Source organism: Escherichia sp. E2661 (assembly GCF_004745185.1).
In the GTDB taxonomy this organism is placed as follows: domain Bacteria; phylum Pseudomonadota; class Gammaproteobacteria; order Enterobacterales; family Enterobacteriaceae; genus Escherichia.
The window spans coordinates 1-57671 of the sequence record NZ_PDIG01000005.1 but is presented as its reverse complement, the minus strand read 5'-3'; the positions used below and the strand labels follow the sequence as shown (position 1 = coordinate 57671).

General features: G+C 50.3%; 45 protein-coding genes, 6 tRNA genes, 9 pseudogenes and 1 riboswitch (1 of these 61 running past the window's edge). Of the genes and pseudogenes, 16 read left to right on the top strand and 44 right to left on the bottom strand.

Annotated features, from left to right (window positions below; genetic code table 11):
• From mrdA to leuS, 8 genes are all read right to left on the bottom strand, one after another.
• Window positions 1-966: the 5' portion of a peptidoglycan DD-transpeptidase MrdA gene (mrdA, locus tag CRI63_RS03425; RefSeq protein ID WP_130219433.1), read on the bottom strand. Its footprint begins 936 nt before the window's first position; only the first 966 of its 1902 coding nucleotides appear in the window; the start codon lies at window positions 964-966; its stop codon lies beyond the left edge, outside the window.
• A 30-nt stretch (window positions 967-996) separates the two neighbouring features.
• Window positions 997-1464 (bottom strand): 23S rRNA (pseudouridine(1915)-N(3))-methyltransferase RlmH, encoded by a 468-nt coding sequence (gene rlmH / locus CRI63_RS03420; protein WP_000776104.1) that lies wholly within the window; start codon window positions 1462-1464, stop codon window positions 997-999.
• 3 nt (window positions 1465-1467) lie between these two features.
• A complete protein-coding gene (gene rsfS / locus CRI63_RS03415; RefSeq protein ID WP_001161662.1) occupies window positions 1468-1785 on the bottom strand; it encodes a ribosome silencing factor in 318 nt (105 codons plus the stop codon).
• Between the two features lie 259 nt (window positions 1786-2044).
• On the bottom strand, window positions 2045-2656 hold the full coding sequence (locus CRI63_RS03410; protein ID WP_135518659.1) for an adenosylcobalamin/alpha-ribazole phosphatase: 612 nt from the start codon (window positions 2654-2656) through the stop codon (window positions 2045-2047).
• Window positions 2657-2679: 23 nt separating this feature from the next.
• Window positions 2680-3321: a nicotinate-nucleotide adenylyltransferase gene (nadD, locus tag CRI63_RS03405; RefSeq protein ID WP_064528967.1), complete on the bottom strand. Its 642-nt coding sequence runs from the start codon at window positions 3319-3321 to the stop codon at window positions 2680-2682.
• A gap of 1 nt (window position 3322) precedes the next feature.
• Window positions 3323-4354 carry a DNA polymerase III subunit delta gene (holA, locus tag CRI63_RS03400; protein ID WP_130222596.1) on the bottom strand — a complete coding sequence of 344 codons (1032 nt, stop codon included), beginning with the start codon at window positions 4352-4354 and terminating at the stop codon, window positions 3323-3325.
• Complete coding sequence (gene lptE, locus CRI63_RS03395) at window positions 4354-4932, bottom strand: LPS assembly lipoprotein LptE (RefSeq protein ID WP_135518493.1); 579 nt, start codon at window positions 4930-4932, stop codon at window positions 4354-4356. The genes holA and lptE overlap by 1 nt, the downstream gene beginning before the upstream one ends.
• Window positions 4933-4946: 14 nt before the next feature.
• Window positions 4947-7529, bottom strand: a complete 2583-nt coding sequence (leuS, locus tag CRI63_RS03390; RefSeq protein WP_135518491.1) for a leucine--tRNA ligase — start codon at window positions 7527-7529, stop codon at window positions 4947-4949.
• Between the two features lie 235 nt (window positions 7530-7764).
• On the opposite strand from leuS, the gene CRI63_RS03385 reads away from it, so the two are divergent.
• Window positions 7765-8247, top strand: coding sequence for a zinc ribbon-containing protein (locus tag CRI63_RS03385; RefSeq protein ID WP_001044880.1), 483 nt, complete (start codon window positions 7765-7767; stop codon window positions 8245-8247).
• Window positions 8248-8317: 70 nt separating this feature from the next.
• On the opposite strand, the gene ybeQ is transcribed toward CRI63_RS03385, so the two are convergent.
• Window positions 8318-9295: a Sel1 family TPR-like repeat protein YbeQ gene (gene ybeQ / locus CRI63_RS03380; protein ID WP_130258610.1), complete on the bottom strand. Its 978-nt coding sequence runs from the start codon at window positions 9293-9295 to the stop codon at window positions 8318-8320.
• Between the two features lie 163 nt (window positions 9296-9458).
• On the opposite strand from ybeQ, the gene CRI63_RS03375 reads away from it, so the two are divergent.
• Both CRI63_RS03375 and CRI63_RS03370 read left to right on the top strand, forming a co-directional pair.
• The gene (locus CRI63_RS03375; protein ID WP_130258611.1) at window positions 9459-10166 is read left to right on the top strand and encodes a DUF1266 domain-containing protein; all 708 of its coding nucleotides are present in this window, start codon (window positions 9459-9461) and stop codon (window positions 10164-10166) included.
• The gene (locus tag CRI63_RS03370) at window positions 10163-11590 is read left to right on the top strand and encodes a J domain-containing protein (protein WP_135518489.1); all 1428 of its coding nucleotides are present in this window, start codon (window positions 10163-10165) and stop codon (window positions 11588-11590) included. Before CRI63_RS03375 ends, CRI63_RS03370 begins: the two co-directional genes overlap by 4 nt.
• 9 nt (window positions 11591-11599) lie before the next feature.
• Here the strand turns inward: CRI63_RS03370 and CRI63_RS03365 are convergent, their stop codons facing one another.
• The gene (locus CRI63_RS03365; protein ID WP_130219445.1) at window positions 11600-12154 is read right to left on the bottom strand and encodes a tetratricopeptide repeat protein; all 555 of its coding nucleotides are present in this window, start codon (window positions 12152-12154) and stop codon (window positions 11600-11602) included.
• 101 nt (window positions 12155-12255) lie between these two features.
• On the opposite strand from CRI63_RS03365, the gene CRI63_RS03360 reads away from it, so the two are divergent.
• Complete coding sequence (locus tag CRI63_RS03360) at window positions 12256-12963, top strand: DUF1266 domain-containing protein (protein ID WP_130222606.1); 708 nt, start codon at window positions 12256-12258, stop codon at window positions 12961-12963.
• Window positions 12960-14411 (top strand): co-chaperone DjlC, encoded by a 1452-nt coding sequence (djlC, locus tag CRI63_RS03355; protein WP_135518487.1) that lies wholly within the window; start codon window positions 12960-12962, stop codon window positions 14409-14411. Before CRI63_RS03360 ends, djlC begins: the two co-directional genes overlap by 4 nt.
• A 110-nt stretch (window positions 14412-14521) precedes the next feature.
• On the opposite strand, the gene hscC is transcribed toward djlC, so the two are convergent.
• The 10 genes from hscC to CRI63_RS03305 form a co-directional block, all read right to left on the bottom strand.
• Window positions 14522-16192: a molecular chaperone HscC gene (gene hscC, locus CRI63_RS03350; RefSeq protein ID WP_130222610.1), complete on the bottom strand. Its 1671-nt coding sequence runs from the start codon at window positions 16190-16192 to the stop codon at window positions 14522-14524.
• Window positions 16193-16275: 83 nt separating this feature from the next.
• Window positions 16276-17211: a pyrimidine-specific ribonucleoside hydrolase RihA gene (rihA, locus tag CRI63_RS03345; RefSeq protein ID WP_135518485.1), complete on the bottom strand. Its 936-nt coding sequence runs from the start codon at window positions 17209-17211 to the stop codon at window positions 16276-16278.
• A 117-nt stretch (window positions 17212-17328) separates the two neighbouring features.
• A complete protein-coding gene (gltL, locus tag CRI63_RS03340) occupies window positions 17329-18054 on the bottom strand; it encodes a glutamate/aspartate ABC transporter ATP-binding protein GltL (RefSeq protein WP_038355673.1) in 726 nt (241 codons plus the stop codon).
• Window positions 18054-18728, bottom strand: a complete 675-nt coding sequence (gene gltK, locus CRI63_RS03335; protein WP_000272824.1) for a glutamate/aspartate ABC transporter permease GltK — start codon at window positions 18726-18728, stop codon at window positions 18054-18056. The genes gltL and gltK overlap by 1 nt, the downstream gene beginning before the upstream one ends.
• Window positions 18728-19468 carry a glutamate/aspartate ABC transporter permease GltJ gene (gene gltJ, locus CRI63_RS03330; RefSeq protein WP_000020944.1) on the bottom strand — a complete coding sequence of 247 codons (741 nt, stop codon included), beginning with the start codon at window positions 19466-19468 and terminating at the stop codon, window positions 18728-18730. The genes gltK and gltJ overlap by 1 nt, the downstream gene beginning before the upstream one ends.
• 169 nt (window positions 19469-19637) lie before the next feature.
• Window positions 19638-20546, bottom strand: a complete 909-nt coding sequence (gene gltI, locus CRI63_RS03325; protein ID WP_130258616.1) for a glutamate/aspartate ABC transporter substrate-binding protein GltI — start codon at window positions 20544-20546, stop codon at window positions 19638-19640.
• A gap of 396 nt (window positions 20547-20942) precedes the next feature.
• Complete coding sequence (lnt, locus tag CRI63_RS03320) at window positions 20943-22481, bottom strand: apolipoprotein N-acyltransferase (protein ID WP_089574998.1); 1539 nt, start codon at window positions 22479-22481, stop codon at window positions 20943-20945.
• A gap of 24 nt (window positions 22482-22505) precedes the next feature.
• On the bottom strand, window positions 22506-23384 hold the full coding sequence (corC, locus tag CRI63_RS03315; RefSeq protein ID WP_001278605.1) for a CNNM family magnesium/cobalt transport protein CorC: 879 nt from the start codon (window positions 23382-23384) through the stop codon (window positions 22506-22508).
• Between the two features lie 89 nt (window positions 23385-23473).
• A complete protein-coding gene (ybeY, locus tag CRI63_RS03310; protein WP_130206518.1) occupies window positions 23474-23941 on the bottom strand; it encodes an rRNA maturation RNase YbeY in 468 nt (155 codons plus the stop codon).
• Window positions 23938-24978, bottom strand: coding sequence for a PhoH family protein (locus tag CRI63_RS03305; RefSeq protein ID WP_001018040.1), 1041 nt, complete (start codon window positions 24976-24978; stop codon window positions 23938-23940). The genes ybeY and CRI63_RS03305 overlap by 4 nt, the downstream gene beginning before the upstream one ends.
• Window positions 24979-25156: 178 nt before the next feature.
• Here CRI63_RS03305 and CRI63_RS24640 point away from each other — a divergent pair.
• Window positions 25157-25255: pseudogene (locus tag CRI63_RS24640) on the top strand (hypothetical protein); the annotation flags it as partial.
• 51 nt (window positions 25256-25306) lie between these two features.
• Here the strand turns inward: CRI63_RS24640 and miaB are convergent.
• Entirely contained in the window at window positions 25307-26731 is a 1425-nt protein-coding gene (miaB, locus tag CRI63_RS03300) for a tRNA (N6-isopentenyl adenosine(37)-C2)-methylthiotransferase MiaB (RefSeq protein WP_000162748.1), read from the bottom strand.
• A 145-nt stretch (window positions 26732-26876) separates the two neighbouring features.
• Here miaB and ubiF point away from each other — a divergent pair.
• Window positions 26877-28053, top strand: a pseudogene (ubiF, locus tag CRI63_RS03295) (3-demethoxyubiquinol 3-hydroxylase).
• Window positions 28054-28206: 153 nt separating this feature from the next.
• Here the strand turns inward: ubiF and CRI63_RS03290 are convergent.
• The 6 genes from CRI63_RS03290 to CRI63_RS03265 all read right to left on the bottom strand — a co-directional run bounded on the left by CRI63_RS03290 (window position 28207) and on the right by CRI63_RS03265 (window position 28800).
• Window positions 28207-28281: transfer RNA gene (locus CRI63_RS03290), tRNA-Gln, on the bottom strand.
• 48 nt (window positions 28282-28329) lie between these two features.
• A tRNA-Met gene (locus tag CRI63_RS03285) sits at window positions 28330-28406 on the bottom strand.
• Between the two features lie 15 nt (window positions 28407-28421).
• Window positions 28422-28496 (bottom strand) — tRNA-Gln (locus tag CRI63_RS03280).
• Between the two features lie 34 nt (window positions 28497-28530).
• Window positions 28531-28605: transfer RNA gene (locus CRI63_RS03275), tRNA-Gln, on the bottom strand.
• 23 nt (window positions 28606-28628) lie between these two features.
• Window positions 28629-28713, bottom strand: a tRNA-Leu gene (locus tag CRI63_RS03270).
• A 10-nt stretch (window positions 28714-28723) separates the two neighbouring features.
• Window positions 28724-28800, bottom strand: a tRNA-Met gene (locus CRI63_RS03265).
• A 331-nt stretch (window positions 28801-29131) separates the two neighbouring features.
• On the opposite strand from CRI63_RS03265, the gene CRI63_RS03255 reads away from it, so the two are divergent.
• On the top strand, window positions 29132-29569 hold the full coding sequence (locus CRI63_RS03255; protein WP_135518484.1) for a hypothetical protein: 438 nt from the start codon (window positions 29132-29134) through the stop codon (window positions 29567-29569).
• A 41-nt stretch (window positions 29570-29610) separates the two neighbouring features.
• Here CRI63_RS03255 and asnB read toward each other — a convergent pair.
• The 5 genes and pseudogenes from asnB to nagB form a co-directional block, all read right to left on the bottom strand.
• Window positions 29611-31274, bottom strand: a pseudogene (gene asnB, locus CRI63_RS03250) (asparagine synthase B).
• A 398-nt stretch (window positions 31275-31672) separates the two neighbouring features.
• Window positions 31673-32425: a ribonucleotide monophosphatase NagD gene (gene nagD / locus CRI63_RS03245; protein WP_000153129.1), complete on the bottom strand. Its 753-nt coding sequence runs from the start codon at window positions 32423-32425 to the stop codon at window positions 31673-31675.
• Window positions 32426-32472: 47 nt separating this feature from the next.
• Window positions 32473-33694: pseudogene (nagC, locus tag CRI63_RS03240) on the bottom strand (DNA-binding transcriptional regulator NagC).
• 8 nt (window positions 33695-33702) lie between these two features.
• Window positions 33703-34851: an N-acetylglucosamine-6-phosphate deacetylase gene (gene nagA / locus CRI63_RS03235; RefSeq protein WP_135489580.1), complete on the bottom strand. Its 1149-nt coding sequence runs from the start codon at window positions 34849-34851 to the stop codon at window positions 33703-33705.
• Window positions 34852-34912: 61 nt separating this feature from the next.
• The gene (nagB, locus tag CRI63_RS03230) at window positions 34913-35713 is read right to left on the bottom strand and encodes a glucosamine-6-phosphate deaminase (protein ID WP_001237072.1); all 801 of its coding nucleotides are present in this window, start codon (window positions 35711-35713) and stop codon (window positions 34913-34915) included.
• A 333-nt stretch (window positions 35714-36046) separates the two neighbouring features.
• On the opposite strand from nagB, the gene nagE reads away from it, so the two are divergent.
• The 4 genes and pseudogenes from nagE (at window position 36047) to chiQ (ending at window position 42158) form a co-directional block, all read left to right on the top strand.
• A complete protein-coding gene (nagE, locus tag CRI63_RS03225) occupies window positions 36047-37993 on the top strand; it encodes a PTS N-acetyl glucosamine transporter subunit IIABC (RefSeq protein ID WP_130259011.1) in 1947 nt (648 codons plus the stop codon).
• A 268-nt stretch (window positions 37994-38261) separates the two neighbouring features.
• A pseudogene (gene glnS, locus CRI63_RS03220) lies at window positions 38262-39927 on the top strand (glutamine--tRNA ligase).
• Window positions 39928-40376: 449 nt separating this feature from the next.
• A pseudogene (gene chiP, locus CRI63_RS03210) lies at window positions 40377-41782 on the top strand (chitoporin).
• Between the two features lie 49 nt (window positions 41783-41831).
• The gene (chiQ, locus tag CRI63_RS03205) at window positions 41832-42158 is read left to right on the top strand and encodes a ChiQ/YbfN family lipoprotein (protein ID WP_130215034.1); all 327 of its coding nucleotides are present in this window, start codon (window positions 41832-41834) and stop codon (window positions 42156-42158) included.
• A gap of 69 nt (window positions 42159-42227) precedes the next feature.
• Here chiQ and CRI63_RS03200 read toward each other — a convergent pair whose 3' ends face one another.
• The 4 genes from CRI63_RS03200 to CRI63_RS03185 all read right to left on the bottom strand — a co-directional run bounded on the left by CRI63_RS03200 (window position 42228) and on the right by CRI63_RS03185 (window position 46558).
• Window positions 42228-43565 (bottom strand): IS4 family transposase, encoded by a 1338-nt coding sequence (locus CRI63_RS03200; protein WP_135518480.1) that lies wholly within the window; start codon window positions 43563-43565, stop codon window positions 42228-42230.
• A gap of 377 nt (window positions 43566-43942) precedes the next feature.
• The gene (locus CRI63_RS03195) at window positions 43943-44002 is read right to left on the bottom strand and encodes a type I toxin-antitoxin system Ibs family toxin (RefSeq protein ID WP_001387081.1); all 60 of its coding nucleotides are present in this window, start codon (window positions 44000-44002) and stop codon (window positions 43943-43945) included.
• Window positions 44003-44240: 238 nt separating this feature from the next.
• On the bottom strand, window positions 44241-45902 hold the full coding sequence (locus tag CRI63_RS03190) for a flotillin family protein (RefSeq protein WP_135518478.1): 1662 nt from the start codon (window positions 45900-45902) through the stop codon (window positions 44241-44243).
• Window positions 45903-45928: 26 nt separating this feature from the next.
• Window positions 45929-46558, bottom strand: a complete 630-nt coding sequence (locus tag CRI63_RS03185; RefSeq protein WP_130210458.1) for an OB-fold-containig protein — start codon at window positions 46556-46558, stop codon at window positions 45929-45931.
• A gap of 266 nt (window positions 46559-46824) precedes the next feature.
• On the opposite strand from CRI63_RS03185, the gene glgS reads away from it, so the two are divergent.
• The gene (glgS, locus tag CRI63_RS03180; protein WP_130210460.1) at window positions 46825-47025 is read left to right on the top strand and encodes a cell surface composition regulator GlgS; all 201 of its coding nucleotides are present in this window, start codon (window positions 46825-46827) and stop codon (window positions 47023-47025) included.
• A gap of 34 nt (window positions 47026-47059) precedes the next feature.
• Here the strand turns inward: glgS and ubiK are convergent, their stop codons facing one another.
• Window positions 47060-47359 carry a ubiquinone biosynthesis accessory factor UbiK gene (gene ubiK / locus CRI63_RS03175; RefSeq protein ID WP_064529620.1) on the bottom strand — a complete coding sequence of 100 codons (300 nt, stop codon included), beginning with the start codon at window positions 47357-47359 and terminating at the stop codon, window positions 47060-47062.
• A gap of 121 nt (window positions 47360-47480) precedes the next feature.
• A riboswitch (FMN riboswitch) is annotated at window positions 47481-47629 on the top strand.
• Between the two features lie 103 nt (window positions 47630-47732).
• Here ubiK and ribB point away from each other — a divergent pair.
• Entirely contained in the window at window positions 47733-48386 is a 654-nt protein-coding gene (gene ribB / locus CRI63_RS03170) for a 3,4-dihydroxy-2-butanone-4-phosphate synthase (RefSeq protein ID WP_113305203.1), read from the top strand.
• Between the two features lie 263 nt (window positions 48387-48649).
• Complete coding sequence (gene yqiD, locus CRI63_RS23880) at window positions 48650-48820, top strand: protein YqiD (RefSeq protein ID WP_165382779.1); 171 nt, start codon at window positions 48650-48652, stop codon at window positions 48818-48820.
• 55 nt (window positions 48821-48875) lie between these two features.
• Here the strand turns inward: yqiD and zupT are convergent, their stop codons facing one another.
• Entirely contained in the window at window positions 48876-49649 is a 774-nt protein-coding gene (gene zupT, locus CRI63_RS03165; protein ID WP_014639308.1) for a zinc transporter ZupT, read from the bottom strand.
• A 142-nt stretch (window positions 49650-49791) separates the two neighbouring features.
• Between zupT and ygiD the strand changes: the two genes are divergently transcribed.
• Window positions 49792-50580: a 4,5-DOPA dioxygenase extradiol gene (ygiD, locus tag CRI63_RS03160; RefSeq protein WP_167851595.1), complete on the top strand. Its 789-nt coding sequence runs from the start codon at window positions 49792-49794 to the stop codon at window positions 50578-50580.
• 47 nt (window positions 50581-50627) lie between these two features.
• Here the strand turns inward: ygiD and dsbI are convergent, their stop codons facing one another.
• The 6 genes and pseudogenes from dsbI to tolC all read right to left on the bottom strand — a co-directional run.
• Window positions 50628-51299, bottom strand: coding sequence for a protein-disulfide oxidoreductase DsbI (dsbI, locus tag CRI63_RS03155; protein WP_130218214.1), 672 nt, complete (start codon window positions 51297-51299; stop codon window positions 50628-50630).
• A gap of 14 nt (window positions 51300-51313) precedes the next feature.
• Window positions 51314-51982 carry a thiol:disulfide interchange protein DsbA/DsbL gene (locus tag CRI63_RS03150; RefSeq protein WP_000040018.1) on the bottom strand — a complete coding sequence of 223 codons (669 nt, stop codon included), beginning with the start codon at window positions 51980-51982 and terminating at the stop codon, window positions 51314-51316.
• Between the two features lie 17 nt (window positions 51983-51999).
• Window positions 52000-53797 (bottom strand): annotated as a pseudogene (locus CRI63_RS03145) (aryl-sulfate sulfotransferase).
• 482 nt (window positions 53798-54279) lie between these two features.
• A complete protein-coding gene (locus CRI63_RS03140; protein WP_130218210.1) occupies window positions 54280-55440 on the bottom strand; it encodes a glutathionylspermidine synthase family protein in 1161 nt (386 codons plus the stop codon).
• A gap of 5 nt (window positions 55441-55445) precedes the next feature.
• Window positions 55446-56116: pseudogene (locus CRI63_RS03135) on the bottom strand (DUF1190 family protein).
• A gap of 147 nt (window positions 56117-56263) precedes the next feature.
• A pseudogene (tolC, locus tag CRI63_RS03130) lies at window positions 56264-57514 on the bottom strand (outer membrane channel protein TolC); the annotation flags it as partial.
• Window positions 57515-57671 lie beyond the last annotated feature (157 nt).

Below are 57671 nucleotides of genomic sequence, written 5' to 3'. Positions count from 1 at the left end.
CGTGGCACGGTTCACCAGTGGTGTGTTCGGGTCGTTCAGCAACGCGGAATAATCTTTGCTGGAGATACCGTCAACAAACAGGTTAGGGTCGTAACTTGGCGTGGAAACCAGCGCCAGCACGCCACCTGTACGCGGATCGGTGACTACAACAGCGGCACGACTGCCCGCCAGCAGTGTTTCAATATACTGCTGGAGCTTGAGATCAATTGTCAGGTATATATCATGCCCGGCCTGCGGCGATACTTCTTTTAACTGGCGGATGACGCGACCGCGGTTGTTAACTTCAACTTCTTCATAACCCGTCTGGCCGTGCAGAACATCTTCGTAGTAACGTTCAATCCCCAGCTTACCGATATCATGTGTTGCGGCATAGTTGGCCAGTTTGCCGTCATTATTTAGTCGCTCGACGTCTTTATCGTTAATTTTCGAGACATAACCGATAACGTGGGTCAGAGCTGAACCATAGGGATAGTAACGACGTTTATAGCCTTTAACTTCCACACCTGGAAAACGGTACTGGTTAACGGCGAAACGCGCCACCTGAACTTCAGTCAGGTTGGTTTTCACCGGAATAGAGGTAAAACGGTGCGAACGTGCACGCTCCTTTCGAAACGCGGCGATATCGTCATCGGTCAGGTCAACCACGCTGCGCAGGGCGTCCAGAGTCTGCTGCACGTTATCGACTTTCTCCGGCATCATCTCTATCTGATAGATAGTTCGGTTGAGCGCCAGAGGGATACCGTTACGGTCGTAGATAATGCCGCGGCTGGGGGCGATAGGCACCAGCTTAATGCGGTTTTCATTAGAACGGGTCTGGTAATCGGTAAAGCGAACAATTTGTAGGTTATACAAGTTGGCGATGAGCACGCCGGTTAGCAGCAAAATCCCCAAAAAGGCGACCAGCGCCCGGCGCACAAACAGCGCGGACTCTGCCGAATAGTCGCGAAAAGAGTTCTGTAATTTCATCCGCTGCGTTTTCTACTTAAGGCTACCATATCACTCACGGTGATAAGGATGGTTGGTGGTAATGCTCCACGCCCGGTACAGACTCTCTGCGACCAGTACGCGAACCAGCGGATGGGGGAGGGTAAGCGCCGAAAGTGACCAGCTTTGTTCTGCCGCCGCTTTACAGGCAGGCGATAACCCTTCCGGCCCGCCAATCAGCAAGCTGACATCGCGGCCATCCAGCTTCCAGCGTTCCAGTTCAGCGGCTAACTGCGGCGTGTCCCAGGGCTTGCCTGGGATATCGAGGGTGACAATGCGGTTTTTACCGGCAGCCGCCAGCATTTGCTCACCCTCTTTGTCGAGTATGCGCTTGATATCCGCGTTCTTGCCGCGTTTTCCCGCCGGAATTTCAATCAGTTCAAAAGGCATATCTTTCGGAAAACGACGCAGGTACTCGGTAAAACCGGTTTGTACCCAGTCCGGCATTTTCGTTCCCACGGCGACAAGTTGCAGCTTCACGCATTAACTCCAGAGTTTTTCCAGCTCATACAGGCGACGGCTCTCTTCCTGCATAACATGGACAATCACATCACCCAGATCGACCACAATCCAGTCGGCGCCGTTTTCACCTTCAACGCCGAGGGGCAATAAACCCGCCGCGCGAGATTCCTGAACCACGTGGTCGGCAATGGACATAACATGACGGCTGGATGTTCCCGTACAGATGATCATACAGTCGGTGATACTGGATTTGCCCTGAACGTCTAAGGCGATGATGTCCTGACCTTTGAGGTCATCAATTTTGTCGATAACAAAATCCTGGAGTGCTTTACCCTGCAAGTTTTCCCCCTGGGTGAAATAAAAAAGATAAAAATGGTCTGTCAGTATACCTGAAGCAGAGGCGATTTCGGGACAAATGTCAGCAAATCGGCTCTTGAAAGTGGGCTATCATCCCACCCCGCGTCACAGATTGCATCGCCATTTTTGTAAAACAATTTCTACAAAGTCGTGTATGGCGGAAAAGTCAGGTTGCGGAGAATATCAGCCTGCCCGGGCCTGTCAATGTCCGTTGCGGCTTACCTGTAAAAAAACAGAAAAGTCATGCATCTTCGCACCAGATGGCGCGGCTATTGAGGACACGTAGAGTTGCGAACTCGCCATTGATATCAATGGCGCTCCAGCAGCCCTGGTCTACACGAAAATGCCACATTGCCTCGGGAGGCATGCCGATTAAGCGGGCAATCAACAGGCTCAACACACCCTGGTGGCTAACGATCAATATGTTTTTGTGCTGCTGATACTCACCAAGTCCGGCAATAAACCTTTCTATCCGCTGTGAAAATGCCTGAAAGCCTTCACCGCGAGTAGGGACGGTATGCTGCCAGTCATTGCACCAGGCACTATAGTTTTCGGCATCTTCTTGCATCAGTTCGCGATGATGCCGCATTTCCCAGTCACCAAAAAACATTTCGTTGAGTTCAGGGATGATTTGCACGGGGAATTGACGGTCGTCAAGAACCAGGCGCGCGGTGTGCTGCGCCCGTTCCAGTTCACTGCATAAAACCCTATCGAAGGGAACATCACGTAGCAGGGTATGTAAGCTTTGCGCCTGCGCGATACCGCGCTCCGTAAGTGGTGTAGGCGCATGACCGCTGTATAACCCGTCGACATTCGCTTGCGTTTCACCGTGACGAATTAACCACAGTCGCATCATTCCCTCCGTGACGGCAGATATCAGCGATACAAGCCTTGTTGGTTAATGTAAGTCAGTACCGATTCTGGTAACAATTCCTCACAAGATTCGCCGTTTTGCAAACGTTCGCGGATGATTGTCGCCGAGATGTTGAACCACGGCGTTTCGGCGAGATAAATTTTACCAGCAGGCTGAAGATGCAGATCTTCCGGATTATGCGTCAAATGATCTTCCAGCCACTGCTGGTACTGCGGTTGTGCCATTTCCAGCGGATAACCTGGACGTCGACAGACTATCAAATGTGCATTGTCGAGAATCGTTTCGTATTCATACCAGGTCGGAAAGTTCAGCAGCGAGTCCTGACCGATAATAAACGCCAGCGGCACATCTGGGCCTTGCTCCTGTCGCCACTCTTTTAACGTCTGCGACGTGTAAGAGGGGGCATTACGCTTTAACTCGCGTTCGTCAAGGGTAAACAGCGACTTGTCGGCAATCGCCAGTTCAAGCATGTGTTTTCGCTGCACGCTGTTCGCTTCAGGCTGGGGGCGATGCGGAGGAACGTTGTTAGGAATAATCGTTACTCGCGTCAGACCAATCAGATTCGCCAGCGTTTCCACGGGTTTTAGATGGCCATAATGCACCGGGTCGAAGGTGCCGCCAAACAGAGCTTGTAAAGATTTCATATCAACCGTCGATAAATACGTCTGCCAGTGGTTTATGACACAAAAGAAGAGATAATCCCTCCAGTTCTGCCCACACGGACTGACCGTAATCTTGTTTGAGAGTAAGTTCCGTTCGTGTCAGGAGTTGTACAGCCTGACGTAACTGTGGCTGACTCAGGCGATTTAGCGCTTCGCTAATCATGTTACGACGGTTCTGCCATACCCGATGCTTGTCAAACAGCGCACGCAGTGGAGTATGAGCAGACTGACGCTTCAGATTAACCAGCAGCAATAGCTCACGTTGCAATGTACGCAACAATATCACCGGCTCACTGCCTTCCAGGCGCAACTGCTGAAGAATATGCAATGCACGCTTGCTTTTGCCACTCAACAAAGCGTCAACCCAATGAAAAGGGGTGAAATGAGCGGCATCATTCACCGCTTGCTCAACGCGCGGCAGTGTCAGTTTGCCGTCCGGCCAGAGTAGCGATAAACGCTCCAGTGCCTGTGCCAGTGCCAGCAGGTTTCCTTCATAACAGTAGCAGAGCACCTGATTCGCCGCGTCATCCAGTTCTAAATTGAGCTGTTTTGCTCGCGCGGCAACCCAGCGAGGAAGCTGAGCTTGTTCTGGGGTCTGGCAAGTAACCTGCACGCTACGGTTTGCAAGCGCGGTAAACCAGGCGGCATTTTCTTGCGCTTTGCTCAATTTATTACCGCGTACGATCAACAGCAGATCGTCATGCAGTAATCCGGTGAGCGTGAGGAGTTGTTCATTGATCGCCGCATTTGGTCCATTTTCAGGTAGCACTAACAACAAAGTTTGCCGACTGGCAAACAGGCTCATTGCCTGGCATAGCGAAAAGATCGCATTCCAGTCAGTGTTGGGATCAATGGAAAAAGTATGGTGTTCTTCAAACCCTTGTGCGGCGGCGACCTGACGAATGGCGTCCTGGCTTTCTTGCAACAACAGGGGATCGTTACCAAGTAAAAGATAGGCCGCGCGCAGCCCTTCAGTGAGCTGCGCGCGGAGCTGTTCCGGGTACAACCGAATCATCAGTTACCCAGCGTGGTGGAGACGCGTGCAGGCGTTGCTGTGGTATCCGTTGTTGTCGACGTTTCTTCGTCGGAACGGACGTCCGCAGCGCGAATGCTTGGCAGCTTACGAATAAGCTGTTCGGCGGCACGGTCGTACATCTCTTTTACGATCATGTCTTGTTCGTTATCTTTCGCTAACGCCATTTGCGGGTTATCAAAGAACGAACGGAAGACTTTGGCGCTAATCGGGTAGATATCACGGCCGGGGATCAACACGGTCGCATTAACCGTCATGATCATTTGATACTCTGCTGTTTGACCGTTACGGAATACCGATGCGGTATCTTTCGCGATGCTCACTTTACCCAGACGCAGGGATGGAACATCCTTACGCGTGGTTTCTTTATCGAGCAACTCGACGCCGTTCAGACGTAACTGATTACGCACTGCACGGCTTAACGGCCCGTTCGGGTCACCGGAGTCCAGGATCATAACCTTCATAGTGGAAGGGACCTGCGTGGTATCACGCAGATGCCAGCCACACCCGGCGGTGATTAACACCGCCAGAGATAACAACAATGTTGCCAGATATCGCACGCTTCCTCCCGCGCTTAGCCAACGACCAGATTGAGGAGTTTACCCGGTACGTAAATCACTTTACGCACGGTAACGCCATCAAGATATTTTGCTACCAGATGCTCCTGGCCAGCACGTTCGCGAACCTGTTCTTCCGTTGCATCCACCGGAACGGTGATTTTGGCACGGACTTTACCGTTAACCTGAACAACGACCAGCGTGGAGTCTTCCACCATCGCTTTTTCATCAGCAACCGGCCACGGCGCGTTGTCGATATCGCCTTCGCCTTTCAGTTCCTGCCACAGCGTGAAACAGATGTGTGGGGTGAACGGGTTAAGCATACGAACTACCGCCAGCAGCGCTTCCTGCATCAGGGCGCGATCCTGCTCGCCATCGGTCGGTGCTTTCGCCAGTTTGTTCATCAGCTCCATAATCGCCGCAATTGCGGTGTTGAAGGTCTGACGGCGGCCGATATCATCGGTCACTTTAGCGATCGTTTTATGCACATCGCGACGCAGTGCTTTCTGATCTTCAGTCAGAGCATCGACGTTCAGTGCCGCAACATCACCTTTCGCAGTATGCTCGTACACCAGTTTCCAGACACGTTTCAGGAAGCGGTTAGCCCCTTCCACGCCGGACTCCTGCCATTCAAGAGTCATATCCGCCGGAGAAGCGAACATCATAAACAGACGAACGGTGTCCGCGCCGTAACGTTCAACCATCACCTGCGGGTCGATACCGTTGTTCTTCGACTTGGACATTTTGCTCATGCCGGTATAAACCAGCTCATGGCCTGCCGCGTCTTTCGCTTTCACGATACGGCCTTTTTCGTCACGTTCAACGATAGCATCAACCGGGGAAACCCAGTTACGTTCGCCGTTTTCGCCAACATAGTAGAAGGCATCTGCCAGCACCATACCCTGACACAGCAACTGTTTCGCTGGTTCGTCAGAGTTCACCATGCCTGCATCACGCATCAGTTTGTGGAAGAAGCGGAAGTAGAGCAGGTGCATGATGGCGTGTTCGATACCACCAATGTAGATATCCACCGGCAGCCAGTAGTTAGCCGCTTTGGAATCCAGCATACCTTCTTTGTACTCCGGGCAAGTGTAGCGCGCATAGTACCAGGAGGACTCCATAAAGGTGTCGAAAGTATCGGTTTCACGCAGCGCTGGCATACCGTTAACGGTGGTTTTTGCCCACGCCGGATCTGCTTTAATCGGGCTGGTAATGCCGTCCATCACCACATCTTCCGGCAGGATCACCGGCAGCTGGTCGTCCGGGGTCGGCATTACAGTGCCGTCTTCCAGCGTCACCATCGGAATCGGCGCGCCCCAGTAACGCTGACGCGAAACACCCCAGTCGCGCAGGCGGTAATTCACTTTACGCTCGCCAACGCCCATCGCAGTTAGTTTATCGGCGATGGCGTTGAAGGCCGCTTCATGGTCAAGACCGTTGAACTCGCCAGAGTTGAACAGCACGCCTTTTTCAGTCAGGGCTTGCTGAGAAAGATCGGGTTCAGAACCATCAGCCGCCAGGATAACCGGTTTGATGTTCAGGCCGTATTTAGAGGCAAACTCGTAGTCGCGCTGGTCGTGACCCGGAACCGCCATAACTGCGCCCGTGCCGTACTCCATCAATACGAAGTTTGCTGCCCAAACGGGAATTTCTTCGCCCGTTAATGGGTGAACAGCTTTAAAGCCAGTATCGACGCCTTTTTTCTCCATCGTCGCCATTTCAGCTTCGGCAACTTTGGTGTTACGGCATTCGTCAATAAAGGCCGCCAGTTCTGGATTATTTTCCGCCGCTTTCTGCGCCAGCGGATGACCTGCCGCTACCGCCAGGTAGGTACAACCCATAAAGGTGTCCGGGCGAGTAGTATAAACAGTCAGCGTGTTGTCATAGTCGTTAACCTTGAAGGTGATTTCTACGCCTTCGGAACGACCGATCCAGTTACGCTGCATGGTTTTAACGGTGTCTGGCCAGTGATCCAGTTTATCCAGATCGTTGAGCAGTTCGTCAGCGTAAGCGGTGATTTTGATAAACCACTGCGGGATCTCTTTACGTTCAACTTTGGTATCGCAGCGCCAGCAGCAGCCGTCGATAACCTGTTCGTTCGCCAGTACGGTCTGGTCGTTCGGGCACCAGTTGACCGCAGAGGTCTTCTTATACACCAGGCCTTTTTTATACAGCTCGGTGAAGAATTTCTGTTCCCAACGGTAGTATTCTGGCGTACAGGTTGCCAGCTCGCGGCTCCAGTCATAACCAAAGCCCAGCATTTTGAGCTGGTTTTTCATATACGCGATGTTGTCGTACGTCCACGGTGCTGGCGCGGTGTTGTTTTTTACCGCCGCGCCTTCCGCAGGCAGACCAAACGCGTCCCAGCCGATCGGCTGCAGAACGTTTTTGCCCAGCATGCGCTGGTAACGGGCGATCACGTCACCGATGGTGTAGTTACGTACGTGGCCCATGTGTAGTCGACCAGAAGGATAGGGAAGCATAGACAGGCAGTAATACTTCTCTTTGCTCTCGTCTTCGGTTACTTCAAATGTGCGCTTCTCATCCCAATGAAGCTGTACTTTGGATTCTATCTCTTCCGGGCGGTATTGCTCTTGCATGGCAGCCAGTGGTCCTGTTTTCATTACGGCTACAAAAGTAGCGTTAGAGGTGGTTTTTCAGATCCGCATAGCATAGCCCAAACGTCCGCGTCAAAACAGCCTTTCGCGCACTCGACGTTGAAATCGCACAGCGGTAATCCTTGCACGAATTTACACACTCTGTGGGCAGTCTTGCAAAGTTGAGCGTAAATAACGTCTATTATTATAGCCAGTTAACGACACGGGAGATGAAATGATGAACAAGGTTGCTCAATATTACCGTGAACTGGTGGCGTCATTAAGCGAGCGACTGCGTAATGGCGAACGCGATATCGATGCACTGGTAGAACAGGCGCGTGAGCGTGTAATAAAAACAGGGGAGTTAACGCGGACCGAGGTCGATGAACTGACTCGGGCCGTCAGACGTGACCTGGAAGAGTTCGCCATGAGTTATGAAGAGAGCCTGAAGGAAGAATCTGACAGCGTGTTTATGCGGGTGATTAAAGAAAGCCTCTGGCAGGAACTGGCGGACATCACCGATAAAACGCAGCTTGAATGGCGTGAAGTTTTCCAGGATCTCAATCATCACGGGGTTTATCACAGCGGAGAAGTGGTAGGGCTGGGGAATCTGGTCTGCGAGAAATGTCACTTCCATCTCCCGATCTACACGCCGGAAGTGCTGACGCTATGCCCGAAGTGTGGTCATGATCAGTTCCAGAGACGTCCGTTCGAGCCGTAATAGTTTGATTTTGCACACCAATAAAGAGAATTTGGGCCGAATGAAATTCCCCGGCCCTTGTTTTTTATCTCTACAGTAAATCTTCAATCTCACGGATTTCTTGACTGACATCTCTGGTACCGGATGACTGAACTTTACGATACAGGTCGAGAGCCTGTCGGAGATCAACAGGTCTTCCTTCTCCGTAGTGATACATAATGGCCAGGTTATACCAGGCAGTGGCGTGATCGCATTCAGCGGCTTTCGTAAACCATTCAAAGGCCGCGTTATAATCTTTCTCAACGCCTTGCCCATGTTTATACATATAGCCGATGTTAACGTAAGCGCCGATGCTTCCCTGAGCGGCAGCCTTCAGATACCAGTACATCGCTTGTTTATAGTCCTGGTCTACCCCTTCGCCAGCGTTATAAGCCCACGCAATTTGAAACTGGGCGTGCCGATTACCCTGCTGTGCGCTTTTCAAATACCAGAATGCGGCGAGAGTCTTATTTTGAGCAACGCCTTCTCCATCTTTATAAAGATCGGCCAGATTGTCTTGCGCGTCACTATGGCCTTGCAATGCAGCTTGTTTGTACCAGAAAAATGCCAGCGCATAGTCTTGTGCGACTCCGTTGCCATTTCTGTACATCCACCCAAGATTATTTTGCGCATAAGACATTCCGCTCTCCGCGGCTATCTGATACCAGGCAACCGCTTCTTTATCGTTGGGGTCTTCTCCACGATCCAGTATCCAGCCAAGGGCGTTGGAAGCGAAAGTATGGCCTTGTAGGGCAGCTTTTTTCAGCCAAAAGATGGCTTGCTCATTATTTTTATGACGGCTTTTATCCTCGGAGTATTTCCGCCCTAAGGAATATTGTGCTTCACAATGGTCTTGCCCGGCGGCAAGCTTTAGCCAGTAAAAGGCCTTTTCGTCGTCCGGAGAGTCAATTGCGCTATCGCGATTGTAATAAAATCCAACAATATATTGAGCCTCACTATCGCCTTGTTCAGCACGTTCGATAATCTCATCTATTGATAAATTATCGCAGCAACTTGACGTAAATATCATTATCATTTCCTTATGGTTGCAGATAAAGCATATTATATTTTTATATGTTCCATTTTTGCGTAAGCCTTATTTTATGCGTATTATGTTGCGTCAGAAAAGTATAAATAAATGAGCCTCGCAATGTAGTTTGCATTCATTAAATGAATGTTTAAGGATAAATTATATGGACATGGAGTCGCAAAAAATATTGTTTGCACTTTCCACTCCGATGGAAATACGCAATGAATGCTGTTTACCTTCGCATTCATCCCCCAAAATGTATTTAGGTACATGCTTTTTTGACCTTTCTTCCTCCTGGGGAATTGATGACCGTGATGACCTGCTGCGCACAATTCACCGAATGATCGATAACGGTCATGCTGCACGGTTGGCTGGGTTTTATCACCACTGGTTTCGTTATTCGCCATGTGAATGGCGTGACTATCTTGCTGAATTAAATGAGCAAGGTCAGGCTTACGCGCAATTTGTCGCCAGCACCGCCGAATGCTGTGGCGAAGGGGGGATCAAAGCCTGGGATTATGTCCGGATGGGTTTTTTAAGCCGAATGGGCGTACTTAATAACTGGTTGAGTGAAGAAGAAAGTCTATGGATCCAGTCGCGCATTCATCTACGGGCGCTACGTTATTATAGTAACTGGCGGCAATACTTTGCCGGTTATACCTTTGGTCGGCAATATTGGCAGTCTCCCGAGGATGATAATCTGCCTTTATTACATGAATTCTTAGCGCGTAAAGAATACGACGATTCCGGCAATGATATGTTTTATCAATTATTTGCCAGTGACGATGCATATTACGCGACCTTACCCTGGCAACCACTGGCTGACTACCCCGCATGCCCGGAAACGCTTAAGGATATGAGCGACCTATGAAAAATTGCTGGAAGATCCTCGACATAGAGGAAACGACTGACGTCGATATTATCCGTCACGCTTATCTGGCGCTGTTACCGTCCTTTCATCCAGAAACCGATCCACAGGGCTTTAAACAACTGCGTCAGGCGTATGAAGACGCGCTACGGGTTGCGCAGTCGCCTGCTAAATCTGTTTGGCAACCAGAAGAGCATGAAGTTGCAGAACATGAAATTCTGCTCGCCTTTCGTGCGTTACTTGCCTCTGATAGCGAACGTTTTCTGCCCTCAGCCTGGCAGCGATTCATTCAGCAATTAAATTATTGCTCGATGGAAGAGATTGATGAATTACGCTGGTTGTTGTGCGCGATAGCTATGAACACTGCCCATTTATCCTTCGAGTGCGTGGTGTTATTAGCAGAAAGATTGCGGTGGTTGCAGGAGGAAAACACCGGGGAAATAGACGAAGAAGAACTGGAATCCTTTTTATATGCCATTGCGAAGGGGAATATTTTTAACTTCCAGACCATCCTGCATCTGTCCGTTGCCGTGCAAAATGAAACCATTGATTTTTACCAAATGTTCGCTCGGATTTGGTCATCGCATCCAGAATGGCTGACACTGTATTTAGCGCAACATCGCGCAGTGATTATCCCCGATGATGCAAAACTGCACAGAAATTTACTGTGCTGGTATACCTCAAGCCGCCTGGGATTACCTGAACTCCTGGATTACGCTCGGTCGTGGCGGGAAGCTGAACCTGATAATGAAGATGCGCGTTATTATGAATACGCGCAACGCGTCTATTGTGGGGAAGGCGAAAACCTGCTGGCAGAACTTTGTGATTACTGGCGCGAGTCTCCCTCTACCCAGGCGGATGCTTTAATGTTGCAATGGTGCCGTGAGCATCGGGTCGATTATTACCCGTTAGTGGTGATGATGATTGAAGCTCGTGAACTGGTTAACGATCAGGGAAAACCGTTACTTTATGTTCCTGGCGACAGCGCCCGTACGCGCTTTCAATTATACGAAATACTCAGCGATGAAAAACTCTCTGCGCTGGGGCGTTCTCTGGTCGAGATGGTTTTGCACAAAGGGCGTAAGCCGCGAATCTCACTCACGCGTGATACAGAGCATCCCTTATGGCCATTATATTTAGTTGCTAAACAATTAGTACTGGCGAACCAGCCTACAGAAGAATCATTAATGCCGATCGTCGCTCGTCTTGATGCAGAAGATCGTTGCCCACTGGAAGCATTAATTATTCGTCGATTATTAATTCAGTCGGCGAATTTTACCGAGAAGCAAACCGTCGAACCGGAGCCGCAACCGCAGCCAATACCTGTTGATGATGGTGGGCCGGGCTGTCTGGGCATCATTAAAATTATTTTCTATATTTTTATTTTTGCTGGTTTGATAGGGAAAATACTCCATCTCTTCGGGTGACAGTCGACGTTAATGTGCGGGAAGCCCAGCAAGCAATCTTTCCGCATTTTTGTAATGTTGTTTGGCGGCCAGTTTTAACCATTTTTGAGATTCATAATGGTTAACATTAATACCAGTGCCATTTCTGTAGATCAAACCCAAAGTATATTGAGCATGAGCATACCCTTGTTCAGCTGCTTCCTTATACCAGAGAATTGCTTTACGGGTATCGGGTTTGACTCCCAGGCCTTTCAGGTAGATCCACCCCAGTTTGCTTTGTGCGCGCGGATTTTCCTGTTCTGCTGATTGCTCATACCAGTATCTCGCCTGTGTATAATCCAGAGGTTTACCGTCGCTACCATGAAGATAAAATTCGCCAAGGCGATATTGCGACGTTGAGTGACCATGAATCGCGGAAAGCTCCGTTGCTGCCGTGGTAAACGGTAGACTGCCTGGTGATCTTAAATAATCAAAGACATAATTCACCATAGCTTTATCGCGCAAAGTCGTTTTCTTAGGTTGGCTAATACAAGTGATAGCCGCAACTATAAATATTGCGAATATAAAATATATTTTTTTGTTCATTTATCAATACTTCGATTTTCTTTTTATTTTGAAAGCGTCAAGTTTATACTCATCATTAATAAAAAAGTAGTCAGTTAATGTACTTAAAGGATTGTTAATAAATGGATAAGGAAGAACAACGCCTTCTATTTGCGCTTTCTACGCCAATGGAGATTCTTAATAAGGGATGCAAGCCTGCACATGACTCGCCAAAAATGTATACCGGAATAAAAGAGTTTGATCTGTCATCATCCTGGGGAATAAATAATCGTGATGATTTAATTCAGACTATTTACCAAATGACCGATGATGGTCACGCAAATGATTTAGCCGGGTTATATCTGGCATGGCATCGCTCTTCACCTGAAGAGTGGAAAGCATTAATTGCTGGTAGCTCTGACAGAGGTCTGATTTATACCCAATTTGTTGCACAAACTGCTATGTGCTGCGGGGAAGGGGGAATCAAAGCCTGGGATTATGTTCGAATGGGGTTTCTGTCACGGGTCGGTGTGCTCAACAAGTGGCTGACGGAAGAAGAGAGTTTATGGCTGCAATCGCGCGTCTATGAACGAGCACACCATTACTATCAGAGTTGGATGCACTATTTTTCCGCCTATTCGTTAGGACGTCTCTACTGGCAATCCGCTCAGTGCGAAGACAATGCTTCGCTACGCGAGGCGCTGACCTTGTACAAATATGATAGCGCCGGGAGTCGGATGTTCGAAGAGCTGGTAGCGGGAAGCGATCGTTTCTATGCCACGCTTCCCTGGCAGCCATTAACTGCCCAACCTGAATGCCCGGTAACGCTTAAGGATGTGAGCGACCTATGAAAACATGTTGGCAAATCCTCGAAATCGAAAGCACAACACAAGTTGATATTATCCGTCAGGCTTATCTTGCTCGTTTACCGTTGTGTCATCCCGAAACCGATCCGCAGGGGTTTAAAGCGTTACGTCAGGCCTATGAAGAGGCGCTGCGACTGGCGGTAAATCCTGTCGAGGAAGCAGATAATGAAGATAAAGATGCCGCCGCTGAACATGAAATACTACGTGCATTCAGGACATTACTGGATTCAGAAAGTGATCGTTTTCAGCCCTCCGCCTGGCAGAAATTTATTCAGCAATTAAATACCTGGAACATGGAGGATGTCGAACAATTACGCTGGCCGCTGTGTGCAATCGCTATAGAAGCGCGATATCTTTCATTAAATTGTGCTTCTTTGCTGGCAGAGCGTTTGAACTGGCATTCATTTAGTGACAGCGAAGGAATGGATGAAGAAGAGCGGGAGGCTTTTCTTGAGGCCATTCAGGCTGGTGATTGTTTCGATTTCCTTAGCCTTCTGGAATACCCCGTTGCGTTACAGAACCAGACTGTTGAATATTACTTCGCGCTGGAACGTTGCTGTCGTTACCATCCTGACTATGTCACTGCATTTTTGGCGATGGCAGGTCCGTGGTTAATTCCTGATGATGCGAAGTTGCATCGCAAACTATTGCGCTGGTACAGCTCGGCGCAAACAGGTATGGCGGAACTCATTCCTGTAGCCAAACAGTGGCAAATGGAAGAACCAGAAAGCGAAGATGCCCGGTATTACCAGTGTGCACAACGCTTGTACTGCGGTGAGGGGGAAAGCCTGCTTGCCGATCTCTGCGCATACTGGGAAAGTTACCCATCTACACAAGCCGATAATTTGTTATTGCAGTGGAGCAAACGTCATTGCCCGGATTACTTCGCGTTATTAGTGATGGTTATCGAAGCGCGAAGCATGATTGATGCACAAGGTAAACCGTTGAAATATGTTCCTGGTGAGAGCGCCCGGACGCGGCTGCTATGGGCGGAAATTTTACATAGCGGAAAATTATCGCCGTTAGGTCAATCGTTTATCGAGTCGTTATTCTTCAAACGCAAAGCATGGGCGTGGTGGAAATCGAGAGTCGGTAGTGAGACAGGGCAAGATTCACCGTTACTGGATCTGTATCGGGTAGCGGAACAGGTAGTACTGGAAGCGTTTCCGAAACAAGAGATGCTGGCCCGTCTTAATACAAGGCTGGAAGGCGGAGACGCTCATCCATTAGAGGCCATTATCACCCGGATGCTGTTAACGAAAGTGAAACTCGAACCGGTGGATGAAGATGTCGATGAGCCTATACCTGAAAATCATGAAGAGATAAATGATGAGGATGAAAAACCACAGAGCATTACCAGCATTATTAAAATCAGCTTAACGGTGCTGGTGATAGGTTATGCTCTCGGCAAAATCGCGATGTTGCTCAGTTAGATGCGATGCTGACGCATCTTATCTTTCAATGTCGGATGCGATGCTAATGCATCTTATCCGACCTACGAGTAGGCCGGATAAGGCGTTCACGCCGCATCCGGCAGCCGTATTTATGGGATCTCAATGGCTAAATAATCGCTCGCCCGTCGACGAACTTCATCGACGCGGGCCATATCGTTTGACTGCAACGCCTCATCAAAATCGGTGATCACCCGGCCAATCTCTTCTCGCTCGTCACCCAGCGCCCGCGCCCACAACTCTTCCAGTTTGGCTTTAAAGGTACGGTTGATGAGCATATCGCGCGGATAAATTTTCAATGCGGATAACCGCGCCCGACTCTCTTCAATCTGCTGAGCGCTCAATGTTACCGGGCTGTGATTAATGACTCTGGACTTAACGCTGCCGTCTTCCAGAAGCACGTCAACTTCAAGCAAGCCGTTGATATCATAACTAAAGCGAATATCAATCGACTGATAAGCCCCGGTTTTCTTCAACGGCACATCGAATGATTCCACCAGAATGTTATTTTTAACTTTGTGGTTTTCTCCCTGATAGACGTTAACCGTAATTGAATCCTGTTCCGGGTGCATGGTTGAGTAAGTTTCTACACGCGATACAGGCACAGTGGTGTTGCGTTCAATAATTGGCGAGAAAATGCCGGAAATGCCCTGGCGGTTAACTTCAACGCCCAACGAGTAGGGGCAAATATCGGTGAGGATCACTTCTTCAATGTCTTCGCTGCGTAAGCGGCAGGCGGCCTGGATCGCTGCGCCCAGCGCGACAATGGTGCTCGGGTCGTAACTTTGATACGGTAGTTTGCCAAACAGACGCACGGCGATTCGCTGCACCAGCGGCATTTGCGACGCACCGCCGACCAGTACCAGGCTGTCGATTTGACTCGGCTTCAGACGTGCATCGCGCAACGCCTGTTCAATCGGCACACGCAAGCGGTTGAGTAGCGGTAACCACAAATCTTCCAGTTCGTTCTCGTAAAATTCGCATTCACGTGTTTCTTCCTGGTACTGCCAGCGAATGTGCATTGGCGATTGATTGCTACATTTTGCCGCTTCCACACAGGCATACAAGGCTGCCAGTTCGCTCTCGTTAAGCGCGGTTTTGGCAACTTCCGCACGTTTTAAAACCTCATCGACCAGCATATGCGTAAAATCTTCGCCACCGAGGAAGTTATCGCCAGCGGAGGCGTGAACTTCAATCACCGGCGTGGCGTACTCGAGCACCGTGACGTCGAACGTGCCGCCACCGAGATCAAAAACCAGCGAGCGGGTATTTTGCTGCGTATGCAGGCCATACGCCATCGCGGCTGCCGTTGGCTCATTTATCAGGCGCACTGCATTTAGCCCGGCTAACTCTGCTGCTAAACGGGTATGCTTGCGTTGTTCATCACTGAAATAAGCAGGAACAGAGATCACCACATCTTTAATCGGACGTTGCAGAAATTCTTCGGCATCTTCTTTTAATGAGCGTAATACCAAAGAGGACAGTTCTGGCGCGTTAAATGTGTCGCTGCCTAACCGCCAGTTGGTATTACTGCCCATCGCGCGTTTAAATAATGCTGCGGTTTTATCAGGATGCGATGTGCGCCTGGACACTGCCGGTTTACCGACCAGAATATGGTTATTTTCATCCATGCTAATTATAGATGGTGTTAAATATTCACCGAATTTATTTGGAATTAATTGTGCGGCACCGTCTTTCCAGACAGCAATTAAACTATTGGTAGTACCGAGATCGATACCAATGGCGAGTTCTGCATTATCCATTGCATTTATATCTTGAAAGAAAAAGAGATAACCAGATTAAGACCACCCTGGTAAAACGTGGTGATCTTAATCAATAAGGAGTATTAAGCGTAAAATTTCAGACGTTCAGCCAGTAAATCAACAAAGCCCTGACGATCAACATCGACCATTACAGTGGCATTCGGTTTATTACCGGTCAGATAGTAATAATCAACAACCGTCATCCCTTGGGTATATTTCCCCTGTGTTTCAACGCCGACCCAGCGCTCCACGGTGGTAAACAACTCGGGTTTCAATAGCCAGGCAATGGTGCATGGGTCATGCAATGGCGCGCCGACAAAGCCCCATTTTTCGTCTTTATGATATTCGAGGAAGAAATCCAGCAGTTCGGCAACAATGGTTGAAATTGGGTTACCAATCGCGCGGAAACGCTCGGTGTCTTCAACGTGGATTTGTGCTTTGTGAGTGACATCCAGACCGGCCATCACCACCGGAATTCCGGACTGAAAGACGATTTCTGCCGCTTCCGGGTCAACATAAATATTAAACTCGGCGGCTGGCGTCCAGTTACCAAGCCCCATTGCGCCACCCATCATCACGATACGGGCAATTTTGCTATGTAGTTCCGGATGGCTATTGAGCAGCAAGGCAACGTTAGTTTGCGGTCCGGTAGAAACAATCGTGACAGGTTCCGCACTTTCACGCAGCGTTTTCGCCATCAGCTCTACCGCCGTACAGTTTTGCGGTGCGAACGTCGGTTCCGGTAATGCCGGGCCGTCCAGTCCACTTTCGCCGTGTACGTTGTCCGCGATAATCAACTCACGCATTAACGGTTTCACCGCACCGCTTGCTACCGGAATATCGGTGCGATTAAGCAAGGTCAGCATACGCAGAACATTGCGTAATGTTTTATCGGGTGTCTGGTTTCCGGCGGAAGATGTGATGGCTTTGACATCAAGCTCTGGTGAGGCGAGGGCGAGAACTATTGCGATAGCGTCGTCATGACCTGGGTCGCAATCTAACAGAATTGGCAGTGCCATTGTTGCTCCTTGTTGTGTGTTTCTTTGCGACAAGGGTAACGCCGGAATGTAACAGATACGAGGACCGAAACGATAAAGCGTGAGATGGCGCGCACCTGGATATGCGCGCCGGAAGGATTAATGCAGGATTTTCGCGAGGAAGTCTTTTGCGCGGTCCGATTTCGGATCATCGAAGAAAGCGTCTTTCGGCGAGTCTTCGACAATTTTTCCCTCGTCCATAAAGATCACCCGATTCGCCACTTTGCGGGCAAAGCCCATTTCATGGGTCACCACCATCATGGTCATCCCCTCGTTCGCCAGTTCGACCATCACGTCCAGCACTTCGTTGATCATCTCCGGGTCTAGTGCCGATGTCGGTTCGTCGAACAGCATGGCAATAGGATCCATACACAATGCGCGAGCAATTGCCACACGCTGCTGCTGACCGCCGGAAAGCTGCGCCGGAAATTTATTGGCATGTGCGGAAAGTCCCACGCGCTCCAGCAATTTCAATGCTTTTTCACGAGCCGGCACTTTATCGCGTTTAAGCACTTTCACCTGCGCCAGGGTCAGGTTTTCGATAATCGACAGATGAGGGAACAGCTCGAAATGCTGGAACACCATCCCGACGCGGGAACGCAGCTTTGCCAGATCGGTTTTCTTGTCGTTAACCACGATACCATCGACGGTGATTTCACCTTGCTGCACCGGTTCGAGGCCGTTGACGGTTTTAATCAGCGTTGATTTGCCGGAACCAGACGGGCCGCAAACCACCACCACTTCGCCTTTTTTCACTTCGGTTGAGCAGTCGGTCAGCACCTGAAAGTGACCATACCATTTTGAAACATTTTTCAGGGTAATCATTATGCTGTCCTTCTTTTCAAGTAGCTGACCAACAACGACGCGCTAAGGCTAATAACGAAATAAACAAATCCGGCAAACAGGATCATCTCAACCTGCGTACCATCACGCTCACCAATGGTTGAGGCGGTACGGAAGAAATCGGCCAGAGATAACACATACACCAGTGAGGTATCCTGGAACAGTACGATGCCCTGAGTGAGCAGCAGCGGCACCATCGCGCGGAACGCCTGCGGCAGAATAATCAGTTTCATCGACTGCCAGTGAGTCATTCCCAACGCCAGCGCGGCGCTCGACTGACCACGAGAAATACTTTGAATACCGGCGCGGATAATCTCTGAATAGTAGGCCGCTTCAAACATCGAAAACGCCACCATCGCCGAAATTAAACGGATATCATTTTTTGGCGATAATCCCAGCACGTTTTGCAGAAAACCCGGCACAATCAGGTAAAACCACAGCAAAACCATAACTAAAGGAATCGAGCGGAATACGTTAACGTAGGCTTTGGCAAACCACGCAACAGGCGCAAAACTGGACAAGCGCATCACCGCCAGCATGGTGCCCCACAAAATACCAATCACGACTGCCGTGACGGTGATTTTCAGGGTGATCACCAGCCCGTCGAGCAGGTATGGCAGGGAAGGGACAATGGAACTCCAGTCAAATTCGTACATTATTTGCCCCCCATGTTGCCGGGCAGGCGAACTTTACGTTCAACCAGCGTCATTACCAGCATGATAACCGCGTTAATCAACACATACGCCAGCGTGATGGCGGTAAACGACTCCCAGGCGTGAGCGGAGTAATCGAGTAATTTACCCGCCTGCGCCGCCATATCTACCAGACCGATAGTCGAGGCGATGGCGGAGTTTTTCACCAGGTTCATCATCTCGGAAGTCATCGGCGGGACGATAACGCGATAAGCATTAGGCAACAGTACATAGCGGTAAGCCTGCGGCAGCGTCAGACCCATCGCCAGCGCGGCATTCTTCTGCCCACGCGGCAGCGACTGGATCGCGGCGCGTACCTGTTCGCAAACACGGGCGGCGGTAAACAGCCCCAGGCAGAGCATGGATGAAAGGAAAAACTGAATATTGGGATCCAGCTCGGCCTTAAACCACATGCCGATTTTCTCCGGCAGCAGCTCCGGGATCACCAGATACCAGGTAAAGAATTGCACAATCAACGGCACGTTGCGGAACAGTTCTACATACAACGTACCCAGACCGGAGAGAAAACGGTTTGGAACGGTACGTAAAATGCCGAAAAATGAACCGACGAGGAAAGCGATAATCCAGGCGCAGATCGACAAAGCGATCGTCACCTGAAAACCACTCCAGATCCAACCAAGATAGGTGGTGTTGCCGAACGGGGCTTGTTGTAAAAAAATACCCCAGTTCCAGTCTATAGACATAAATCTACTCCAGAAAAAAGAGGGTAGCAGCGTTAACTGCTACCCTCGAAGATTGTTACCCAGCGTATTGCGGTTTTCAGGCCCGATGGGGAACGACCATCAGGCGTATAGTCTGTCCGTGCTACGTAACAATCGAGAGGGCTGGAATTTCCGCCCCTGGTTCTTGTAATTAGTTCAGTGCCTTGTCATTCGGTTCTTTGAACTGTGCTTTCATTTCGTTTGACAGTTCGAAATTCATGTTCAGGTTTTTCGGCGGAATTGGATTTTTGAACCATTTATCAAACCATTTTTCCGCTTCACCGGAGGTCTGCACCTGAGCGATGGTGTCATCCATCAGCTTTTTGAACTGCGGATCATCTTTACGCAACATACAACCGTAGGCTTCCTGAGACTGCGGCTTGCCAACGATTTCCCAGTTGTCTGGTTTCTTCGCTTTCGCACGTTCACCGGCCAGCAGGGCATCATCCATCATAAAGGCAACGGCACGACCGCTTTCCAGGGTGCGGAAAGAGTCACCGTGATCTTTGGCGCTGATGATGCGCATATTCATTTTTTGCTCTTCATTCAGTTTGTTGAGCAAAACTTCAGAGGTAGTGCCGGAAGTGACGACCACGGCTTTGTCTTTCAGGTCGGCAAAATCTTTGATATCGCCGCCCTTTTTGGTCAGCAGGCGCGTACCGACCACGAAAATAGTGTCAGAGAAAGCCGCCTGTTTTTGGCGTTCGACGTTATTGGTGGTGGAACCACATTCAAAATCGAAAGTGCCGTTTTGCAGCAGTGGAATACGGTTTTGTGAGGTGATCGGAATCAGTTTCACCTGTAAGTCCGGTTTGTTGAGTTTCTTTTTCACTGCTTCAACAATGGCGTTGGAGTAATCCTGCGAGTAACCCACCACTTTTTGCTGATTGTCGTAATAAGAGAAAGGCACTGAAGATTCACGGTGACCGACGACAATCACACCGTTTTTGGCGATTTTGTCCAGAGTACTGCCCGCTGCCGGGGCGGCGTCATCTGCCTGTGCCAGTCCTGCGGAAAGCGCCAGGGCCAGGATTGCTGTGGCAGGTTTACGTAATTGCATATCCAACTCCTTTATCTTCTGCGTTAAAAACGCATGGATACCCGTTGTGAGTGTTTGTGTTGTTATCATCTGCAACTTTATTGTGCAGTGTTGTGCTTGTTAGGTAACATTTAGTTTGGCTAAATGTAAAGATAATGCTGTTTTATTGTTTGTTTTTGCGAGATGCGCCGCACCATTCCGAAGCAAAATTCTTAAAATGCACTCTTTTAGTGCTACCGCTGGATTACTGTGGTGCAACCAGGTTGTACTGATGCTGATTCAGGGTTTGCCTTGTATAACAAAGCAATAGATGTGCCAAAGTTGGATAGGGGAATTTTATTATCCGGATAACGCACTGATGCCGCATCCGGCGAGCGTGCCGAAATACGGGATGTATTCCGGCACGATAAGAAGGGATTATTTACGTCGCTGACGCAAGCTCATCAACACAGCGGCAAAACCAAACAGTGCCGTCAGCACCCACAGCGGCCAGTTGCCGGTACGTGCGTACGGTGTGAGTCCGGTGGTCGGCGTCACGTTAGTGGTCAACACCTCGCGGGTGAATTGCGGGATCATCGCCTGAATCTCCCCCTGCGGGCCAATCACCGCCGTAATGCCGTTGTTGGTGCTGCGCAACAGTGGGCGCGCCAGCTCCAGCGCACGCATTCGCGCCATCTGGAAGTGCTGCCAAGGACCAATAGACTTACCAAACCACGCATCGTTGGAGATAGTCAGCAGATAGTCGGTATCCGGGCGGAAGTTATCGCGCACTTGCTCGCCAAGAATGATCTCATAGCAAATGGCCGCAGTAAGCTCAATACCATTTACCGATAGCGGTGGCTGGATATATGGCCCACGGCTGAACGACGACATCGGCAGATCAAAGAACGGTGCTAACGGACGCAGAATCGACTCCAGCGGGACAAACTCGCCAAACGGCACCAGATGGTTTTTGTTATAGCGATCGGCTGATTCATAGCTGTACGGCGCACCTTTACCCAGCGTGATGATGGTGTTGTAGGTATCGTAGCGGTTCTGCTTATTGAGACGCGCGTCGACAATCCCGGTTACCAGCGAGCTACCTTTATCGCGCAACTCACCGTCCAGTGCTTTGAGGAACGGCTGCTGATTAATTTCCAGATCGGTTATCGCTGACTCCGGCCAGATAATCAACGATGATTTGCCCATCAGCGGTGCCGTTGCGTTGTAGTAAATCTTCAGCGTATTAAGAAGCTGACTTTCATCCCACTTCAGCGATTGCGGAATATCGCCCTGAACCATCGAAACCTGAATGGTTTTCTCCGGTTGCGGGGTAAACCACTGGATGTAACGCAGCGGGAAGGGAAGGGCAAACAGTACGACGGCCACCACCAGCGGACGCCAGTTGCGTTTGACTAACGCCAGTGCCAGCAGGCCGCTAACCATCATCAGCAGGAAGTTAATGGCTTCCACGCCCATTATCGGTGCCAGCCCTTTTAACGGGCCATCAATCTGGCTATAGCCGAACTGTAACCACGGGAAGCCAGTCAGCACCCAACCGCGCAGAAACTCGGTCACTTGCCAGAGAGCAGGGGCGGCAATCGCCACGCGCAGCCAGGTGGTTTTCGGCCACAGACGCGACAGCACGCCAGCAAACAGTCCGGTATACAGCGACAAATACGCCGCCAGCAGTACCACCAGGAAGATGTTAACCGGGCCAGGCATTCCGCCAAAGGTCGCGATACTGACATAGACCCAGTTGATACCGCTGCCAAAGAGGCCAAATCCCCAGCAAAAGCCAATAGCGGCAGACTGGAGTGGACGGCGGTTAAAGGTCAACGCCTGAAGCCCCATCAGCGAAATAATCGCCGCAGGCCAGACGTCGTAAGGAGAGAAGGCCAGCGTTCCGCAGGCACCGAATAATAACGCCAGCAGCAGGCGAATGCGCTGGCGTTCAATTAATGAGGCAAAAGCCATGTAGTTATCTATCCAGTTTCGGTTTTATTCATCCAGCTTCGGCTGGGGTGAGTCATCCGGGATTTTGACATGAACCTGAATAATACGCCGACTATCGGCCATCGCCACTTTGAACTGGTAACCGTCGATGTCGATGGTTTCGCCACGCGCCGGAAGATGCCCAAATGCCTGCATCACCAGACCACCGATAGTGTCAACCTCTTCATCGCTAAAGTGGGTGCCGAACGCTTCGTTGAAGTCTTCAATAGAAGCCAGTGCGCGCACGGTCCAGGTATGACGACTCAGCTGACGGAAGTCGATATCATCTTCTTCGTCATACTCGTCTTCAATCTCACCAACAATCAGTTCCAGGATGTCTTCAATGGTCACCAGACCGGAAACCCCACCGAATTCGTCAATGACGATCGCCATGTGGTAACGCTGAGAGCGAAACTCTTTCAGCATCCGGTCTACGCGCTTACTTTCAGGAACGACAACCGCCTGACGTAACACTTTGTCCATGCTGAAGGCTTCAGCATCGCTGCGCATAAACGGCAGCAAGTCTTTCGCCATCAGAATCCCTTCAATGTGATCTTTGTCTTCGCTAATCACCGGGAAACGTGAGTGGGCGGACTCGATGATGACATCAAGGCATTCGTCCAGCGTCTGGTTGCGTTTCAGGGTAATCATCTGGGAGCGGGGGATCATGATGTCGCGGACGCGTTGGTCTGCGATGTCCATCACTCCTTCGAGCATATCGCGCGTATCTTCGTCGATAAGGTCGTTCTGCCCGGAATCACGGATCAGCGCCAGCAGTTCGTCACGGTTTTTCGGTTCACCGTGGAAAAGTTGGCTGAGTAACAGGGAGAAAAATCCCTTCTTGTTGCTTATCGTGTCACTACTGTGTGAATTGTCGTCGCTCATGGCGTCGTATGGGTTCTCATGTTAGTTAATCAAAACGCCGTCGTTAATCACCAACGGCGGGGACATCTGCCAGTCAAATGCCTGGCAAATTATTCTTTCTCGGCAATGTACGGATCCTCATAGCCCAGAGCAAGCATAATCTCTGTTTCGAGGGCTTCCATTTCTTCTGCTTCGTCATCTTCGATGTGATCGTAACCTAACAAATGCAGACTGCCGTGCACCACCATATGCGCCCAGTGTGCCTCCAGTGGTTTGCCTTGCTCCTGTGCTTCCTTCTCAACCACCTGACGGCAGATAACCAGATCGCCCAGTAGCGACATCTCCATGCCAGGCGGCACTTCAAACGGGAAGGAGAGCACGTTGGTCGGCTTATCCTTACCGCGATAGGTCATATTCAGACTGTGGCTTTCGGCGGTATCGACCACGCGAATAGTCACTTCCGACTCTTCCTGAAACTGCGGGATCACCGCATTCAGCCATGTCTGAAACTGGCTCTCTTCCGGTAACCCGGAATTATCTTCACATGCCAGTTGTAAATCGAGGATCACCTGACTCATTTTTGTTCCTGTTCTTCGCGCTTGCGTTCTGCCGCCAGCGCCGCTTTACGTTTTTGTTCGGCTTCTTCCCAGGCTTCATAGGCGTTAACGATACGCGCCACCACCGGGTGACGAACCACGTCTTCGCTGTGGAAGAAGTTAAAGCTGATCTCTTCGACATCGGCCAGCACTTCGATGGCATGACGCAAACCTGATTTAGTATTACGCGGCAGGTCGATCTGTGTGACGTCGCCGGTGATAACCGCTTTTGAGTTAAAACCGATACGGGTCAGGAACATCTTCATCTGTTCGATGGTGGTGTTCTGGCTTTCATCAAGAATGATAAACGCGTCGTTCAGCGTACGACCACGCATATAAGCCAGCGGTGCGACTTCAATAACGTTGCGCTCAATCAGTTTCTCGACTTTCTCAAAGCCCAGCATTTCAAACAGCGCGTCGTACAGCGGGCGCAGATACGGATCTACTTTCTGGCTTAAATCGCCAGGCAGGAAGCCCAGCTTCTCACCGGCTTCTACTGCCGGACGAGTCAGCAAAATACGGCGAATTTCCTGACGCTCCAGGGCATCAACTGCCGCAGCCACTGCCAGGTAGGTTTTACCCGTACCCGCCGGGCCAACGCCGAAGGTGATGTCATGGTCGAGAATATTGGCGATGTACTGCGCCTGGTTTGGCGTGCGCGGCTTAATTACGCCGCGTTTGGTTTTGATATTGACCGCTTTGCCGTACTCCGGCACGCTCTCCGCGCTTTGCTCCAGCACCCGCGCTTCTTTAATCGCAAGGTGGATCTGTTCTGGTTCGATATCCTGAATCTGACCGCGCATTGGGGCGGTATCGACATACAGGCTGCGCAGAATGTCTGCCGCGGCGGTGACGCAAATCGGGCGGCCGGTCAGTTTAAAGTGGTTATCGCGGCGATTGATTTCGATGCCGAGACGGCGTTCGAGTTGTTTGATGTTGTCATCAAACGGGCCGCACAGGCTCAACAGACGCGCGTTGTCTGCTGGCTCCAGGGTGATTTCGCGAGTGTCTATGTTCAAACTGTTCCTCTTATCTGTATGCCGCCGGAAGCTGAACATTCACCGGCCTATAACGAAATTATTCACGCCACAGGAAAAAGGCGCAAGCATTGCGATAAAGATGGGGATAAAGAGAGAAAAAACAAGGCCCACCGGAACGGCGGGGCCAGTGATTATTGACGAAGTGCGTGTTGTTCATGCCGGATGCGGCGTAAACGCCTTGTCCGGCCTACAAATTCATGCGAATTCAATATATTGCTGGAATCATGTAGGCCTGATAAGCGTAGCGCATCAGGCAATTTGCGTTTGCCGTCAGTCTCAAAACTTACCAGACCGGCGGGCCTGAGAATTACGGCTGATAATAACCCACGCCAAGGTCGTTTTCTTTGCGGGTACGGGCAATCACCGATTCGGGTGTTTCTGCCACGCGCAGACCCATTTCATCTTCAGTACGCACCACTTTACCGCGCAGAGAGTTCGGGTAGACGTCGGTGATTTCTACATCGACGAATTTACCGATCATATCCGGTGTGCCCTCGAAGTTGACCACGCGGTTATTTTCGGTACGCCCAGAAAGCTCCATGATGCTCTTACGCGATGTACCTTCTACCAGAATACGCTGGGTGGTGCCGAGCATCCGGCGGCTCCATGCCATCGCTTGCTGATTGATACGTTCTTGCAGAATATACAGACGCTGCTTCTTCTCTTCTTCCGGAACATCATCAACCATATCGGCGGCTGGCGTACCCGGACGTGCAGAGAAGATAAAGCTGTAGCTCATGTCGAAATTGACGTCGGCAATCAGCTTCATCGTTTTCTCGAAGTCTTCGGTGGTTTCGCCAGGGAAGCCAACGATGAAGTCAGAACTGATCTGAATATCCGGACGCGCCGCACGCAGTTTACGGATGATCGCTTTGTACTCCAGCGCCGTGTGAGTACGGCCCATCAGGTTCAGAATGCGATCGGAACCGCTCTGTACCGGCAGGTGCAGGAAGCTCACCAGCTCCGGCGTGTCGCGATACACTTCGATGATATCGTCGGTGAATTCGATCGGATGGCTGGTGGTAAAGCGAATACGATCGATCCCGTCGATCGCAGCAACCAGACGCAGCAGATCGGCAAACGTTCCGGTGGTGCCGTCGTAGTTCTCACCACGCCAGGCATTCACATTCTGACCGAGCAGGTTGACTTCACGCACGCCCTGAGCAGCAAGCTGGGCAATCTCAAACAGAATATCGTCGGACGGACGGCTTACCTCTTCACCACGGGTGTAAGGCACCACGCAGTAGGTGCAATATTTATTGCAGCCTTCCATGATGGAGACAAACGCGGTCGGCCCTTCGGCGCGCGGTTCCGGCAGACGGTCAAACTTCTCAATTTCCGGGAAGCTGATATCTACAACCGGGCTGCGGTCGCCGCGCACGGAGTTGATCATCTCCGGCAGACGGTGCAGCGTTTGCGGCCCAAAAATAATATCGACATAGTGGGCGCGCTGGCGAATGTGCTCGCCTTCTTGCGATGCCACGCAGCCGCCGACGCCGATAATCAGGTCTGGATTCTTCTCTTTTAACAGTTTCCAGCGACCCAACTGATGGAAGACTTTTTCCTGAGCCTTCTCGCGGATTGAGCAGGTGTTCAGCAGCAGCACATCCGCTTCTTCCGCCACGTCGGTCAGTTGATAGCCGTGGGTGGCATCCAGCAGATCGGCCATCTTCGATGAATCGTACTCGTTCATCTGACAGCCCCAGGTTTTAATATGGAGTTTTTTGGTCATCGACTTGCTCTTGCGAAATAGTAGCCAGGAATGCAGGGCGCATAGTGTAATGCTTTGCTGCCGTTGTGACCAGTATGAGCGTTATCAGCCCTTGGGGGTAAAAATCCTGTAAACTTAAAGCATATTGCTAACAGGATGATTGACCATGACAAATCAACCAACGGAAATTGCCATTGTCGGCGGAGGAATGGTCGGCGGCGCACTGGCGCTGGGGCTGGCACAGCACGGATTTGCGGTAACGGTGATCGAGCACGCAGAACCTGCGCCATTTGTCGCTGACAGCCAGCCGGATGTGCGGATCTCGGCGATCAGTGCGGCTTCGGTATCATTGCTTAAAGGTTTAGGCGTCTGGGATGCGGTACAGGCCATGCGTTGCCATCCTTATCGCAGACTGGAAACCTGGGAGTGGGAAACGGCGCATGTGGTGTTTGATGCTGCTGAACTAAAGCTGCCGCTGCTTGGCTACATGGTGGAAAACACTGTCCTGCAACAGGCGCTGTGGCAGGTGCTGGAAGCGCATCCGAAAGTAACGTTACGTGTGCCAACCTCGCTGATTGCGCTGCATCGCCATAATGATCTTCAGGAGCTGGAACTGAAGGGCGGAGAAACGATCCGCGCGAAGTTGGTGATTGGTGCCGACGGCGCAAATTCGCAGGTGCGGCAGATAGCGGGAATTGGCGTTCATGCCTGGCAGTATGCGCAGTCGTGTATGTTGATTAGCGTACAGTGTGAGAACGATCCCGGCGACAGCACCTGGCAGCAATTTACCCCGGACGGACCGCGTGCGTTTCTGCCATTGTTTGATAACTGGGCATCGCTGGTGTGGTATGACTCTCCGGCGCGCATTCGCCAGTTGCAGAATATGAATATGGCGCAGTTACAGGCGAAAATCGCGAAGCATTTCCCGTCGCGTCTGGGTTACGTGACACCGCTTGCCGCTGGTGCGTTTCCGCTGACACGTCGCCATGCGTTGCAGTATGTGCAACCAGGGCTTGCACTGGTAGGCGATGCCGCGCATACCATCCATCCGCTGGCGGGGCAGGGGGTGAATCTTGGTTATCGTGATGTCGATGCCCTGATTGATGTCCTGGTGAACGCCCGCAGCTATGGCGAAGCGTGGGCCAGTTATCCTGTGCTCAAGCGTTACCAGATGCGGCGCATGGCGGATAACTTCATTATGCAGAGCGGTATGGATCTGTTTTATGCCGGATTCAGCAATAATCTGCCACCACTGCGTTTTTGTGCGTAATCTCGGATTAATGGCGGCGGAGCGTGCTGGCGTGTTGAAACGTCAGGCGCTGAAATATGCGTTAGGGTTGTAGCCTTACAACATTGCCGGAAGCATGCCAACCGTAGGTCGGATAAGACGCGCCAGCGTCGCATCCGACATTGAAGGATAAGACGTGTCAGCATCATATTCGGCATTGAATATACGCAGAAAAGCAAAAAGCTCGCCGAAGCGAGCTTTTTTAATGTGGCTGGGGTACGAGGATTCGAACCTCGGAATGCCGGAATCAGAATCCGGTGCCTTACCGCTTGGCGATACCCCAACAAATTTGTTTTTGAATTTGCCGAATCTATTCGACAGATTCAGAATTTGGTGGCTACGACGGGATTCGAACCTGTGACCCCATCATTATGAGTGATGTGCTCTAACCAACTGAGCTACGTAGCCAGATTATTTCTTCGATGGCTGGGGTACCTGGATTCGAACCAGGGAATGCCGGTATCAAAAACCGGTGCCTTACCGCTTGGCGATACCCCAATAACCGGGCGGTGAACCGCTTACTCGAAGAAGATGGCTGGGGTACCTGGATTCGAACCAGGGAATGCCGGTATCAAAAACCGGTGCCTTACCGCTTGGCGATACCCCATCCGTACAACGCTTTCTGGTGAATGGTGCGGGAGGCGAGACTTGAACTCGCACACCTTGCGGCGCCAGAACCTAAATCTGGTGCGTCTACCAATTTCGCCACTCCCGCAAAAAAAAGATGGTGGCTACGACGGGATTCGAACCTGTGACCCCATCATTATGAGTGATGTGCTCTAACCAACTGAGCTACGTAGCCATCTTTTTTTTCGCGATACCTTATCGGCGTTGCGGGGCGCATTATGCGTATAGAGCCTTGCAGCGTCAACCTCTTTTTCAAGGAAAATTGCTCGAAAGTGACTGTTTGGTTAGGTTGCGAACAGCGTGGCGCTATATTCGTCAATTATTGTTTACTTTGTGTTTTTCCCCTGCCTTACAGCCATTCTTTTGTCACACAGGATGAAATTCGGAATTCAACAATAGTGGTGGGAAATTAATCCATGAAATACTGGCCCGTTGCACAGGACAGGGCAGGGATCGCTACGCCTGCATCTCTGCTATCACTTCAGGCGATTTATTGAGGGAATACTATGCTGCGTTTTATGACGATGTTGATGGGTGTCTTATTAATTATGCAATCCGCGTTTGCCGATACGGTCAAACCGGAAATCGGTAAATATGTTTTTGGCTATCGTGGGCAGGAAGGCGCTGTGGTATGGATGATGCGAATCGGGCCGAAAGCGTCTAATGAGGCACTCGTTCAGGTATCTCATGTTGATAATGACATCGATGGTCAGATTTTTCGCTGCAAAGTAAAAGTATTACAGGAAGGTGAGAAATCTTATACCGCTGTAATCAAGGGTGAATCTTTTGAGTTATTACGCCTGAAAGAGGGAAATGGAAGCCTGCATATCCCGGAGGAATCGGCAACCTGGTCAGTCGCTTACAATAATGAGTTATCTGACAGCGATGTAGCAAATCCGGAACATTTCCTCACTGCGTATCAGAATCAACAAGCTCCCCAGTAACTGAAATTGCCCCGGATTTCTCCGGGGCAATATTACACGTCTTATTTATACGCTGACTGGTGAACGCCAACCGCACGACCAGAAGGATCGTCCATTTTCTTGAACGCCTCATCCCACTCGATCGCTTTAGCGGAAGAACACGCGACGGAAGGACCGCCCGGTACGCACTCTGCGGCGCTCGGAAGCGGGAACAGTTCTTCAAAGATCTCCCGGTACAGGTACGCTTCTTTTGAGGTCGGCGTGTTGTATGGGAAGCGGAAGCGGGCTGTTTCCAGTTGCTGATCAGAAACCTGCTGTGCCGCCACTTCTTTCAGTGTGTCAATCCAACTGTAACCGACACCATCGGAGAACTGCTCTTTCTGCCGCCAGGCAACACTTGCAGGCAGGTACGACTCAAAACATTCACGCAGGATGTGTTTTTCCATCTTACCGTTGCCGCACATTTTATCCTGCGGGTTAATACGCATTGCTACGTCGAGGAATTTCTTGTCGAGGAACGGAACGCGTGCTTCCACACCCCAGGCTGACATCGCTTTGTTGGCACGCGCGCAGTCATACATATGCAGAGCCAGCAGTTTACGCACCGTTTCTTCATGTAGTTCTTTAGCGTTCGGCGCTTTGTGGAAGTAAAGATAACCGCCAAACACTTCGTCAGAACCTTCACCGGACAACACCATTTTAATGCCCATCGCCTTGATCTTACGCGACATTAAATACATCGGTGTTGAAGCGCGAATAGTGGTCACATCATAAGTTTCGATGTGGTAAATCACGTCGCGGATGGCATCCAGACCTTCCTGTACAGTGAAGTGAATTTCGTGGTGCACAGTACCCAGATGGTTCGCCACTTCCTGGGCTGCTTTCAGATCCGGTGAACCCGGCAGACCTACAGCAAACGAGTGTAACTGCGGCCACCAGGCTTCAGAGCGTTCCTGATCTTCCACGCGACGAGCGGCATATTTCTTGGTGATAGCGGAAATAATTGAGGAATCCAGACCACCCGAGAGCAGCACGCCGTAAGGCACGTCAGACATCAGATGGCTTTTTACGGAATCTTCCAGTGCCTGACGCAGTTCATTTTTGTCGGTCACGTTATCTTTCACTGCATCAAAGTCGAACCAGTCGCGATGATAATAAGAACGGATTTCGCCGTCCTGACTCCATAAATAGCTCCCCGCCGGGAACTCTTTAATCGTGCGGCAAACTGGCACCAGGGCTTTCATTTCTGAGGCCACATACAGCTGACCGTGTTCGTCATAGCCCATGTACAGTGGGATGATCCCCAGATGGTCGCGGCCAATCAGGTATGCATCTTTTTCGCTGTCGTACAGGGCAAAAGCAAACATGCCCTGCAAGTCGTCGAGAAATTCCGGCCCTTTTTCCTGATACAGCGCGAGGATCACTTCACAGTCAGACCCGGTCTGGAACTGGTAACGATCGCCATATTCGGCGCGCAATGTCTGGTGGTTGTAGATTTCACCGTTTACCGCCAGTACGTGGGTTTTTGTTGGTTGTAGAGAGGTTGCGCCCCCGCGTTAACGTCAACAATTGACAGACGTTCGTGGGCGAGAATGGCGTTATCGCTGGCATAAATACCGGACCAGTCCGGGCCACGATGACGCATCAGGCGTGACAGTTCGAGGGCTTTCTTCCGCAGTTCAACTGCGTCTGTTTTGATATCGAATACGCCAAAAATTGAACACATAACCTTCTCCGTTAACCTGGTATTTGTTGCTTGTTGTGTTTTGCTTGTTTAAAAAAATGCCGCAAAGCAGCACTGTGCGCAAGCGATTTGGCAGTGGAAAAATAAAAAAACGTAATAGTGATTGTCGATTGGTGAAAAAAGGTCTGGTGTGAGGATGTATTTATTGATGAATCGATAATTTTTAGCGGGTTTTATTGAATGGTTATATTTTACGGGGGCCAAATTGCTGACAAAGTGCGATTTGTTCATGCCGGATGCGGCGTGAACGCCTTATCCGGCCTACAAAAGCATGAAAATTCAATATATTGCAGGAGCTGCGTGTGCCTGATAAGCGTAGCGCATCAGGCTGTTTGGCGTTTGTCATCAATATCAACCACGCCCTGAGACGTGGTTGCTATTCAGATAACGTCGATTTCAGCGACTGACGGGTAAATCCAGCTTGGGCGGAACGGCATGCTGTCGATATCGTCGAGCGACGAAACGCCGGAGAGCACAAGAATCGTCTCCAGACCGGCCTGGAAGCCCGCCAGAATGTCGGTACGTAGGTTATCGCCGACAATCACCGTTTCTTCCGAGTGGGCCTGCATTTTGTTTAATGCTGCACGGATGATCCACGGGCTGGGTTTACCAACATAGAACGGTTTGCGCCCGGATATTTTCTCAATGCCCGCGCACAGCGCGCCACAGGCGGGATAAAAACCGCGCCCGTGGGTGTCCGGGTTGGTGGCGATAAAGCGTGCACCATTAGCGACGAAATAGGCCGCTTTATGCATCATGTCCCAGTTGTAGGAGCGCGTTTCGCCAACAATCACAAAATCAGGGTTCACATCGGTAATCGTAAAACCAGCTTTGTACAGTTCATGAATCAGTGCGCCTTCGCCCACCACATACGCTTTCTTGCCTTCCTGGCGACGCAGGAAATCGGCGGTTGCCATCGCGGAGGTATAAAACACGCTGTCCGGCACATCGACACCGGCAGTGGCAAAGCGGTTCGCCAGATCTTGCCCGGTCTGCGAAGGATAGTTGGTCAGCAACACCAGCGGCAGGCCTTTATCCATAATCCCGTGCAAAAATTCCGCTGCACCCGGTACGGCGACGTTATCGTGCATCAGCACGCCGTCGATATCGCAAATTACATTTTTAATGGTCATGGACTACCCAGAATATTGACAACAATAAGCGCCACTATAAAAGCACATTAATTTTCCAGCAAATGCTGGAGCAAAATACCGTTGAGCATGGCGCGTTTTACCAGCGCAAAAGCGCCGATTGCTGAGCGGTGATCCAGCTCAGAACGTACCACCGGCAGATTAGTGCGAAACGCATTCAGTGCCTGAGTATTAATGCAGCTTTCGATAGCAGGGAGTAGCACTTTATCGGCTTCGGTGATTTCACCGGCAATGACAATTTTTTGCGGATTAAATAAGTTGATAGCAATGGCGATGGTTTTGCCCAGATGACGACCTACGTACTCGATCACTTCCGAGGCCAGGCTATCGCCTTTGTTCGCGGCTTTGCAGATTGTTTTGATAGTGCAGTCATCCAGCGGCACACGGCTCTGATAGCCCTGCTTTAACAGATTCAACACCCGCTGTTCAATGGCAGCGTTGGCAGCGATAGTTTCCAGGCAGCCGAAGTTGCCACAGTGGCAGCGTTCTCCCAGCGGTTCGACCTGAATATGGCCAATTTCGCCGACGTTGCCGTTGCGGCCGATAAAAATGCGCCCGTTAGAGATGATTCCTGCCCCCGTTCCGCGATGCACGCGCACCAGAATGGAGTCTTCGCAATCCTGACTTGCACCGAAGTAGTGCTCTGCCAGCGCCAGACTGCGGATATCGTGGCCGACAAAACAGGTCACTTTAAAACGCTCTTCCAGTGCTTCAACCAGCCCCCAGTTTTCCACCTGAATATGCGGCATGTAGTGAATTTTGCCGCTGTCCGGGTCGACCAGCCCTGGCAGGATCACTGAAATGGCGATCAGCTCCCGCAGCTTGCGCTGGTGGTTATCAATAAACTGAGTAATGGCATTCAGTAGGGCATGTTCCAGCGTCTGCTGGGTACGTTCAGGTAGCGGGTAATGTTCTTCTGCCAGAACTTTGCTGCTGAGATCAAACAGGGTGATGGTGGCGTCGTGACGACCGAGACGTACGCCGATTGCGTGGAAATTGCGGGTTTCGGTGACGATAGAGATAGCGCGGCGGCCCCCGGTGGAGGCCTGCTGATCAACTTCTTTGATCAGCCCGCGTTCGATAAGCTGACGCGTAATTTTGGTTACGCTGGCGGGGGCAAGGCTGGCTTTGCTCAGCAATCTGAATTCGCGAGATTGGCCCATGCTGGTCAATCAGGCGATAAACCGCCGCGCTGTTAAGCTGTTTTACGAGATCAACATTACCTATCTGAGCTTGTCCGCCTGGTGTCATACTTTCTCTTATTGGGTTACGACCTCGTTACCGTTAACGATGGTCCTGGTGATTTTAAAATCAGGTGTGAATGCGGTCAGGTTGGCCACTTTACCTGCGGCGAGAGTGCCGAGACGTTTTTCAACGCCAATCGCACGAGCCGGATAGAGCGTCGCCATACGCAGCACTTCATCCAGTGCGATACCGCAATGTTCAACCAGATTACGCACGCCTTCAATCATGGTTAAGGATGAACCACTTAACGTACCATTCTCATCCACACAAAGTCCGTTGCGGTAGTATATTGTTTTACCCGCAAAAATGAACTGTTCAATATTGGCACCTGCTGGCGCAGTCGCGTCAGTGACCAGACACAGTTTGTCGCCTTTCAGACGTTTGGCATTGCGAATGTTGGCGTAATCAACATGCAGACCATCGGCAATAATACCGCAATAAATGTCCGCTTCGTCGAGGATCGCGCCCGCCAGGCCCGGTTCACGACCGGTAATATACGGCATCGCGTTGTACAGATGGGTGGCAAAGGTAATCCCCGCGCGGAAACCGGCTTTCGCTTCTTTTAACGTTGCATTGGAGTGACCGGCAGACACCACAATCCCGGCATTTGCCAGTTTGCTGATCACTTCTGCTGGAACCATTTCCGGTGCCAGCGTCACTTTGGTAATGACATCGGCATTTTCACACAGGAAATCGACCAGCGCGGCATCCGGTTTACGTACGAAATTCGGATTATGGGTACCTTTTTTCACCAGATTCAGCCACGGGCCTTCCAGGTGTAAACCTAACGCCTGATTCGGATGTTTTGCCAGGTACTCGCACATCACGCGAACACCCTGTTTCATCAGGTCATCGCTGGTGGTGATAAGCGTTGGCAAATAGTTAGTGCAGCCTGATTTCTCATTGGCTTTCTGCATGATTTCCAGCGTTTCCACGCTGACCGCTTCAGCGGTATCGTTAAACTGTACGCCGCCGCAGCCGTTTAACTGCACATCGATAAAACCGGGGGAGAGAATGGCCCCGTTCAGTGAACGTTGTTCAATCTCTGGCGGCAGTTCCGCTACTGGGCAGACGCTTTTAATCAGGCCATCAGCGATAACAACTGCATGGTCATCAAGAAATTCATGACCGGTAAAGATCCGGCCCTGGGTTAATGCATACATTCCGACCCCCGATTTCAAAAATAATAATGCCCTGAGCAAGGCGTCAGGGCAGGGATAACAATTACAGACCTTTGATATTTTCTGCTTCTAATTCGTTGAAATATCTTAAAGTCTTAACCTTTAGCTCCATGGTGGAAGGCTCATCGCACACCATGATCGCTTTCGGATGCAGTTGCAGACAGCTGATGGTCCACATGTGGTTAACGCAACCTTCAACGGCAGCCTGCAGTGCCAGTGCTTTCTGGCTGCCCAGCACCAGAATCATCACTTCTTCGGCATCCAGCAGTGTACCCACACCTACGGTCAGCGCATATTTTGGCACCTGATTAACATCGTTATCAAAGAAACGAGAGTTTGCGACGCGAGTGTCATGTGTCAGGGTTTTGATACGGGTGCGAGAGGCAAGAGAAGAGGCTGGTTCGTTAAATGCAATGTGACCGTCGTTACCTACACCACCCATAAACAGATGGATTTTACCGTAAGAGCGAATTTTTTCTTCATACTGGCGGCATTCGGCGTCGATATCCGGGGCATTGCCGTTGAGAAGGTTGATATTTTCTGCTGGAATATCAACGTGATCGAAGAAGTTACGGTGCATAAAACTGTAGTAGCTTTCCGGATGCTCTTTCGGCAGACCGACATATTCGTCCATGTTGAAGGTGACAACGTGCTTAAAGCTGACCTGGCCTGCTTTATGCATTTCGACTAACGCTTTATAGGTGGTCATCGGCGTGCCGCCAGTCGGCAGGCCAAGCACAAACGGACGATCGGCTGTCGGTTTGAACGCATTAATACGATTAACGATATGGCGAGCAGCCCATTTGCCGACCTGTTCAGCGGTAGTCAGGGGGATCAGTCTCATTATTCACCTCAAGTAAGTAAAAAGTAAGCCGTTGGCGGATTAGGCATCTTTAAGCGTAACCTGGATTTGCGCAGACAGGCGTCAATCCGACCTGATTTTTTGAATGATAAAATAAGTTTTCTGGTTTAGCCAGTAAAAGGGAGTAATGATAACGATATTTGGTGACAAAACTCACAAAAGACGCGCGTTTAATTTGCGGTACGAATTAAATTTTCACACACTCTGTAGCAGATGATCTAACAACTTGATTACAGAACATCGGCAGCACAATTTGCTGCAAAATAAAAATACGGCTTTAAACGAGCCAAATAGGGTTCTCGTAGGGGGAATAAGATGAATATTTTAGGTTTTTTCCAGCGACTCGGTAGGGCGTTACAGCTCCCTATCGCGGTGCTGCCGGTGGCGGCACTGTTGCTGCGATTCGGCCAGCCAGATTTACTTAATGTTGCGTTTATTGCCCAGGCAGGCGGCGCGATTTTTGATAACCTGGCGTTGATCTTTGCGATCGGCGTGGCCTCCAGCTGGTCCAAAGACAGTGCAGGTGCAGCTGCGTTGGCGGGTGCGGTTGGTTACTTTGTGTTAACTAAAGCGATGGTGACCATCAACCCAGAAATTAACATGGGGGTTCTGGCAGGTATCATTACCGGTCTGGTCGGTGGTGCAGCCTATAACCGTTGGTCGGATATTAAACTGCCGGACTTCCTGAGCTTCTTCGGCGGCAAACGTTTTGTGCCGATCGCCACCGGCTTCTTCTGCCTGGTGCTGGCAGCCATTTTTGGTTACGTCTGGCCGCCGGTACAGCACGCTATCCATGCAGGCGGAGAGTGGATCGTTTCTGCGGGCGCGCTGGGTTCCGGTATCTTTGGTTTCATCAACCGTCTGCTGATCCCAACCGGTCTGCATCAGGTACTGAACACCATCGCCTGGTTCCAGATTGGTGAATTCACCAACTCTGCGGGTACGGTTTTCCACGGTGACATCAACCGCTTCTATGCGGGCGACGGCACTGCGGGGATGTTCATGTCTGGCTTCTTCCCGATCATGATGTTCGGTCTGCCAGGTGCGGCGCTGGCGATGTACTTCGCAGCACCGAAAGAGCGTCGCCCGATGGTTGGCGGGATGCTGCTTTCTGTTGCTATCACCGCGTTCCTGACCGGTGTGACTGAGCCGCTGGAATTCCTGTTTATGTTCCTTGCTCCGCTGCTGTACCTCCTGCACGCACTGCTGACGGGTATCAGTCTGTTTGTGGCAACGTTGCTGGGGATCCACGCGGGCTTTTCCTTCTCTGCGGGCGCTATCGACTACGCGTTGATGTACAACCTGCCAGCAGCCAGCCAGAACGTCTGGATGCTGCTGGTGATGGGCGTTGTTTTCTTCGCTATCTACTTTGTGGTGTTCAGTGCGGTTATCCGTATGTTCAACCTGAAAACGCCAGGTCGTGAAGATAAAGATGACGAGATCGTTACTGAAGAAGCGAACAGCAATACCGAAGAAGGCTTAACTCAACTGGCAACCAACTACATTGCGGCAGTTGGTGGTAGTGACAATCTAAAAGCGATTGACGCCTGTATTACTCGTCTGCGCTTGACTGTGGCTGACTCAGCACGTGTCAACGATGCGATGTGTAAACGTCTGGGTGCTTCTGGGGTGGTGAAACTGAACAAACAGACCATCCAGGTGATTGTCGGCGCGAAAGCAGAATCCATCGGCGATGCGATGAAGAAAGTCGTTGCTCGCGGCCCGGTAGCTGCTGCTTCTGCTGAAGCTGCTCCGGCAACTGCCGCTCCGGTAGCGAAACCGCAGGCTGTACCAAACGCAGTGTCTATCGCTGAGCTGGTATCGCCAATTACCGGTGATGTTGTCGCACTGGATCAGGTGCCAGACGAAGCGTTCGCCAGCAAAGCCGTGGGCGACGGTGTGGCGGTGAAACCGACGGATAAAATCGTTGTATCACCAGCGGCGGGAACCATCGTGAAAATCTTCAACACCAACCACGCGTTCTGCCTTGAAACTGAAAAAGGCGCAGAGATCGTCGTCCACATGGGTATCGACACCGTAGCGCTGGAAGGTAAAGGCTTTAAACGTCTGGTGGAAGAGGGCGCGCAGGTAAGCGCAGGGCAACCGATTCTGGAAATGGATCTGGATTACCTGAACGCTAACGCCCGCTCGATGATTAGCCCGGTGGTTTGCAGCAATATCGACGATTTCAGCGGCTTGATCATTAAAGCTCAGGGTCATGTTGTGGCGGGTCAAACACCGCTGTATGAAATCAAAAAGTAATCTGCTTTATGCCTGATGCGACGCTTGACGCGTCTTATCAGGCCTACAAAAGCGCTGTGTAGGTTGGATAAGACGCATAAGCCTCACATCCAACAATGACGCAGGACTGGCAAAAGCGGTGGAGATCTTCTCTGCCGCTTTTTTTTTCATCAACTATCCCCATAATCTTTGTTAGATTTTTCGATTTTCTCTAACTAACAGTTGTCAGCCTGTCCCGCTTATAAGATCATACGCCGTTATACGTTGTTTACGCTTTGAGGAATCCACGATGAGTGAGGCAGAAGCCCGCCCGACTAACTTTATTCGTCAGATCATCGATGAAGATCTGGCCAGTGGTAAGCACACCACAGTACACACCCGTTTCCCGCCGGAGCCTAATGGCTATCTGCATATTGGCCATGCGAAATCTATCTGCCTGAACTTCGGGATCGCCCAGGACTATAAAGGCCAGTGCAACCTGCGTTTCGACGACACTAACCCGGTAAAAGAAGATATCGAGTATGTCGATTCGATCAAAAAACGACGTTGAGTGGTTAGGTTTTCACTGGTCTGGTAACGTCCGTTACTCCTCCGATTATTTTGATCAGCTCCACGCCTATGCTGTTGAACTGATCAATAAAGGGCTGGCGTACGTTGATGAACTGACGCCGGAACAGATCCGCGAATACCGCGGCACCCTGACGCAGCCGGGTAAAAACAGCCCGTACCGCGACCGCAGCGTTGAAGAGAACCTGGCGCTGTTCGAGAAAATGCGTACCGGCGGTTTTGAAGAAGGTAAAGCTTGCCTGCGCGCGAAAATCGACATGGCTTCGCCGTTTATCGTGATGCGCGATCCGGTGCTGTACCGCATTAAATTTGCTGAACACCACCAGACCGGCAACAAGTGGTGCATCTACCCGATGTACGACTTCACCCACTGCATCAGCGATGCGCTGGAAGGCATTACGCACTCTCTGTGTACGCTGGAGTTCCAGGACAACCGCCGTCTGTACGACTGGGTACTGGACAACATCACCATTCCTGTTCATCCGCGCCAGTACGAATTCTCGCGCCTGAATCTGGAATACACCGTGATGTCCAAGCGTAAGCTGAACCAACTGGTCACCGACAAGCACGTAGAAGGTTGGGATGATCCGCGTATGCCGACCATTTCCGGTCTGCGTCGTCGTGGTTACACTGCGGCTTCTATTCGTGAGTTCTGCAAACGCATTGGCGTGACCAAGCAGGACAACACCATTGAGATGGCATCGCTGGAATCCTGCATTCGTGAAGATCTCAACGAGAACGCGCCGCGTGCAATGGCGGTTATCGACCCGGTGAAACTGGTTATCGAAAACTATCAGGGCGAAGGCGAAATGGTCACCATGCCGAACCATCCGAATAAACCGGAAATGGGCAGCCGTCAGGTGCCGTTTAGCGGTGAGATTTGGATCGATCGCGCCGATTTCCGCGAAGAAGCTAACAAGCAGTACAAGCGTCTGGTGCTGGGAAAAGAAGTGCGTCTGCGTAATGCTTACGTGATTAAAGCGGAACGCGTGGAGAAAGATGCCGAAGGCAATATCACCACCATCTTCTGTACTTATGACGCCGACACCTTAAGCAAAGATCCGGCTGATGGTCGTAAAGTCAAAGGCGTTATTCACTGGGTAAGCGCGGCACATGCGCTACCGGTTGAAATCCGCCTGTACGATCGTCTGTTCAGTGTGCCGAATCCAGGCGCTGCGGATGATTTCCTGTCGGTGATTAACCAGGATTCTCTGGTCATCAAACAGGGCTTTGCTGAACCGTCTCTGAAAGATGCGGTGGCAGGTAAAGCATTCCAGTTTGAGCGCGAAGGCTACTTCTGCCTCGATAGCCGCCATTCCACAGCGGAAAAACCGGTATTTAACCGCACCGTTGGACTGCGTGATACCTGGGCGAAAGTAGGCGAGTAATTTTAAGTTTCACCTTGCCGGATAAGGCGTTTACGCCGCATCCGGCAAGAAACATGCAAACAATCCAAAACGCCGCGTTCAGCGGCGTTTTTTCTGCTTTTCTTCGCGAATTAATTCCGCTTTGTAATTTATTCATAAAACAAATTTAAAATTACAAATCATAATTAAATAAAATGTAACCGCTTTCATCTAGCTGGAAATTCACGCTTTTATTCTTCTACAAGCCTTTCTACTGCAAACTTAAACCTTGTAACAAAAATCATCAAAATATGTGCGGTTGCTCATGTTCTTACATTCTCGTTACAGAAAGAGATTGATAATTCGCGTCGCGAAAAATAGTCTATTCCTGTAGTCAGCGAGACTTTTCTCAATGCTACTTTTTTAATTTTTTATTTTTTTTCGCTGTTCACCTGTGGTGCAGCAATTTATACGTCAAAGAGGATTAACCCATGCGTACGTTTAGTGGCAAACGTAGTACGCTGGCGCTGGCTATCGCCGGTGTTACAGCAATGTCGGGCCTGGTGGCAATGCCGGAGGCTCGCGCCGAAGGATTCATCGACGATTCAACCTTAACCGGCGGTATCTATTACTGGCAGCGTGAACGTGACCGTAAAGATGTTACCGACGGCGACAAATACAAAACCAACCTTTCTCACTCCACCTGGAATGCCAACCTCGATTTTCAGTCCGGTTATGCTGCTGATATGTTCGGCCTTGATATTGCCGCGTTTACGGCGATTGAAATGGCGGAAAACGGCGACAGCTCCCACCCGAACGAAATCGCGTTTTCAAAAAGTAATAAAGCCTATGACGAAGACTGGTCCGGCGACAAAAGCGGTATAAGCCTGTATAAAGCAGCGGCCAAATTTAAATACGGTCCGGTATGGGCGAGGGCAGGTTACATTCAGCCAACTGGTCAAACACTGTTAGCGCCGCACTGGAGCTTTATGCCGGGTACTTATCAGGGGGCGGAAGCCGGGGCGAATTTTGATTATGGCGATGCTGGTGCGTTGAGTTTCTCCTACATGTGGACCAACGAATACAAAGCGCCGTGGCATCTGGAAATGGATGAGTTTTATCAGAACGATAAAACCACCAAAGTTGATTATCTGCACTCCATCGGTGCGAAATACGACTTCAAAAATAACTTCGTGCTGGAAGCGGCGTTTGGTCAGGCGGAAGGGTATATCGATCAGTACTTTGCCAAAGCCAGCTATAAATTTGATATCGCCGGTAGCCCGCTAACCGCCAGCTACCAGTTCTACGGTACGCGCGATAAAGTTGACGATCGTAGCGTCAACGATCTTTATGATGGCACCGCCTGGCTGCAGGCGCTGACCTTTGGTTACCGGGCGGCTGACGTAGTGGATTTGCGTCTGGAAGGCACCTGGGTTAAAGCTGACGGTCAGCAGGGATACTTCCTGCAACGTATGACTCCAACCTACGCTTCCTCGAACGGTCGCCTGGATATCTGGTGGGATAACCGTTCTGACTTTAACGCCAACGGCGAAAAAGCGGTCTTCTTCGGCGCGATGTATGACCTGAAAAACTGGAATCTTCCAGCTTCGCCATCGGCGCCTCCTACGTTTACGCATGGGATGCTAAACCTGCGACCTGGCAGAGCAATCCGGATGCGTACTACGACAAGAACCGGACTATTGAAGAGTCTGCATACAGCCTGGATGCGGTCTACACCATTCAGGACGGTCGTGCCAAGGGCACGATGTTCAAACTGCACTTCACCGAATACGACAACCACTCCGACATCCCAAGCTGGGGCGGCGGTTACGGTAACATCTTCCAGGATGAGCGCGACGTGAAATTCATGGTAATCGCACCATTCACCATCTTCTGATGCCCGACGCGGCAGGTTTTGTGCCTGCCGCACATTTGAGGAATTCGCTATGAAAAAACTGATTCTCATCGCCATGATGGCATCGGGGCTGGTGGCTTGTGCGCAATCAACCGCGCCACAGGAAGACAGCCGCCTGAAAGAGGCGTACAGCGCCTGTATCAATACCGCGCAAGGTTCGCCGGAAAAAATTGAAGCCTGTCAGAGCGTGTTAAACGTGCTGAAGAAAGAGAAACAACATCAGCAATTTGCCGAGCAGGAAAGTGTCCGCGTGCTGGATTATCAGCAGTGCATCCAGGCAACGCAAACCGGTAATGACCAGGCAGTGAGAGCCGATTGTGATAAGGTCTGGCAGGAAATTCGCAGTAATAACAAATAAGTGAGGGCTGTAACTCTCGCTTTTCTTATTTCCCTTGTATAAAAAAGCCAACCCGCAGGTCAATGCCGTTCACTTAAGCGGAGCGGTGCTGCGTTTCACCGGATAACGGGTTTTTGATATCTTAACTGCCCTCGGCCTTGATGGTCGGGGGCGTTTTGTTATGAACACCGCTTCCAGAGCCCCCCGCAGATGCTCCAGTCGTTTCGGGATGGTCCCCGGTGATGCCGTATTTCCCAGCACTATCATTTCTGTCGCGATAAACTGGAACGCGAACTTAAAGCTGATTTCTGACGCCGCTTTTTTGTGTTTCTCAGCCGCTTTTGTTGCCTCACGCCGTATCAGGTTGTAAGCCAGCAAGATGCCCCACACCTCCTGTTCCAGCAGCTCAACCTTACGGCTTCTCAGCACCAGGGCATTGTTCAGCAGGCTGCTTTTCAGGTTTCTGAACCCGACTTCGATTTCCCATCGTGAATGGTAAAGTTCCGCCACCTCTTTTGCTTTGTAGCGGTCTGCCGGGAGTGATGTCAGCACTGTTTTCTCCACACCGTTCACCTCATAAGTCACCGCCCGGGCATACCAGAACTCGGGCAGTGAAGGATTTTTTTTCCTCGCCTGTGGCGACACCTTCAGTTTCAGAAGCCTGTCTCCGGGACCGTAACTTTCTTCTGTTTCTGATGCGATATTCTTCCACGCAGGCAGTAGCCAGTGGCGGTTACAACCCTGCCGGTTCAGTGTCAGCAGCAGGTCTGCGCTGTAAAAGAGCTTGTCAAACAGTGTAACGGAGTTATCCGGGATGGTGGCGAGCATGGAGTGGGCCAGCACGGTTTCGCTCCGCCGGTAAGGCGCGGTTACGGCATTCAGCAAAATGTGGCTTCCCAGATTCATCAACGCCACCAGACGCATAACCGGGTAGGCGCTCTGCCGCTCAGTGGATGTGTTGGCAGAGCCATAATATTCACGCAACTCAGGTTCATCAGGTGTCCTGAACTGTGCGCCATCAATGGCAAAAAGCTGCAGGCCGTGCCAGTCATCCTTCAGGTAACGTTCCGAGCCCCATGTCTGTGCGGTCTGGCGGAAGAGCCATTCCACCGGGGCGGCCCCCACGCGCTGACGCGCCTGGGTGACAGCGCTGCGGGCCAGCAGGTTCATCCCCGCTTCGCCATCCGCGCTCAGGTTCAGACGGCGAACCACATCGGTAATAGGCTCATTGCGGAAAAAGGCCATGGCCACCACCATCCAGATAACCATGTCCCCCGGTAAACGACGGCGGCGAACGGTCGCATGCGCAGAAAGCGTCAGACAGTGCTGTATCCACTCGACGGGAAGGTGCTCTGCAAACAGTTGTGCAGAGGGCGGTGGCATAAGCGGATGGTCACTGAAATCGAGCAGATCATTTAGAAGTGGCATAAGAAAACGGCTCCCTGTTGTGGAAGCCGTTATAGTGCCGCAGTTTAAGGATCGGTCAACCGATCCTTAACTGATCGGCATTACCTTCTTCGGGAGGGGCTTTCCCGTTTCAGCCCCTTGCTGGCTTCCCGATTGTTGATTAGCGCCTGACCCCGCGCAACGCTTTCCCTGATGCAGATTTCTCTTCCCCGAGTCGACTCGCAAAACGCTGCAACAGTCTGATCATTTGCACTTTTTAGCGGAATGCAGATATAAAAAATCCCCGGCTTTTTGGGCCAGGGATATGCGTTAATGAAACCTTCTTGACGCTGTTGTTTTTTCAACCTAGAGTAAAGGAATAAGGGTGAGGGAGGATTTCTCCCCCCTCTGATTGGCTGTTAATAAGCTGCGAAACTTACGAGTAACAACACAATCAGTATGATGACAAGCTTCATCATAACCCTTTCCTTCTGTAAGGCCCCTTCCTCGGGAGGGGCTTTCCCGTTTCAGCCCCTTGCTGGCTCCCCGATTGTTGATTAGCGCCTGACCCCGCGCAACGCTTTCCCTGATGCAGTTTTCTCTTCCCCGAGTCGACTCGCAAAACGCTGTAACAACCTGATCATTTGCACTTTTTACCGGAATGCAGATATAAAAAATCCCCGGCTTTTTGGGCCAGGGATATTCATAGATGAATATTTATTCTACGTTTTCTGCGACGGGAGTTGTTGAGGTTAAGGTTGAAGTCAATGCCGCCAGCGAGCCGCCTGAAACGCCAATTTCATTGAGCAAGGAGTCAATCAGCGGTGCCTGTGTGCGGTAAGAAAGGGCGGCAGACAATGCCTGTTCCGCCAGATTTCCGCCACCAACGCTGCCTGATGCCGCATCCCCCGCAGCGCCACCACGGTTCAATCCATCGACCTGAATAATCTTGATGCCGTCGATAGACTTCATCGGTTCAACGGATTTCTCTATTACCGCAGGTAACGACTGTAGTAGCGCCAGTTTGAATTTAAGGCTGGTTTGTTCATCAGAAAGTACGTTGATAGCGTCGTTCAGCGCACGTTGCGCTTCTGCTTCCGCCAGGCCTTTTTTACGCGTAGCTTCGGCTAACTCAACGATCGCTGCCGCCTGCATCTCTGCGGCTTCTTTCTCTGCTTTCGCCCGCACGGTCAGTTCGACCGCTTTGGTTTCTGCGTCTTGCGCTGCGGCAATCAGCGCCACCTGCTTGGCACGATCGGCTTCGGCTGTCTGGCGAGTGGTTTCTACGTTTTGTTGCGCACTTACCGCTTCTGCAAGTGCGAGGTTGGCACGCGCTTCTGCTTGGGATTGTTGCTCTGATTTTGCCGCAATGGCGATTGATTTCGTCTGGTTGGCGATTTCGGTGACCTGCTGCTGTTCGATCTCTTTAATGCGAACTTCACGTTCAGCCTCAACCTTTCTTGAGCGGACGGCCTGTTCGCGGTCGATTTCCGTTTCCTGAATCTGTCGTTCAGCCAGAATTCGCGTCTGCTCTGCTTCACGACGACGTTCAGCTTCAAAAGCCGCAATTTTCGCATTCTGCTCAGCGGTACGGGTTTTAACCTGCTGCTCCTGCTCAAGCGTCATAAACGCTTCTTGCTGTTCAATCTCCAGCTTCCGCGAAAGAGCGTCTCGATTTTTCTCACGCACCGCAACTTCTACATCCTGTTCAACTTCGTTACGCTCGCGACGACGGCGTTCCGTCTCCTGGGTTAGTTTGGTCAGACCTTCGGCGTCAAAAGCGTTGTTCGGGTTAAAATGCTCTTTCGAAGTCTGGTTAAAGTTTGTGAGTGAAACACTTTCCAGTTCCAGCCCGTTTTTCGACAAGTCTTCTGCCACGGTATTTTGTACACCCTGCACGAAGTTCTCGCGGGTATCCTGTAACTCATGCATGGTCATTTGCGCAGCGGTGGCGCGTAGGGCATCGACGAATTTATCCTCGACCAGCATACGTAAATCTTCTGGTGATAGCGTGCGTTGCCCCAACGTCTGGGCCGCAGTGGCAATGCCTTCTACTGACGGTTTTACCCGTACAAAGAAAGCCACTACAACATCAACACGCATACGATCTTTCGTAATCAGGCTATCAATAGTAGAACGGCTGACTTCCAGCTTGAGCGTATTCATATTGATAGGAATGATTTCGTGGAAGATCGGCATTACGATTGCGCCGCCGCTCATTACCACTTTTTGCCCGCCTAACCCGGTACGAACAAATGCCTGCTCGGCAGATGCCCGACGATAAAGTCGCGCGAAAATAATACCGATAATAAACAGAACACATACGGCAACAATCGCCATAAACATCCATGACGGTACTAAGTTAACAATATCATCCATTATTAAATTTCCTTTTGATTAAATATTTACAATATATTTGGCCAGGGATTTTTTTCTGCTAAATATCGTGTTGCAGAAAGTCGGCAAATAATCAATACCTTGTCACCTTTGGTGAAGTTTTTTCCTTCTTCAGGTTCCAGTAATAAATAGTGTATTTGACCAAATTGATCGGTAAGTTTTCCTTCACAGGGTCTGCCAGATATTGCCTGATGACCGGTAATTAATGCCATGCAGCCAATATATTCTTCTTCTGTAATAGCAGAACTATGATCGCGAGGAATCCAGGGGGCGATCGCCTTGCCGATATAATGCACTGTAATAACAGTGAGCAGTAAACAAACAGGAACCACCAACAGGTTTGAGAGCGGAGCTTTCCAGACCGTCACGCAGGCATGCTGTAGAACGATGCCGATAAGGCCAAAAAAACCAGCTAACAGGCAGAGGATGACGAGGGCTGGTAGCCTTCCAATATTAAGATAATGAAGTGCCTGACTAATATTACCTGTGGTTATGGAATCGTAATGATCAAGATGTGCATCAAGAGCACCGGAGAGCATGTGACCGCAGACAATAGCAATAATTTCTAACAGGCCGATCAAAAGTACAAAGGAAATAGCGAAAAGATAAGGTGTGTTATAGTCGGCAAATAAAATCATCAGTCACTCCATCGTCCATTCAGTGACGCATTGTTTACTATGGTATGATTTCCTTCCTTACATTTATCTTTGCTAATAATAACATGCGTTAGTGAAATTTTAAAAGGGAAAGTCTTTTAACGTTGTAATTATTTTCAATAAAAAGTGTGATCCAAAACAATATATTTACGCACGTTATGTTTAAAGGCACTACACTGATTAAGGAATACTGAAATCAGAAAAAGCATATGGCCTTAAAAGGTATGCGATAACCGGAGGATGTGCTTATGGATCATGGTCTTAATTCTTTAAATAATTTCGATTTCCTGGCGCGTAGTTTTGCCAGAATGAATGCTGAAGGTCGACCGGTCGATATTCTGGCCGTCACTGGTAATATGGATGAAGAACACAGAACCTGGTTTTGCGCTCGTTATGCCTGGTATTGCCAGCAAATGACACAGTCAAGAGAACTGGAACTAGAACATTGATATTACGGGCCGTCAGGCCCGTTTTTGTGGTGCTTTATTCTGCTTTATCAACTGGCGGGATGGCGGGAGGAGATTGAACTTCTGCTGCCGGATTACTACGAGCTTCCAGTTCACTGATGCGCTGCTCCAGTAACGCCAGTTTCTCACGAGTCCGTAACAGGACCTGCGTCTGCACATCGAATTCTTCGCGGCTTACCAAATCGAGGCGAGTCAGCTGTGCTTGTAGGGTTTGGCGGATTTTTTTCTCCACATCTTCCCCGAACTCCCTGATTCCTTTAGGCATTGATTCGTGAACCTGGCGAGCAATTTGCTCAATTTTTTTCGGGTCAATCATTGTAGTTTCCCTGTACTGATAGGTGTTTGGTGCCATTGTAGTGCGATAAGGGTAAGTCATAAACCAGAATTATGTGAACCTATGCGTTGCTGCCGCTAATCATTAGCGTTATAGTGAATCCGCTTATTCTCAGGGCGGGGCGAAATTCCCCACCGGCGGTAAATCAACTCAGTTGAAAGCCCGCGAGCGCTTTGGGTGCGAACTCAAAGGACAGCAGATCCGGTGTAATTCCGGGGCCGACGGTTAGAGTCCGGATGGGAGAGAGTAACGATTCTGTCGGGCATGGACCCGCTCACGTTATTTTGGCTATATGCCGCCACTCCTAAGACTGCCCTGATTCTGGTAACCATAATTTTAGTGAGGTTTTTTTACCATGAATCAGACGCTACTTTCCTCTTTTGGTACGCCTTTCGAACGTGTTGAAAATGCACTGGCTGCGCTGCGTGAAGGACGCGGTGTGATGGTGCTTGATGATGAAGACCGTGAAAACGAAGGCGATATGATCTTCCCGGCAGAAACCATGACCGTTGAGCAGATGGCTCTGACCATTCGCCACGGTAGCGGTATTGTTTGCTTGTGCATAACCGAAGAACGCCGTAAACAACTCGATCTGCCAATGATGGTCGAAAATAATACCAGCGCCTATGGCACTGGTTTTACCGTGACCATTGAAGCTGCTGAAGGTGTGACTACCGGTGTTTCTGCTGCTGACCGTATCACGACTGTTCGCGCTGCGATTGCTGATGGTGCTAAACCTTCAGACTTGAATCGCCCTGGCCACGTTTTCCCATTGCGCGCACAGGCGGGGGGTGTACTGACTCGTGGCGGTCATACCGAAGCGACTATTGATCTGATGACGCTGGCAGGCTTTAAACCTGCAGGTGTGCTGTGTGAACTGACTAATGACGATGGCACCATGGCCCGCGCGCCAGAGTGCATCGAGTTTGCCAACAAACACAATATGGCGCTGGTCACTATTGAGGATCTGGTTGCATACCGTCAGGCGCATGAGCGCAAAGCTAGCTGAAAATAACTGCTAAGACTGGTGCGATAATCAAAGAAACCGAAGCTGTAGAAGGCTTCGGTTTTATTTTGCCCTTACCCTGCTGAATGTAAATTTCACCGCTTTATCTATGAGTAAATTTCACTAATATCAGACAACCTTTTTCATTATGATCAAAATCATATAAATGTTCCGATATTATGCGACCATATAAATATATCCGAAAATGGATATGTGAAATTTATGCGCTAAATGTTTGGTATTGTTAAATATTAAGGGTAAAAAGGATGTTTATCTCCTGGTACTGGATTGTATTGATTGCGCTGGTTGTGGTGGGGTATTTCCTGCATTTGAAACGTTATTGTCGGGCGTTTCGCCAGGACAGAGACGCACTGCTTGAAGCGAGAAACAAATACTTAAACAGTGCGAGAGAAGAGACAGCAGAAAAGCTGGAGTAGTGCTTCTGCGATGCCTGCAGATGTTGTCCATGCTGGACAACATCTGAAGTTGTTTTCAACCAATTCCCGCCGTTTGTAACAGCACTAAACTAAATCCCATTACTGACATCCCACACAGCACGCCATAGCTGGGATTATTATTGGGATCAATCTCTTTGGCTAACGGCATTAATTCGTCCACGGAGAGCGCCACCATGATTCCTGCAACCGCCGCCATGATTGCCGCCATGACCACCGGGGAAATCATGCTACCAAGGATTAACCACGCCAGAACGCCGCCGAGAATTTCCGCCAGCCCAGAAATCCCCGCCCACAGAATTGCGGTGCGTTTCGACCCCGTTGCCGCGTAAACCGGCCCCGCAACCGCCAGACCTTCAGGAATATTGTGCAACGCCACGGCCAGTGAGATGCCAAAGCCCAGCTCCAGGTTACTGCTTGCCGTAACAAAGGTGGCAATCCCTTCCGGGAAGTTATGCAGACTGATTCCAAGAGTGAGCAGAATAGCAGTGCGCTTGATCGATTTGGGCAACGGTTGCACCGATTTTTGCATTAAATCCTGCGGATGCGCATGCGGCAACATGCGGTCCAGACCAAAATAGCCCAGCAGACCAAAGATAAACATCCCGTAGCCCAGAACGGGGGACATTCCTTCAGCGGCTAATGCGGCAGGGAGCATCTCCATCAATGAGATAAGCAACATGATCCCCGCCGCAAACCCTAGCGAAAACGCCAGCAGTCGGTTCGAGGGTTTTTGCCCGAGAACGCCGAGAAACGCGCCAATAAACGTGGCTGCCCCCGCCAGTATGGTCAGAATGAGAGGTACTGACATCGACAACTCCTTATAAATCTTCACCTTCAGGCAGATCGTCAAAATAACTGATGATGATCATCATCGTTATCCGGGTTCTTACTCCGCCGAACAAGCGTATTGTGAGGATATCAAAATGACACCTTTAGTTAAGGATATCATCATGTCTTCAACACGTATGCCAGCATTGTTTTTAGGTCACGGTAGTCCGATGAACGTGCTGGAAGATAATTTGTATACCCGCAGCTGGCAGAAGTTGGGGATGACATTGCCACGTCCGAAAGCGATTGTCGTGGTTTCGGCTCACTGGTTTACCCGTGGTACAGGAGTGACTGCGATGGAGACGCCGCCAACGATTCATGACTTTGGCGGCTTTCCGCAGGCGCTGTACGACACCCATTATCCGGCTCCTGGCTCACCGGCTTTGGCTCAGCGATTGGTTGAGCTGTTAGCGCCAGTGCCTGTCACACTGGATAAAGAAGCCTGGGGCTTTGACCACGGCTCGTGGGGCGTACTGATTAAGATGTATCCGCAAGCGGATATCCCGATGGTGCAGTTAAGTATTGATAGCACCAAACCCGCCGCCTGGCACCTTGAGATGGGGCGTAAACTGGCAGCGCTGCGAGATGAAGGAATAATGTTGGTCGCCAGCGGTAACGTGGTGCATAACCTGCGCACGGTGAAATGGCATGGCGATAGTTCCCCCTATCCGTGGGCGACGTCGTTTAATGAGTATGTGAAAGCGAATCTGACGTGGCAAGGATCGGTGGAGCAGCATCCTCTGGTGAATTATCTCGACCATGAAGGTGGCGCGTTATCGAATCCAACACCGGAGCATTACCTGCCGCTATTGTATGTTTTAGGTGCATGGGATGGGCAGGAGCCAATTACCATTCCGGTCGATGGTATAGAAATGGGCAGTTTAAGTATGTTGTCGGTGCAGGTAGGTTAATAGATGAAGAAAACCGAAGCCAATTTCTGGCTTCGGTTTGCATTACCTTACTTTCTCAGCAGCTTGAGTCCCCATGCGCCGCTCATCACTAATAGCAGCAATAAGCAAAGACCAAAAGCCAACATACAGGCCTGAGCCATGTTCATAAAGTGCCACGGCGGTAGCAGATACCAGCCTTCAGATTGCTGATACATCGCCACAAACCACTGCTGCATACTGCTCAGTGTGACGCCATCGGGAACGATTGGCGCATCATAGCCGCAATCCCCGGTAGGTTTGAACCAGTTTGGTGCCCACTGTGCCAGCGGCAGGTTAAAGGGGAAAGTTGGATCGGTAGAGCAACCCTGAACGCCAAACAGTGAATCGGGATCCGGGTTATGCACCGCATGGTGGATATCGTTCAGTTTGAATGAAAACTTCAGCCCCATGATGCTGCCGTAAAATGCCATCACGCAGCCAATCAGCTTAAGGATGATGTTCTTCGGGTTGATCGCCGCAACCAATCCTCCAATAACCATCACAAACATGGCATAGCGAATGTATACACATTGCTCACAGGGGGCCATGTAGAGATAGATCTGGAAGAAAGAGTGCGCCAGGATAATTAACGCGCCCATCGCAACGGCCATTAACAACCACAAAAAGCGTTGCTCCTGCCATCTGACCAGTGTGTCGACTGGTGATGTGCGAAGGTCTTTCCACATTCCCTTAATACCCATAGCCTGTTTCCCTGTTATTTGCTTGCTAACTCACGGATAAGGTCTGCCATCGCGTCGATGGATTTGATGCTTTTGGTGTAGATCAAGTACTTACCATTAACGACATAAGCTGGAACACCCTGGATTTTGGCGACTTCATAAGAGGCTTTCCATTTTTCCAGTGTTTCTTGTACCGCTGGCTCTTTCAGTGCAGCTTCAAAATCCGCCTGGCTCATACCAGCAGCATCCAGACCCGTTTTGATAAAGGCCGCGGGATCTTTACCGTCAGACCAGCGTTCTTTTTTGTCGTGATAAGCCGCGTAGTAGGCAAACTTGGCTTTCTTAAACTGAGAGTTAGCATCAAATAAGGAAATACCTGCTGCTTTATCTTTATTGATCAAGACAGCAAAGACTTCGCTCGCCTGTTTACCGTATTCGCCTTTGGTTTCCAGATGGAACGGCGTGAAAGCAACGACATCTTTCACTTTTTCCGATACCGGACCGGTAACCGCTTTGTCGTACTTGTAACAGAACGGGCAGGCGTAGCTGAATACCTTAATCAGCGTTTTGTCGGCATTCGGAATCGGTTTTTCCAGGACCATATAATCCGTGCCTTCGGTAAATGCAGAAGCAGTAAATGAAACCGCCAGAGCCGCAGTAAGTAGTACGCTTTTAAACAGTGATGAGATCCCTAATTTCGACATTTTTATTCCCTTCTTAATTATTTAAACATCTGTTTTGGACGGACTAACAGCGCACGGTAGTGAGTCTGGTTGGGTTTATCAGACATCACGTCGATTTCCACTTTCACTTCTTTGGTTTTGTAGTCGATCTCGTTCAACTTACCGACGGTCGGCTGACCGACGTCAAACAGATGAATGGAGCCACCGAAGCCGAACATGGTGTCACGGTCAGCCTGGTATTCGATAATGGAGGTGATTGGGCTATAGAAATCGTAACCGCGTTCTTTACCGTATTCCCAAACTTGCTGAACGGTACCTTTCTTCTCATCAATCTTATATTCCACAAAACGGGAATATTTCATGGTTGGTAAGGCAGGTTGTTCCAGATGGCGACCGTCGCCGTTATCAAAGATAGTGAGTGTACCTTTGCTGGAGATCCATGCGGTATGCTGGGTATAGGTGAAGTCGAAGTCTGAGTTTTCACACAGGCCATTTTCGTTACAGGTGATCGGCTTACCGTTAGCGTCAACGGGTTTCAGCAATTTGCTGGCCAATGGTTTTTCCCAGCCTTTCGAGGGGGCAAGGATCCATTTCACTTGTTTATCACGACCAATTTTCACAACGCCCTGGTGACGAGAAGAGAGGATAATTGAGTCATCTTTCGCGTCATAGGCGATGGAGTTGACGTGCGCCCAGTTACGACCTGGTCCTACACCCAGCGCGTCGCCAAACGGCGTATCTGGTTCCAGTTTTGCCTGCTGTCCGGCGTGAGCAAGATCAACGTTAACGCAAACTGCGCCAGCATCCAGTGCACCGAGCAGAGCATCACGGTTTCGGATCGAGGATCTTCGTCAGATCCCATACATCGACAACGCGACCAGATTTATCGACTTCGAGGATATGATCACGAATGGTGGTGACGTGTACGCCGTCATCGCGACGGTAGTTACTCTTACCTACGCGCAACAGTACCGTACCATTAGGCGTCTCAATGGATTCATGAGTGGCGTCAGCGAATCCGCGCGGCAGTTTATGATCTTCCAGCACCTGACCCATCATGTCGAACTCGTACCAGTGCTGGCCTTGTACTGCGGTAAAGGTGCCGCGTGGTGTTTCGCGGATACCCATCAGATAACCACGTTTGTTGATATTACGGTCACGGCCATCGTAGAAGGTGTCTTGATCCAGCCACCAGCGGTATTCACCTTCGGTATCGACAATGAAAGTAAAGGGTGCGATATCAAAAGGCAGTGCGCCGGTTGCCGGACCTGCATCGAGGATCCCGGCATTTTTATCTTTCTCACCGTGCCAGTGGAGATCGGAACCTTGTGCCGTAAAGGTGTGGGTATTAACCAGATAGAGGCGATCTTCAAAACCAGGTGCGACTTTAACGACTTTGGTCTGCTGTAGATCAGAGATGGAACGGTTATCCATGTAATTGTTGACGATGGCTGAAGTTTGCACCACGTAATCATCTTTCATGGCCTTGCCGTTTTCTTTCCACTCAACGGTCACTTTGTTGGCAAATTTCTGATAAAGACCAAAAATCGGTACACCATCGTAAGTTTTTAGTGACTCCTGGCCTACGGGATAGCTGATTTCAACGCCTTTTTCGCCCTTCCCGTGGACGGTAACTTTGACGTCAGAAATGACGTGGCTATCTAAGTTAACCAAAGCAGTCAGTGGGGCATTGCCGTAGGGATCGACAATGACTGCACCGAGTTGCCCGGCAGGTGGTGCAGGTTTAAAACCCGCCGCCATTACGCCAGTTGCAGACAATCCCAGAGCTAATGCCACCGTTCCAGCTACCAGTGTTTTTCTATATTTATCAAACATGGATATATCTCCTTATATAACGCAAATATATAATAATGATGAATATCGACTGTTGAGATGGTACTAATAAATTTGTTTTGTGAATGAAAAATGTGACTCTAATAAAATATGAGAATGTTTTGCTGCTTTTGAATATGTTGTTATTTGTTGAAACAACTATTTATTTTTAATGGATAGTAGGGTGGCGATATATCAATAACAATGTTCAATATTGCGTAGTGTGATCTCTTCGACATTGTTTTTTAATTATTAAATTAAAACATGAAGAGATAAAAATAAAATATTTAATCTATATCAATGTGTTATGCGGTGATTTATTCGCTTACTTTAATTGCAATATCACTTACATATGACGATTTAACATTAAATTGGTTATTAATGTTAAATAAAGGTTGGAGATGTATAGGTTTATATATTGATGGAGATTATAAATGATGGATTATGAAAAGTTGCCCCGATTATCGGGGCAACATTAAGCAGTGTTATTCAACAAAAATATGTGGATAAAACCGAGACATATCCTGGGTGATCAACGCACGGTCTTCACGAATGCCAATTCCGGCGGGTTGATCGTTCACCAGCCAGCTACCAATCAACATATAGCTGTCGCCAAATTTCGGCAGCGGATGGAATTGTTGAACAATCATGCCTTCTTCGCCATACGGACCTTCTGCTGCTTCAATGGTTTTGCCATTCTCGATAATCGACACGTTTGCGCCTTCACGCGAGAAGATTGGCTTAACCACATATTTTTCCATTTCTGGATGATCATCTTCCGCAAAATAAGCGGGCAACAGGTTCGGATGATTCGGGAACATCTCCCACAGTAGCGGCAGAAGCGCTTTGTTGGAGATAATGCTCTTCCACGCCGGTTCCAGCCAGCGTACGCCAGCATCTTCCAGCTTGGTGGAGAACATCTCGCGCAGCATAAATTCCCACGGATACAGTTTGAACAGGTTAGCGATGACCTGATCCTGTAAATCCGTGAACTGACCTTTTTCACCTAAACCGATATCGTCGATGTACAGGAACTCGGTAGCAATTTCAGCTTCCGTCGCGCAGTCCTGCAAATACTGGATGGTGCCACGATCTTCCACCGTGTCACGACAGCAGGTGAGATGCAGCAACTGGAAGCCATACTGTTCACGCAGCTCGACAAAGCGATCGATCAGCTTTTCTTGCAGACTGTTAAACTGGTCGCTGCCTTCCGGCAGGTTGCCCGCGTTAAGCTGATCTTCCAGCCAGATCCACTGAAAGAATGCTGCTTCATACAGTGATGTGGGCGTATCAGCGTTATTTTCCAGAAGTTTAGGTTCGCCAGTGCCATCCCACGCCAGATCAAGACGCGAATAAAGCGATGGCTGGTGAGTCAGCCAGGACTGACGCACAAAACTCCAGGTATGTTTCGGTATGCGGAATTTGGTCATCAGCTCATCGCTGGCGATCACTTTTTCCACCACTTTCAGGCACATCTGGTGCAGTTCGGCGGTGACTTCTTCCAGCTTTTCAACCTGGGCGAGGGTCAACTTGTAGTAAGCATCTTCACACCAGTACGGCTCGCCGTACATGGTGTGAAAATTGAAACCGTATTCGTGGGCTTTTTCACGCCAGTCTGGGCGCTCGGTAATACTGACTCTTTCCATCGGTATCAGCCACCCATTGAACGAGAAGAGGTGCCGGTTGCGCTACGCTGCATAGTGCTTTGTTTGGCAACAGATTCACCAAAGCCGCCGCGAGTAACGGTAGTGGTGGTCGCCGGTTTTGGTGCCATTGCCGTCTTCGGTACGGTCATGGTGCGGCCTGGCTGGCTGCGCCATAGTTTTTACCCGTCGCGTCGGTATATTTACCGTAAGCCGGGCTGGCTGGGTTTTTCGAGGAGAACAGCGGCTGCTGTGCAAATCCCGCGCCGCCGCCCATCAGACGTCCCATCATGTAACCGGCCATCAGCGGCATCCAGAAACTCCCGCTGGATTGCTGGGCCTGCGCCTGGTTTTCAGGTGCCATGCCAGCCTGGGCTGGCGCCTGCTGGCACTGACCTTCACCAAATTCGGCAATACAGTCTTCACGAGTGGCGTATTTCGGCGCAGTACGTTCTGCTTCTTTCAGCGCATTGTTGTACGCGGTGGTACATTCGGCGCTTTTGCCTGGGTTTGCAGCTGAACAGTCGTCAGCATTTTGATAGAGAGACACAGTTTCATCACTCTTTTCACAGCCTGCCAGCATAAAAACAGTAGCAACAGCGAGAGCGACAGGTGTCAGGTGGCGTGCGCTCCAGTTTTTGCGGAACGATGCGTGGCGTATGGATTTTGTCCGTTTCATTTTTGTCTTCCGGGACCAGTGGTAAATACCCATCAGAATAGAGGATGGCTGGTCGAAATTGAAGCGAGAAGGGGGAAGAATGCGGCAGATAACCCGTATCTTTACGTTGCCTTACGTTCAGACGGGGCCGAAGCCCCGTCGTCGTCATCAGTTACGGAAAGGGTTATGACCGTTACTGGTGTTAGTGCGTGCGGATGCTTGCTGAACGGCTGGTGCCGGGCTATCAGGTGCATAACCGTCAGCAATAGCATTCTGTTCTGGCGTTTGCGGCGCAACGTTTTCTGGATTAGTAGAAACCGGTTTGCTCAGCGCATTGTTCAGTGCCAGCAGATCCTGCTCGTTCAACGTACCCAGAGCTGATTTAATATTCAGCTGGTTAATCAGGTAGTTATAACGCGCATTTGCCAGTTCTTGCTTGGCGTTGTACAGCGTAGTGGTCGCGTCCAACACATCAACAATGGTACGCGTACCGACCGAGTAGCCCGCTTCCATCGCGTCTAAAGAGCTTTGGGCGGAAACCACGGCTTGTTTGTAGGCGTTAATGCTACTGATAGATGCATTAATGTTGTTGAAGGAGGAACGCACGGTCTGCACGACGCTACGATGGGCGCTTTCCAGTTGCTCGCTGGCACCGACAAAGTTGTACTGTGCCTGTTTCACCTGCGAGTTAACCATTCCGCCCTGATAAATCGGCAGCGAGAAGCTCAGGCCCACTTTGTTCTGGCCCATATTGCTGTCGTCATACTGGCCTGTGGTCGCACCACGGGTTTTTGAACCGCTGTAAGAGGTGTCAGAAATTCCGGTAGAGGCCGTCAAATCCAGAGTCGGTAAGTGACCGTCCTGCGCCTGGCGAATTTGCTCGCGCGCCAGGTCCTGGCTCAAACGTGCCTGTAACAGGGACAGGTTGCGTTTTTCGGCTTCTTTCAGCAGCGCGTTAACCGGCTGTGGCTTGTCGGTCTTGAAGTTTTCGACATTCAGCGCCGCCAGTTCCGGATAGTAGTTACCGGTGATCTGACGCAGCTGCTCAACGGCGTTGTCGAGGTTGTTACGTGCGGTCACTTCGTTCGCCAGCACGGTATCGTACTGTGCGCGGGCGTTCTGCACATCGGTGATCGCCACCAGGCCCACGTTAAAGCGTTGGGTGGTTTGATCTAACTGACGGTAGATTGCCTCTTTTTGTGCCTGAGTATAAGAAAGCACGTCAATGGCATTCAACACGTTGAAATAAGCGGTCGCGGTGTTGAGGATCAAAGTTTGTTGATCGGTCTGGTAAGTGACGTCCTGAATACCGGCAGCTTTTTCCTGCAAAGTCAGTGCGCGCCATTTCGACATATCGAAAATGGACTGGGTCAACTGTAGGGACGCACTGGTTGCGTTAGAGTTGATGCCGTTCGCGTCGNNGCTACGTACGTCTGAGCATCGATCGATGTACAGCTACGACGTCTGAGCATCGACGATGTACAGCTACGTACGCGAGCATCGATCGAGTACAGCACGTACGTCTGAGCATCGAGATGACAGCTACGACGCTGAGCATCGATCGATGTACGCTCGT

Bases quoted from the DNA above. Each gene is read 5' to 3' on its own strand.
- CRI63_RS03410 (WP_135518659.1), bottom strand. From the start codon at position 2,656: ATGCGACTGTGGTTAATTCGTCACGGTGAAACGCAAGCGAATGTCGAC.
- nadD (WP_064528967.1), bottom strand. From the start codon at position 3,321: ATGAAATCTTTACAAGCTCTGTTTGGCGGCACCTTCGACCCGGTGCAT.
- holA (WP_130222596.1), bottom strand. From the start codon at position 4,354: ATGATTCGGTTGTACCCGGAACAGCTCCGCGCGCAGCTCACTGAAGGG.
- leuS (WP_135518491.1), bottom strand. From the start codon at position 7,529: ATGCAAGAGCAATACCGCCCGGAAGAGATAGAATCCAAAGTACAGCTT.
- CRI63_RS03385 (WP_001044880.1), top strand. From the start codon at position 7,765: ATGAACAAGGTTGCTCAATATTACCGTGAACTGGTGGCGTCATTAAGC.
- ybeQ (WP_130258610.1), bottom strand. From the start codon at position 9,295: ATGATATTTACGTCAAGTTGCTGCGATAATTTATCAATAGATGAGATT.
- CRI63_RS03375 (WP_130258611.1), top strand. From the start codon at position 9,459: ATGGACATGGAGTCGCAAAAAATATTGTTTGCACTTTCCACTCCGATG.
- CRI63_RS03370 (WP_135518489.1), top strand. From the start codon at position 10,163: ATGAAAAATTGCTGGAAGATCCTCGACATAGAGGAAACGACTGACGTC.
- CRI63_RS03365 (WP_130219445.1), bottom strand. From the start codon at position 12,154: ATGAACAAAAAAATATATTTTATATTCGCAATATTTATAGTTGCGGCT.
- CRI63_RS03360 (WP_130222606.1), top strand. From the start codon at position 12,256: ATGGATAAGGAAGAACAACGCCTTCTATTTGCGCTTTCTACGCCAATG.
- djlC (WP_135518487.1), top strand. From the start codon at position 12,960: ATGAAAACATGTTGGCAAATCCTCGAAATCGAAAGCACAACACAAGTT.
- hscC (WP_130222610.1), bottom strand. From the start codon at position 16,192: ATGGATAATGCAGAACTCGCCATTGGTATCGATCTCGGTACTACCAAT.
- rihA (WP_135518485.1), bottom strand. From the start codon at position 17,211: ATGGCACTGCCAATTCTGTTAGATTGCGACCCAGGTCATGACGACGCT.
- gltL (WP_038355673.1), bottom strand. From the start codon at position 18,054: ATGATTACCCTGAAAAATGTTTCAAAATGGTATGGTCACTTTCAGGTG.
- gltK (WP_000272824.1), bottom strand. From the start codon at position 18,728: ATGTACGAATTTGACTGGAGTTCCATTGTCCCTTCCCTGCCATACCTG.
- gltJ (WP_000020944.1), bottom strand. From the start codon at position 19,468: ATGTCTATAGACTGGAACTGGGGTATTTTTTTACAACAAGCCCCGTTC.
- gltI (WP_130258616.1), bottom strand. From the start codon at position 20,546: ATGCAATTACGTAAACCTGCCACAGCAATCCTGGCCCTGGCGCTTTCC.
- lnt (WP_089574998.1), bottom strand. From the start codon at position 22,481: ATGGCTTTTGCCTCATTAATTGAACGCCAGCGCATTCGCCTGCTGCTG.
- corC (WP_001278605.1), bottom strand. From the start codon at position 23,384: ATGAGCGACGACAATTCACACAGTAGTGACACGATAAGCAACAAGAAG.
- ybeY (WP_130206518.1), bottom strand. From the start codon at position 23,941: ATGAGTCAGGTGATCCTCGATTTACAACTGGCATGTGAAGATAATTCC.
- miaB (WP_000162748.1), bottom strand. From the start codon at position 26,731: ATGACCAAAAAACTCCATATTAAAACCTGGGGCTGTCAGATGAACGAG.
- CRI63_RS03255 (WP_135518484.1), top strand. From the start codon at position 29,132: ATGCTGCGTTTTATGACGATGTTGATGGGTGTCTTATTAATTATGCAA.
- nagD (WP_000153129.1), bottom strand. From the start codon at position 32,425: ATGACCATTAAAAATGTAATTTGCGATATCGACGGCGTGCTGATGCAC.
- nagA (WP_135489580.1), bottom strand. From the start codon at position 34,851: ATGTATGCATTAACCCAGGGCCGGATCTTTACCGGTCATGAATTTCTT.
- nagB (WP_001237072.1), bottom strand. From the start codon at position 35,713: ATGAGACTGATCCCCCTGACTACCGCTGAACAGGTCGGCAAATGGGCT.
- nagE (WP_130259011.1), top strand. From the start codon at position 36,047: ATGAATATTTTAGGTTTTTTCCAGCGACTCGGTAGGGCGTTACAGCTC.
- chiQ (WP_130215034.1), top strand. From the start codon at position 41,832: ATGAAAAAACTGATTCTCATCGCCATGATGGCATCGGGGCTGGTGGCT.
- CRI63_RS03200 (WP_135518480.1), bottom strand. From the start codon at position 43,565: ATGCCACTTCTAAATGATCTGCTCGATTTCAGTGACCATCCGCTTATG.
- CRI63_RS03190 (WP_135518478.1), bottom strand. From the start codon at position 45,902: ATGGATGATATTGTTAACTTAGTACCGTCATGGATGTTTATGGCGATT.
- CRI63_RS03185 (WP_130210458.1), bottom strand. From the start codon at position 46,558: ATGATTTTATTTGCCGACTATAACACACCTTATCTTTTCGCTATTTCC.
- glgS (WP_130210460.1), top strand. From the start codon at position 46,825: ATGGATCATGGTCTTAATTCTTTAAATAATTTCGATTTCCTGGCGCGT.
- ubiK (WP_064529620.1), bottom strand. From the start codon at position 47,359: ATGATTGACCCGAAAAAAATTGAGCAAATTGCTCGCCAGGTTCACGAA.
- ribB (WP_113305203.1), top strand. From the start codon at position 47,733: ATGAATCAGACGCTACTTTCCTCTTTTGGTACGCCTTTCGAACGTGTT.
- yqiD (WP_165382779.1), top strand. From the start codon at position 48,650: ATGTTTATCTCCTGGTACTGGATTGTATTGATTGCGCTGGTTGTGGTG.
- zupT (WP_014639308.1), bottom strand. From the start codon at position 49,649: ATGTCAGTACCTCTCATTCTGACCATACTGGCGGGGGCAGCCACGTTT.
- ygiD (WP_167851595.1), top strand. From the start codon at position 49,792: ATGTCTTCAACACGTATGCCAGCATTGTTTTTAGGTCACGGTAGTCCG.
- dsbI (WP_130218214.1), bottom strand. From the start codon at position 51,299: ATGGGTATTAAGGGAATGTGGAAAGACCTTCGCACATCACCAGTCGAC.
- CRI63_RS03150 (WP_000040018.1), bottom strand. From the start codon at position 51,982: ATGTCGAAATTAGGGATCTCATCACTGTTTAAAAGCGTACTACTTACT.
- CRI63_RS03140 (WP_130218210.1), bottom strand. From the start codon at position 55,440: ATGGAAAGAGTCAGTATTACCGAGCGCCCAGACTGGCGTGAAAAAGCC.